This window comes from Shouchella tritolerans, assembly GCF_025770735.1.
GTDB classification, from domain to species: Bacteria; Bacillota; Bacilli; order Bacillales; family Bacillaceae_D; genus Shouchella; species Shouchella tritolerans.
Window position 1 is genome coordinate 230,687 of the sequence record NZ_JAODPB010000004.1, and the last position, 57,671, is coordinate 288,357.

Genomic DNA, 57,671 nt, shown 5'->3' on the forward strand with positions numbered 1-57,671 from the left:
CAGTGCATTTTGGCCTGTAGTCGCATCAAGGACAAGTAGTACTTCATGGGGAGCTCCGGGCACTTCCCTTTCAATGACACGTTTTACTTTTGCTAGCTCATTCATTAAATTGACTTTATTTTGCAGACGTCCAGCTGTATCGCAAATAAGCACATCAGCTTTACGGGAGCGTGCCCAAGCAATCGCATCATACATGACCGCTGCCGGATCAGAGCCTTCTTGCTGTTTAATAACCGGAACGCCAACACGCTCTCCCCAAACGTCAAGCTGGTCAATCGCACCCGCCCGGAATGTATCACCAGCGGCGAGCACAACAGATTTCCCCTGCCCTTTTAAATAGTGGGCGAGCTTGCCAATGGATGTCGTTTTGCCGACACCATTTACGCCAACAACAAGGATGACGCTCAACCCTTCTTGCAAATGAAGCGCGGTGTCTTTATCGTCTTTTTCTAGGAGGCTAGCTAGTTTTTCGGAAATGACAGGCTGTATCTCTTCGGTGTCCTTTAAGTTGCGCAAGCGCACTTCTTCCTTTAATTCGTCAACAAGCTCCATTACAGTCGAAACACCAACATCAGCGCCAATCAAGATTTCCTCCAAGTCTTCAAAAAAATCTTCGTCGATTTTACGGTAGCGGGCGACAAGCTCATTGATTTTACCAGAAAAGCTTGTCCGCGTTTTTTCTAATCCATGTTTAAATTTGTCAGCTACTTCATTGGTTTGCTGCGCCATTTTTTCTTTCAGTTTTTTAAAAAAGCTCACGCATTTTCCTCCTAGCTTCCAATTAATTGGCGGGTTTCTTCCAGTTTAACGGATACGAGCCTTGAAACCCCTGACTCTTCCATCGTCACCCCATAAAGGACATCAGCCCCTTCCATTGTTCCTTTACGGTGCGTAATGACAATAAACTGCGTTTTTTGTGAGAAGTCGTGCAAGTACTGGGCAAAGCGGCTAACATTCGCTTCATCAAGCGCTGCTTCGACTTCATCGAGAACGCAGAAAGGAACAGGCCTAACTTGCAAGATCGCAAATAGAAGCGCGATCGCCGTCAGCGCCCTTTCTCCCCCGGAAAGCAGTCCAAGTTGCTGCCGCTTTTTTCCTGGAGGACGAGCAATAATCTCAATTCCTGTTGTTAACAAGTCGTCTTGGTTCGTCAACACAAGATCCGCATCGCCGCCACCAAACAGTTTCGTGAACACGGTTTGAAAGTGACCCCGGATGTTCGCAAACGTCTCACCGAAGCGTTTTGACATTTCTTCGTCCATCTCTGCAATCGCCTGATCGAGTGAAACCCTTGCCTCGAGCAGATCGCTTTTTTGTTCACGCAAAAACTCATACCGCTCCCGGACACGGGCATATTCTTCAATCGCGCCTAAATTGACTGTTCCAAGTTCATCAATTGAACGTTTCACCAATGACAGCCTCATTTTCGCTTGTTCCAAAGACTGGGAGAGCGGATAGCGGCTTGCCGCTGCTTCATAGGAAAGTTCATACTCTTCACGAAGGCGATTTAGGCGATAGTCCAAGTCGACATCAAGTCGATTGACGCGCACTTCTAGCTTCTGGCTTTCCTCTAGTAAGTAGGAATGTTCGCCTTGGGCGCTCTTCGTTTCTGTTTCCAGTTGTTTGTACCGGTTATTCAATTCCGCTTCTTTTTCTTCCAACTCTGCAAGCTTTGCTGCTAGAGCCTGTTTTTCCTGCTTTCCGGCAGCAATTTGTTCAGCAAGGGACTGGGACGTATGCGCTTGTTCGTCGGCACTGCTCGTTACCAGGGCTAAATGCTCTTTGGCTTGCAACAGCTCTTGTTGTTCTTTTTGAAGAGACGCTGCTAATTCTTGGCGCTGTGCTTCAAAATATTGGAGCTGTTGTTTCGTTTCCGCACGTGCGACTCGGAGTTCCGTTAGCTTCGCTTGCCATTCTTCTTTGGATTGTTGCTCAGATGCCAGTCGTGCTTCCAACTGTTTTATTTTTTCTTCTAAGCGCACGGACTCAGCAATCGCTTTTTTTTCGGCCTCTTCAATTTCCAGAAAGCGGTCATGCGTTTTAGCTTCTTCCTCATCTTGTTCTTTGGATTGCTGTTCGATTCGTTCTACTTCCTGCCTAGCACGCTCATACGCAATGCTTGCTTCCTGGTAAGCACGTTGAGCTTCTTCAAACGTTTCCTGTGCTTGTGCTTTTTGCCCTTCCACTTTAGCAATCGTTTCTTGCAGTTGTTGACGCCGTTCTTTGTCATGCTTTACTTGTTTTTCTAAATCGCGAATCGCCTCTTCTAACTTGCTTTTTTTAGCGTCCAGTTCTTCTTTTTCCCGCTTTCGCCCAAGCAATGAGGACTGGTTTTGCTTCGCGCTGCCTCCGGTCATAGACCCGCCAGGATTGACAATATCCCCTTCTAGCGTGACAACACGGAAACGGTGGCCGCTGCGCTTAGCAATTTTGTTTGCTTGTGGCAGCGTCTCCGCTACTATCGTCGAACCGAGCAAAAAGCCGACAGCCTGCTTATGTTCAGGCTTGGCTTCGACGACATCGGCAGCGATCCCTAAGTAGCCTGGCTCATCCGCTATCGCCGTTATGACTGCTTCTGGAACGACACGGGCTTTGACCGTAGTCAGCGGCAAAAACGTTGCCCGGCCTAGGCGTCGTTGTTTCAAAAACGAGATCGCTTCTCTCGCGGCAGCTTCATCGTCGACAACGACATATTGCGCTTGGGCGCCGAGCACCAATTCAATGGCGGCTTCAAACTTTTTAGGTACACTTATCAATTCGGCGGCTGCTCCAACAATGCCTGGAAGGGACGCTCCCCGCTGTTTTAAAATTTCTTTCACGCCTTGGAAGAAACCGGCATATTCAGTCTCCATTTCTTGGAGTACTTCTCGCCGGGAAGTAATTTTTTGCAGCAACCCATAGGCTTCATACAGTTTTGCCTCTTGTTTATAGTAACGGTTTTTGACCGTTTCTTCTTCGGATAAGTGATGACGATGCGCCGTTTTCGCCTTAGCAAAAGACTGTTCGGCCGCTTTCAGCACCTGCGCCCGCTCAGCAGCTTCCTGCTCTAGCCGTTCTGCTTCTTTTTTGCTAGCTGCAGCGGCTGACTCAGCCCGGCGTGCATTGCGTTGCTTTTGCTGCAACTGTTCCTCCAAATAGCGCCGTTCATTCCGAAGCGATGCCTGTTCATTTAGCCATTCAATGTAATCGCCTTTTGCGTCTTCCAGTTCGCTGCTTAAATCTTCTTTTGAACGCGATAAATGGCGCGCCGCCTCATCAAAGTCCGCCTTTAATTCGTCGTCTTTCTGTTTGACTGCCTCATATTGCTTTAACAGTTCGTCCAGCTTTTGTTGGAACGCTTTTTTGTTGGCTTCGCGCTCTTTTATCGCCTCGATAAGCTGTTCTTCATTATGGAGGGCGTGTTTTTTTCGTTCTTCCAGCACGCCACGGCGCCCTTCATTTTTTTCAAGCGCTTCACTCACTTCTAATCGTTTCTTGTGGAGGTCTGCTGCCGTTTCACGGATGGCGGCATGCTCTTCACGATAAGCTGCAAGCTTTTCTTCAGCCTTGTCTAAGCTATCTTTTCGAGCTTGCAGCTGGTCTTTTAACTTTTTCAGCTTGTCAGACTCCGATGTCCAATTTTCGTAAAGCTCCGTAATTTCCTGCGCAATCACTTGTATATCTAATGTCCGTTGTTCTTCGGCCAACAATTTGTATTCTTCGGCAATGGATGCCTGTTCGCGGAGTGGTTCTACTTGTTCTTCTAATTCATTTAAAATGTCGGCAACACGGACTAAGTTTTCTTCCGTTTGCTCTAGCCGCTTCACGGCTTTATTTTTTCTTGTTTTATATTTAAGCACACCTGCTGCTTCTTCAAAAATCGTACGCCGCTCCTCAGCCTTGCTGCTCAAGATTTCCTCGATTTTCCCTTGGCCAATAATCGAGTACGCTTCCCGGCCAAGGCCAGAGTCAAGGAACAAATCGACAATGTCTTTTAAACGGCACGAGTTGCGGTTAATTAAGTATTCGCTTTCCCCTGAGCGGTACAAACGCCTCGTTACGCTTACTTCGCTATAGTCAATCGCCAAATGGCCGTCTTCATTATCGAGAATGAGTGAAACCTCGGCCATATTTACAGCTTTACGAGAATCACTTCCTGCAAAAATGATGTCTTCCATTTTTGCTCCTCGGAGCGAACGGGCACTCTGTTCACCGAGCACCCAACGCACCGCATCGGCAATATTGCTTTTCCCACTGCCATTCGGCCCAACAACCGCTGTGACACCTGGCACAAAATCTACTACTATCGGTTCTGCAAAAGACTTAAACCCTTTCACTTCAAGTCGCTTGAGGAACATCTTCATCCCCACTTTCTGGAACTGCAATCGCTGCGTTACCTGGGTCGCATCAACCAGACCTGGTAACCTGTATAACTCTATTAGTTTATCACACAAAAAAACGGCTGGAAATATGAATTGCCTGTTTCCACCTTGATTTGGTAAGGTAGAGATCAGTAGGCATTGCAAAGGAGGATTCACTTGGCTTCATTAACACTTGAAGAAATCGAAACGATGCTTGATGACATGAAAAAGAAACTAAACGTGGTTAATGCCAGCGTTATTACAAGCGACAGTGTTAGCCCCGCTAAACATGACGACTTAATTGCGTTGCATGCCCATGTGATGCGGCGCCCATCCTTCTCGATTAGCGAGATGGACGAAATTGTCCAAGAACTTGGCCAGCTTCGAGGTAGAAAAAGCTAGAAAAAAGGAGGCATGATCCGCTTCCTTTTTTCTAGCTTTCTTTTTGGTTGAGCGCAAGCAGCGCTTGTTTCGCAGCTAGCTGCTCAGCTTCTTTTTTGGAGCGCCCTGTCCCTGTGCCAATTGTTTCTTCATTTAGCTGCACATCTGAGACAAATTCACGATCGTGGGCAGGTCCTCTTTCTTGGACAATTAAATAGCGAATTTGGCCGCGGTTATCCCGTTGCACAAATTCTTGCAGTTGACTTTTAAAATCCATCTTGTATGTGAACGCGCCTTCTTTGATTTTCGGATACATAAAACGCGCCAAAAACATAAACACAGGCTCAAGCCCTTGGTCCATATAAAGGGCACCAATAAACGCCTCAAACACATCTGCAAGGAGCGCAGGGCGCGTGCGTCCCCCTGTCACTTCCTCCCCTTTGCCAAGAAGAACAAGTTTGCCGAACTGCAACTCTTCGGCAAAACGGGCTAAGGATGGTTCACATACGATCGAAGCGCGCAATTTCGTCATATCGCCTTCGCTCATATTTTTGTACGTTTTAAATAAATATTGGGAGACAGCCAATTCTAAAACAGCATCGCCAAGAAATTCCAAACGTTCATTATCCGATGATGAAAAAATTCGTTGTTCATTCACATACGAGGAATGGGTAAATGCTTGAATCAACAGTTTGCGGTTTTCAAACGTTAGACCCGTCCGGACAAGGAGGTCGTCAAACTGTTTTTTTTGTTCCTCTGTCAGCTCTAACCGCCGCTGACTGCGTTTTCGCTCGCCTGACCGAGGCTTGCGCTGGTACTTCGATGATTGTGCCATAATTCCCTCCAAACAATGGAGCTACTCATTTTGCAATATGCGTATTCCTAGTGCTCATTGTTGATTGTAACAGAATCCCGCGGCCTTGTGGAGCTCCCTTTTGTGTGAAGATGTGAAAAGAGCCCCCTTTTGCAAGGGGCCCTTTTCTCGCGGTTATTGGTTGTTATTTATGTAATCGACAACATCTTTAACCGTTGCAATTTTTTCTGCGTCTTCATCAGCAATCTCCATGTCAAACTCATCTTCAAGCTCCATGACAAGCTCAACGACATCAAGAGAATCAGCTTTTAAATCTTCTTTAAAAGAAGACTCTAGTTTTACTTCTGATTCTTCGACACCTAGACGGTCAACGATGATTTTTGTTACACGCTCCATGACATCTGCCAAAACGTTCACCTCCTCCCAAAAGTATCAGCACAAGAATTGTACCGACAGAGTGTAAGCCTGTCAAGCTGGCTCTTATTAAGGCATGACCATGCCGCCGTCAACATGGATCGTTTGACCGGTTAAGTAAGCGGCGTCATCGCTTGCCAAAAACCGAACAACACGAGCGATATCCTCTGGTTCACCAAGCTTCGCCAATGGGATTTGTTTAAGCAGCTGTTCCTTTGTTTCGTTTGCTAGCTCATCTGTCATATCCGTGGTAATAAAGCCTGGTGCCACCGCGTTGACAAGAATGCCTCGCCCTGCTAATTCCCGCGCTAAAGACTTAGTCAAGCCAATAACACCTGCTTTGGCAGCAACATAATTGGCTTGCCCAGCGTTCCCCATTACGCCAACGACAGACGAGACATTGATGATTCTGCCAGCACGTTGTTTCATCATTTGCCGGCTGACTGCTTTTGCGCAATGGAACACCCCTTTTAAGTTGGTATTAATGACGGCATCCCAATCGTCTTCTTTCATTCTCATTAGCAAGTTATCGCGTGTAATGCCCGCATTGTTCACTAAAATATCAATCGATTGAAAGCGGCCGATTGCTTCTTTCATCATTGCTGCCACTTCACTTTCGGAGGCAACATCGGCCTGATATGCAAACGCCTCTTGTCCAAGCGCTTTAATGGTGGCCACTACTTCTTCAGCACGGTCTTGATTTCCTGCATAATTGACGACGACATTTGCCCCTTTTTCAGCAAGTTCAAGGGCAATTGCTTTGCCGATTCCACGTGAAGCGCCTGTTACAACGGCCGTTTTTCCTGTTAACATGAATGCTTGTCTCCTTTCAGCGCAGCCGCCATCTTTTCAAATGAATCACGGTCGCTGACGGCAAATGTACGCAAGTTGCGGTCAATTTTACGAACCAATCCGCACAATACATTGCCTGCACCAATTTCAATAAATGTGTCGACACCGAGTTCAACCATGCGGCGAACGCTCTCTTCAAAACGTACTGGTGAATAAATTTGTTCAGCAAGCTGTTCGCGAATGACTTCCGGGGCATCCGTCACTTCAGCGGTCACGTTCGCGATCAGTGGAACAGTCGGATTGGCAAATGGCGTTTGCTCTAATGCGTGTTTAAATTGATTAGCCGCAGGCTTCATCAATGACGAATGGAATGGCCCACTGACGGCAAGAGGCAGAACGCGCTTGGCCCCTTTTTGTTTTGCTAACACCGCTGCCTGTTCAATCCCTTTCGCTGTCCCAGACAGGACAATTTGCCCTGGGCAATTCAAATTGGCAAGTTCAGCAACTTCACCATCTGCTGCAATTTGGGTAGCCACTTCTTCAAGCTCCTCTTTATTTAACCCGAGTACCGCTGCCATCGCCCCTTGCCCTTGTGGCACCGCCTCTTCCATGAGCGTTCCCCGTTGATGAACAAGAGTCACCGCATCTTCAAATGTTAGGGACTCGCATGCCACTAAAGCGGAATACTCCCCTAGGCTGTGGCCAGCAACAAAATCCGGTTCAATGCCAGCTTCGCGGAATAATTGGAGGACAGCAGTGCTCATCGTAACTAAGGCAGGTTGGGCATAAGCCGTTTGTTTCAGTTTTTCTTCTGGTCCATGCGCGATGATCTCCGAAAGAGGAAAACCAAGCGCTTTGTCAGCCCGCTCAAGCACCTCCTTTGCCAATGAATCTTCAGCAAAAAGCGCTGCTCCCATGCCGACTTTTTGTGAGCCTTGTCCAGGAAATAAAAAGGCCATTTTCCCCACTTTATTCTCCCCCATTTTCCAATTTTTGTGCAATGGTCTTTGTCACCTCATTGTCGACCATTTCTTTCGCCTGGCGTACCGCATGAAAAACCGCGTTCGCATCCGATGAGCCATGGGCTTTTATTACAGGCGCTTTTAGACCAAATAAGCCAGCACCACCGTATTCCGAGTAGTCCATTTTTTCTTTTAGATTGCGGAATTGGGGCTTGAGCATACCCGCTGCAAGCTTAGCTGGCAATGAGCTTGTCAATTGCTCTTTGAGGAGCGAAAAAACCATTTTCGCTGTCCCTTCCACGCTTTTTAAAACGACGTTTCCCGAAAAGCCGTCGCAAACAACAATATCGCAGACGCCTGCAAACAAATCCCTTGCTTCGACATTGCCGATAAAATGAAGGGAGCTGTTTTCAAGAAGCTGATAGGCCTCCTTCGTCAACTCAGTGCCTTTTCCGGCCTCTGTGCCGACGTTCAGGAGGCCGACGCGTGGATTTTTTTGTTGATAGACGTTGCGTCGATACGCATCGCCGATGATGGCATATTGGAGCAAGTGTTCCGGACTGGCATCCATATTGGCACCAGCGTCGAGGAGCAAAAAGCCATTGCCGTCTTTCGTTGGCAGCGTTGGCGCCAATCCTGGGCGTTCGACGCCTTTAATGCGCCCGACATGAAGGAGGCCTGCCGTCATGAGCGCGCCTGTGTTTCCAGAGGAAATACACGCATCAGCGCGGCCTTCTTTTACTTCTTTTACACATAGCACCATCGATGCTTCTTTTTTACGGCGGACAGCTGTTGTCGGCTTGTCCGTGTCCTCAATTTTTTCGGTCGTATGTATGACATGTAGGCGTGTACTGTCGGTAAGATGTGGTCGAATTTGTTCTTCATTGCCGATAAGGGTGACCTCGAGCTCTGGAAATGCCTGAACCGCCCGAATCGCCGCTTCGATGTGTGCTTTAGGCGCATTGTCTCCCCCCATAGCATCCAAAGCTATTCTCATTGCTGTGGCCTCTCTTCCGTTTCATTTTGCTGATACATCGCGAATTCGCCAGTAAACACGACTTCCTGGTTTACATGGCTTGTCACTAGAATACGTGTACGCCCGCTCCTTTTTCCAGCCATTTCTGCTTTCGCCACGACACGCTCGCCTACACGGACGGGTCTAGTAAACTGAATAGATGCTTTGGCGGTAAGGACGAATTCATTATTCACGAGTGCTACAGCCAAGGAATTTGCCTGTGCAAACAAATGGTGGCCTCTGGCGATGCCGCTTCTTTCAAACACGTGCTCCGGCCCAACATCAAAGATGGAAATGGCACGCTCTTCAAGAACAAGATCGACAATCTCACCAAAGACTTCTTCAGGCGCTAAAGAAATGACCGAGTCTCGTTGTTTGTAGGCAACGTCTTTAATGCGTTCCCGTAGTTCTGGAATGTTTTGTTCCATTCGGTCTAGACGAATCGTCTGGATGCTGACACCAAAATGGGCCGACAACTCTTCGTCGGTCAGGAAAGGATTCCCTTCAAGCAGCTCCATCAACAGCCGTTGCCGTTCTTTCTTTTTTATCTTCATCTCCACACCGCCTGTATTCCACATTTCCATTTCAGAATTAAGACTAGGTACTAAGACTAGTATATAGATCTTCAGCGTAGGATTCAACCTTTAATCGAGCTTGACTTCGTCGAAGGCGCCCGTTTTTTTCAAGTAATCATAGAGCAACCGGTACTCTGGATCTGTTTTTAGGACATTCGCTTTAAAAATACGGTCAGCATCTTGGCGTGCTGCTTCCAATGTCCGGTAATCGTGAACGACATCAGCAAGTTTAAAATCAGGAAGACCGCTCTGTTTCGAGCCAAAAAAATCGCCTGGGCCCCGCAATTCTAAATCTCGTTCTGATAAAACGAAACCATCGCTTGTCTCTGTCATAATCCGCATCCGTTCTTTGCCAACTTCTGTCTTCGGTTGAGCAACCAAAATGCAATAGGATTTTTCATCGCCTCGTCCTACACGGCCCCGTAATTGATGAAGTTGGGCAAGACCAAATCGGTCGGCATCGTAAATGACCATAACGGTTGCATTCGGCACATTGACGCCAACTTCGACGACCGTTGTTGAAACTAAAATATGCAATTCATTGCGAGCAAAAGCAGCCATAACTTCCTCTTTTTCGGCAGCTTGTAAACGCCCGTGCATTAAGCCAACTTGCGCGTCTCCTTGGAAATGGGCAGTTAGCATGCTATGAAAATCAATTGCGTTTTGCACATCCAGCTTTTCTGATTCTTCAATCAGAGGGCAAATCACATACGCTTGGCGCCCTTTCTTGACTTCTTTACGCACAAATTCAAGCACGCGCTCCAACATCTCGTGCTGGACCCAGTACGTTTCAATTGGCTTTCTGCCAGCAGGCATTTCATCAAGCACCGATACATCCATATCGCCAAAAACCGAAATCGCCAACGTTCGTGGAATAGGCGTGGCCGTCATAAACAATACATCTGGATGTTCGCCCTTGTCGCGAAGGATGCGGCGCTGTTCCACTCCAAAACGGTGCTGCTCATCGGTAATGACGAGGGAGAGCGCCGAAAAGACAACATCTTCCTGGATGAGGGCGTGTGTGCCGATGACAATATCCACTTCTCCTTTGGCGATTTGTTCAAGCAGTTCACGGCGTTTTTTGCCTTTGACACTGCCAACGAGCAATGCCGTTTTCAGACCGAGTGGCGCAAACCACGCTTCAATCGTTGTTGCATGCTGTTCAGCGAGAATTTCAGTTGGCGCCATTAACGCACATTGACCGCCAGCTCCGACAACTCCGGCCATACACGCCGCCGCAACAGCTGTTTTTCCTGAGCCGACATCTCCTTGCAAAAGGCGGTTCATCCTTAACGGCGAGCGGATGTCTGACACAATATCAGCAATGGCACGCTGTTGGGCGCCTGTAAGGGGGAACGGCAGTAAGGAAGTAAATGCGGCAATATCACCATCCTTTACGTCAAGCTGCCCGCCGCCTTGCTGGTTCCGGATCGCTTCTTTAAAAGCGCGCATTTTCAATTGAAACAAAAGCAGCTCCTCATATACATAACGTCGCCTTGCCTGCTTCGTTGCTTCTCGATTAAGGGGATAGTGAAGATGGCGGAGCGCTTCGCCTTTGTCCATCAACTTATAGCGTTTACGGATGCTTTCAGGCAACGGGTCTTCAATTTGGCTACCGTACGCAGAAAAGGCGGCAGCAATCCATTTTTGCAATGCCTTGCTTGTCACTTTGCCTGAGCTATGATAAACGGGTTCGAGGTTGCCCTCCCGTTCAACGGTTCCGAATTTTAATTCAGACCCTGTAATGGTCAATCGGTGCGCGTCCCATTTCCCTGTTACGGTTACGTCCATTCCAGGCTCAAGCTTGCTCTTTAAAAACGCACGGTTAAAAAAGGTGGCTGTCACCAACACGCCATCCACTTCGATTCGAAACGTCAGCCGGTTTTTATTTTTGCCATAGTAGCGGACGCTCGCTTCATTTTGAATTTTGCCCGCCATCGTCACACGCTCATCATGGGCCGCTTCTGTAGGCCGTTTGAGCGCATAATCTTCGTAACGGAACGGAAAATATTCAAGCAAATCGCCAACTGTAAAAATGCCCATTTTATTAAGCAATTTTCCACTTTCTTCACCAACGCCTTTTATGGCTGTTACATCAAGCGTGCCAATGCTCATTTCGTTTGTTTCGTTCTCCTACCAAAAATTTCGGCTTCGAGCTTACGGCCAGTTGGCGTTGCCGCAAGTCCGCCCTCTCCTGTCTCACGAAGCGCTTCTGGCATTGTTTGACCAATTTTATACATCGCATCAATGACTTCATCGCAAGGGATGCGGCTCTCGATACCAGCTAAAGCCATATCCGCTGCCGTGATTGCAAGGGAAGCGCCTGCAGCATTCCGCTTCACACATGGCACCTCGACTAAGCCGGCAACTGGATCGCACACCAAGCCGAGCATATTTTTTAAAGCAATTGCCATTGCATGGGCGCTTTGCCTAGGAGTGCCGCCTGCCAGTTCCACTAGCGCTGCTGCAGCCATGCCCGTTGCTGACCCTACTTCTGCCTGGCACCCGCCAGCAGCGCCGGAAATAGAAGCATTGTTTGCGACGACAAAGCCAAACGCGCCGCTCGTAAATAAAAAGTTAAGCTTTTGTTCTTCTGTAGGCTTCAGTTTGTGGGCGACACCAAACAACACACCAGGAACAACGCCAGCAGAACCTGCTGTCGGCGTCGCGCAAATCGTGCCCATTGCCGCGTTCACTTCATTGGTTGCCATTGCCCCCGCTACAGCCAAAAGTGTCGTTTCACCGCCAATCATTGTCCCGTTTTTCACATAAGCAGCTAGCTTCTTGCCGTCACCGCCAGTAAGCCCAGAAACGGATACGACGTCTTCATGGATCCCCCGCTCTACTGCTTGCTCCATAACGAGCAATTGCCCACGCATCTGTTCAATAATTTGGCGCCGCTCTCTACCGGTCACTTCGATTTCTTGCGCGATCATCACTTCCGAGATGGGCATATTGGCCTGTTCCGCTTTCGTAACTAATTCTTCGACATTTTTAAACAAACGGATCCCCTCCCTTTAATCGTGGATTTTCGAGACATGGGTAATGTGAGGGAGCCTTTCTAGTTCCAAAAGCAGCGCTTTATCGACATTTTGGTCGACTTCTATCACCATTAACGCGGTTTCCCCTTTTTCTTTGCGCGACACTTCCATATGCCCGATATTCAATTGATGTTTTGCGAGGAGGTTGCTAACTGCGGCAATCACGCCATAGCGGTCAAGATGGGCAACCAATATAGCCGGATGGTTTCCTGATAAACGTAGTGCAAATCCATTTAACTCGACAATTTCAATTTTGCCTCCGCCAATCGAAACGCCGACAAGGTCTAAGCGTTTATCGCCTTTTGTCAGCTTGATCCGGCATGTATTAGGGTGGTGGACGACTGCTTCTTCTTCATGGAGATGAACCTCCAGTGCTGCTTCTTTTGCATGGTAGAAAGCATCGCGGATGCGCTCATCGTTCGTGTCGTAATCAAGCAAGCCACCTACAACGGCGACATCCGTCCCGTGCCCACGGTACGTTTTCGCAAAAGAACCGTAGAAATGTACATCTGCCCGTTCAGGGGCTTCAGCAAAAAGGGCACGCGCCACTTTGCCAATCCGTGCCGCTCCAGCGGTGTGAGAACTCGAAGGGCCAATCATAACAGGGCCGATAATATCAAAAACCGTCCGATATTTCATTACCATCCCTCCATTTTTAAGGAAAAAGAAGACTGCCATCTTCTTATGGGGAATGGGCAGCCTTCGATTTTTACTTTTGCTCTGCTTCTGTCATTGACAGCGAAACCGTCCCAGGACCAACATGAGCGCCAATGACTGCGCCAATTTCTGTAATCGTCAGCGATTGTACTTGAAAACGGGCTTTCACCTCATTGGCCAACTCATTTGCAAGCGTCTCATTGACAGCGTGAGAAATGCCGACATGAACGTTCTTGTTTCCATATGCTTCTTCTAGCAATGCAAGCATTTTTGCGATTGCTTTTTTCTGCCCTCTTACTTTTTCTTTGGCATACACTTCGCCGTCCTCTGACAGGGAAAGAAGTGGTTTCATTTTTAACAACGTGCCGATAAGGGCAGACGCCTTGCCGATACGGCCATTCTTTTCCAAGAACTCCAGCGTGTCCACCAAGAAATAAACAGTCGTTTGTTCAAGAAGTTCTTCAAAGCGCTTTTGGCATTCTGCCAGTGTTGCCCCTTTTGCTGCCAGTTTTGCCACTTCCACGACAATAATTCCGATCGCATACGAGGCGCGCTTGGAATCATATACATGAACATCAAGTTCTCCCTTAAGCGACTCTTTCGCAATTAGAGCAGCTTGTAGAGTTCCGCTCATTTTTGCCGAAAGATGGATCGACATAATTTCCTTGGCGCCATCCTGTGCCAGGCTACGATACAATTCTTCAAATTGGTTTGGCGATGGCTGAGACGTTTTCGGCATTTCGCTCGCTTGCTGCAACTTTTCATAAAATGCAGGCGGCGTCAACGTGACACCATCCTCGAATTGCTCATTGCCAAAATGAACGTTAAGCGGAATAACGGTAATCCCATGTGCTTCCGCTAATTCCTTAGGAATGTCTGCCGTGCTGTCTGTGACAATTTTCACCTTCTCCAAACGATCCCCTCCCCGTTATCGTCCATGCTCCTTATGCCCTTCCATACATGTTCTCGTCCCTTATGAAGACGGATCATTCGACTGAAAAAATGTACGAGTACAACGGCTGTCCGCCCTCAACAATATCGACTTCCATGTCGGCATGGCGTTCATTGACGTAAGCTTCAATTTGACTTGTATCTTCTGCGGTAGCATCTTCGCCCGTTATAATGGTCAACACTTCTGCTTCCTCATCAATCATTTCATCAAGGAGCTTTTTCGCCACGTCTTGTTTACGAGGGCCACAAGCAATGATTTTTTTGTCGGCTATCCCCATAAAATCGCCCTTGTTGATCGTCTGATTATCCATTTGCGTATCCCTGACTGCGTACGTTAACTCGCCCGTTTTTACTTCCTTTATTGCCTCGGCCATTGCTGCGGCGTTGTCTTGTAAACTGTTTGATGGATTAAATGCGAGCAACGCTGCTAAACCTTGGGGAACCGTTTTCGTCGCCACGACTTCAGCGTCCGCTTCGCTTACTTCTGCAGCCTGTTTGGCAGCCATGACGATATTGCCGTTGTTTGGCAAAATAATGACTTGTTTGGCATTGGCTTTTTGAATAGCTTGGACAATGTCTTCTGTGCTTGGGTTCATCGTCTGCCCGCCAGCAATGACTTGGTCAGCGCCAAGGCCCTTAAACAATTTCTCAATCCCTGAACCCATCGCGACCGTCACAATCGCAAACTCTGCTTTCGGCCGTGCCGTTGCTGGGGCATGCCTATTGTCGCTGTCGTTTGTAAGGCGTGCGTGCTGCTCGCGCATATTTTCAATTTTCACTTGCATGAGCGGCCCATACGCTTGCGCCTCTGTCAACACTTCGCCTGGATATTCCGCATGGATGTGCACTTTTAATAAATCGTCATCTGATACAACAAGAAGGGAATCACCGTACTCACTTAATTTTTCTCGAAAAGCTTCTTCATGAAATGGCTGCTTTTCCAGTTTTTCACGGTCAAAACGCACCATCAACTCCGTGCAATAGCCGAATTCAATAGCGCCCGTTTCCATATGAGACTGGGCATTTTGCGCATGGAAGTGCTCTGCATTAATCAAATCGCCTATATTTGGCTCTGCCAACAAGCTTGGTTTCCGCTCGCCTGTAAGCGCTTGTAGAAAGCCAGCATAAATATAAACAAGCCCTTGCCCGCCTGAATCGACAACGCCAACCTCTTTTAAGACAGGAAGCAAGTCCGGCGTGCTTGCTAGGGAGCGCTCCGCCGCTTTGATAATTGTTGTTAAAAACGACGTAAAGTCTGTCTCTTTTTTCGCTGCCTGCTCGGCTGCTTTGGCGGTGTCTTTTGCTACAGTCAAAATCGTCCCTTCGACCGGCTTCATCACCGCTTTATAAGCAGTGGCAACGCCCGCTTGCAATGCTTTTGCAAATTGCTCAGTCGTCAATTCGCTGTGACGTTCTACCGCCTTGGAAAAACCTCTGAACAATTGCGATAAAATGACGCCTGAGTTCCCTCGCGCGCCCATTAAAAGCCCTTTCGCAAAAGCACTAGCAACTTCACCCACGTCCCCTTGCTGGGACTTCTGGATTTCTTTGACGCCAGAAGTAATCGTCAAATTCATGTTTGTTCCCGTATCCCCGTCTGGAACCGGAAATACGTTAAGCGAATCAACAACATCCGCTTTGTTCGCTAGCTCGCTTGCCCCCTCTATAAACATATGGGCAAGCGTCTCGCCATTCAATTTCTTGCTCACTTTGTCTTCCCCCTTCTGGATCCTAAGGATTCGCGACGCGAACCCCTTGCACAAAAATGTTCACCGATTCCACTTCAAGCCCAAGCATTTTCTCTAAATCGTATTTCACTTTTGTTTGGACCATATGGGCGACTTCCGAAATTTTTGTGCCATAACTTACGATAATGTACATATCAATGTGGAGTTCTTCCCCTTCTTCACGGGTAATAACGCCCCGACGGAAGTTTTCTTTTCCTAACAGCTCCGCTAATCCGTCTTTAAAGTGTTTTTGTGAGGCCATGCCGACAATGCCGTAGCAATCAATCGCTGCGCCTCCTGCAATCGTTGCAACCACATCTTGTGACACATCGACTGTACCAAGCTCCGTTTTCATTTCAATTGTCATTGCTCTGCCTCCTTCAATTAGTAACCATACGTATCGCCATTTTACTATATCGCCTTCCATTTTAAAAGCTTTTGATTTGCGTCAAGCCTTTTTACTTGTCTTTTTTTATTGCGTTATGGAAAGGCCTATGCTAAGATGTTTGAGTAACGTTGACTACGTGTTTTTGTCGAGATTGTTAAGGAGGTGGCACTACATGGCTCGTGAATGCTATATAACCGGTCGTAAAGCGCGTTCTGGGAATAAGCGCTCTCATGCAATGAATAAATCAAAGCGTCGCTTTGGTGCAAACGTACAGAAAGTTCGTATCTTGGTAGACGGAAAGCCGAAGCGTGTATATGTTTCGGCGCGCGCCCTTAAATCAGGAAAAGTAGAACGCGTATAAATACGCAAAAAACACCGCAGTTGCTGCGGTGTTTTTTACAGCTTTGTTAGTTGTTCGAGTTCGCTATTCATTCGCGCTTAAACCAGCCAATTTCTCCTCTCTTAATTCTCAGAAATATTGCACGTAAGTAAATTCACATCTAGCCTTATTTAAATCTGTTTATAACAAGCCTAAGAAATAACGGGGATAGTATTTTCTATCCTGTCCCTCATATTGTCTAAGGAATTCCTAATAGTTGAATGAACTTCAGCTGATTTTAATGTATGTCGAAAAAATAAAAAAGAATACAATCGCCTATACTCTAAGAAAAACGGAATCCATTTTAATTGTTCTTTTGAGAAAGTAGACTTTTCACGATAACCTTCAAGAAAATGACTGATAAAATAATGATAAAATTCGAGAGTAGATTCCCTTTTTCGCCGATATTCTTCTAGTGCATGAAATATTGAGATAGAAAAATCATACGCATACCTGCTTTTTCGAACATCTCCAAAGTCTAACACATACATATTATTTTTACTTAACAATAGATTTCGAATATGTAAGTCGTGATGTACTACACCATAAACATCATTGCTCGTAGGTATTGTAGCAAGCCTGTCCACAAACGTTATCCATTTGTCTTCAATCATTTGACCAGAACCTTCAAAGAAACGATCAAAATCTATATCATGATTCCACTCTAGAAAATGTCTACTATTGTTATTTGCATGGTTTTTTGCTATTTCATGCATATGCCCTAACGTCCGCCCCCACTGCTTAATAAGAGAAGCGTCCTCATAATTAGACAAAATACTCCCTTCAACCCGGGAAAATGCCAATATATAATAACTTTTATTGCCCTCCTGAACAAATTCATAAGTGTTCTTATTCCTTGATTGAATCAGCTCTGGAGTATATACTCCGTGTTTGGACATTAACTGAATAATCTCTTGTTCGCTTAACAAGCTTTGTTCTTTGTGCTTTTCCGTATCCAAGAACTTAATTACAACATCTTTGTCTTTACTAAATAAACGTTATCATCGAACCCTCCAAGGAACTCAAGATCAAGGTTTAGTCCGTATAGCCTTTTTGCATGCTCTATAACATTTTTATCCATTATAACCTCCCAAAATAGATATACAAAAATTGACCTCCAAACTAGAGAAGATTTTTCTCTACCTTTGGAGGTCGGGTTCTAGCGGTGGTGTTTTTTTATCTTATTCTTTTTTAAATGAGCCAAGCATTGCTCGAACAAATCCTCCTAAAAACTTCGGCAGCTTGATCGTATAAAATTTCATTGCTCCTCCTCCTCAAGCACTGGCAATCAGGCACGCCTGAACAATAAATTTTGCGAGCACACGCCAAACCGAGATTTGCCCTTCATTTGAATGAGTCAGCAGCCTGATTTGCCGCTCTCCTTTCATGAGGTCAAACGCCTTCTTGACGTGTCCACCCGTAGTTATTATTAGACTATGCAGCAAGAGGAAAAATCAGACCTGTTTTCCTAGGCGTCACAAGGGTTTTAACATGAGGGTGATTCGCTGCGTTTACTGCCCGCGGATTTGCGCAATCGCTTTTGCTAAATCGGCTTCCTTGAACACCGCCGACCCAGCAACGAGAATCGTCGCTCCTGCTTGGACACATTGTTGTGCTGTCGTCGGGTTGATGCCGCCGTCTACTTGAATGTCCACTGGAAGTTGACGTTCATCAATCATGGCACGGAGCTTTTTAATATTGGCAAGCGCCCCTGGAATAAACGATTGTCCACCAAAACCGGGATTGACAGTCATTTGCAGCACATAATCGACATCTGCAAGCACAGGCTCAGCCGCATAAGCAGGAGTACCAGGATTCAAAACAATGCCCGCTTTCATGCCTGCTTCTTTTATAGCGGCAACCGTCCGGTGCAAATGGGCTCCCGCTTCGACATGGACACTGAGGCAATCGGCGCCTGCTTGCTGAAAAAACGCAATTTGTTTTTCAGGCTGCTCGACCATTAAATGGACGTCTAATGGAAGATCTGTATAAGGGCGGATCGCTTCCACCATTTGGTGTCCAAATGTAATTGGCGGCACAAATTTCCCGTCCATCACATCGACATGAATCCAGTCTGCGCCTGCATCGTCACAAGCTTGGACCGTCTCCCCCATTCTTGAAAAATCACCCGCTAAAATCGAAGGCGCTACTTTGATCATGTTAATATCTCCTTTTTTGATCTTGAATTTCATGTAAAAACTGCAAATAGTGTTTGTAGCGGAGAGAATCAACATCCCCAGTTTTTACTGCACCCTTAATGGCACACTTAGGCTCCTTGTCATGAAGGCAGCCTCTAAATTTACAGTCATCCATCAAGCTTAAAAACTCAGGAAAACAAAAGCGGAGATCCTCCGCTTCTATGTTCGTAAACTCCAGTGAGCTAAACCCAGGCGTATCAGCGACAAGGCCTTCACCAATTGGCAAAAGTTCAGTATGCCTTGTTGTATGCCGTCCCCGTCCAAGATGCCTTGATATTTCATTCGTTTCAATGTTTGCCTCTGGGGCAAGCGCATTCAATAACGAAGACTTCCCGACTCCAGACTGGCCAGCGATCACAGACACTTGGTTTGCCAACAACGGGAGCAATTCGCTAGGATCGTCGGCCTGTTTCGTCGACGTATATAGCACGGGATAGCCGATTTGCCCATAAACAGCCATTTGCCGAGTTAGGGCATCCCGTTCACTCGCCTCTAGCAAATCAGTTTTGCTAATGACCAACACAGGCTTAATGTCATGTTGTTCGATATGTACCAAAAAGCGATCCAACAAGAGCGTATGAAAATCTGGCTCCTTTGCCGAAAAGACAAGAATCGCCTGATCAACATTGGCAATAGGTGGACGGTTGAGCTGATTTTTCCGCTCTTTAATTGCCATCACATAGCCGTCCGTTTCATTTTCCGCCTCAAATTCGACATAGTCGCCAACAAGCGGCGTCTGCTTGCGCTTCCGAAAGACGCCTCTGCCTCGGCATTGGATAAGCGCCCCTTCGCTTTGTACATAGTAAAAGCCAGAGAGCGCTTTGACAATCAGTCCTTCTGGCATACCATTCCTCTCTTTCCTGTTGGATTTTCATGAGCACGCGTTTATCTTTAAAGTCCTGCTCGTTTATTGAAAGAAGGGCGCGTTTCCACGCCCTCAGACTGTAGACAAACGCTCGCATACGTCGTCGAGCGTTTTCTATCAGTCTGTGATGATGTAGGTCGTTGACAACATCAGGCGTTTCCTCGCCCTATTCTTCTTCCTCTGTGTACGTATAGACTTGCGACTGCCGATTGAATTCATCATTAATATATACATCGTAAGAGCCTGTATAGCTAGGACTTACGCGCAAATCGATTTCAAAATCAGTCGTCTCGGTAATCGTTTCTTCGACAAGCACTCGTTCATCGCCTTGTGAATCGGCATCTTTGCCAACGATGCGAATGTCAAAACTTTGCCCTTCTGCTTGCTGTTCTTCTGACACGACAATCGTTTGCGTTACGCGATAAACCATCGTCGACTCTCCCTCATCGTCTTCACCTTGAGTAGGCGTTTCTTCAACAGGGTCTTCGGCTTCATCTGTAGGCTGCTCGGGCACCTCCGCTGGAGGTGATCCAGGCTGTTCTTGAAGCGGCTCTGGCCCTCTTGATAGCACCACGCTCACATTGTCCCCTCTCTCGAGTGTTGACAATGGCTCTGGAGACTGGCTGATGACACGCCCTTCCGCGATGTCGTCGTCGTATTCCCTCGAAAAAGAGCCGCGCAAGCCTTCGCTGTTAAAATAAGCACGTACATCATCTTCTGTTTGGTTCGTTAAGTCATCCAACTGAATCGATTCAGGGACGCTGTATGTGAGCACGACCGTCGTCTCGGCAGGAACAGCCATCGTATCCGGCGACGGGCTTTGGGACAATACCGTATTTTCCGGCTCGCTGTTGTCTTCCCGCGGCTGTGTCTCTACGGAAAATCCTTTCTGCTCAAGGAGCCGCGTTGCCGATGAAAGGGTAAGCCCTTGGTAATCATCGACTTTGACTTCATCTTTCGAGGCGCTTATAAATAATTTGACCGGCTGGCCTTCTTTAATGACGCGGCCCGCTTGTGGATTTTGTCGGGCGACGCGCCCTTCATCGTAGTTTTCATCGGCGATTTCTTCCGTTTCCACCCGTAAATTACGGGCTTCAATTGCCTCAACCGCTTCTGCTTCGGTCATATTGACAACATCGGGCACCTCTTGCTCAGGAACGAAAAAAAGCGCGTTCCAAAACGTAAAAGCGAGGACAGTTGCCCCAATGAGCACTGCTAGTGCAACTGCGCTCAACCATAGCCATTTTTTCCGCTTTTTCTTTTTCCCTTCACTGTCGTCTTCAGAAGGGGTGTTTGCTTCCGGTTCAGGCACGTTGTCGTCCTCTGGCTCTTCTTGATGATTACTAGGTTTGCTAGGCACTGCAATGGTATCTTCTAAATTTTTATCGGCATAGGCGCCAATAATGGGCAATTCCTTCGTCGTCTCGTCACTAACCGTGTCTTCGACAAATGCGACATCTTCCTCAGCATCCGCGGACAGCGCCGCATCGCAAGCCCAGACCATTTCCTCTGCAGATTCATAGCGTTGCAGCGGGTCTTTTTGAGTCGCTTTCCTAATGACATTTTCAACACTTTTAGGGACGGTTGGCACCAATTCACGTACAGAGGGTATGTCGTTTTGCAAATGTTTGATTGCAATCGAAACAGCCGTATCCCCAGAAAACGGAATCTGCCCTGTCACCATTTCATATAAGACAATGCCCAGTGAATAAATGTCAGAGCGATAGGTGACATGGCCGCCACGTGCTTGCTCCGGCGATAAGTAATGGACAGAGCCCATTACAGAATTGGTATGGGTGATCGTTGCTGACGTCATTGCCCTGGCAATTCCGAAATCGGTTACCTTCGCTTCGCCATTTTCGCTAATTAAGATGTTTTGCGGCTTAATGTCCCGATGGACGATTTGCATGGCGTGGGCATGGCCGACACCGTATAAAATTTGCTTAAAGTAATCAAGGGCAACAGCGATGTCTAAAGGTCCTTCTTCTTGAATCACTTGTTTTAATGTGCGTCCTCGCACATACTCCATCACAATATAGTAGACGTTGTCTTCCTCGCCGACATCGTAGATATTTACGATATTCGGGTTGGCAAGACTTGTCGCTGCTTGGGCTTCACGTCTAAAACGGTTAATAAATTGTTCGTCTTCCGAGAATTGCGGCTGGAGCACTTTTACTGCCACGTGCCGATCAAGAATCACATCCAGCGCTAAATAAACATTGGCCATTCCGCCGCCGCCAATGCTGTCCAAAACGACGTAACGCCCGCCAATTCGTTCGCCTATCATATTATTCACCTATCTCCTTGCTAAAACGGACAAGAGCGATCGATATATTATCCTCTCCGCCACGTTCATTTGCTCGAGCAATCAGAGACTTGGCGATGACAGACAGCTCCTCTTTGCGCTCGATCTCGACTTGCAACTCTTTAATAGCAAGCTTGTTAGACAGACCATCCGAACAGATCATTAGCGTATCAATAAACTCAGAAGGAATGGTAAAAGAATCGACTTTTACTTGCGCCTCTGTGCCGAGTGCCCGTAGCACGATGTTTTTCCGAGGGTGGTGATCAGCTTCTTCTGCAGAAATTTGTCCACTGCGGACTAGTTCTGCAACAAGTGAATGGTCATCGGTTTGCTGGACCAATTGTTTTCCATTATAAATATAGGCGCGACTATCACCGACATGGGCAATCGTCGTGTATTCTTCTGTACAGACAGCAGCAATAGCAGTCGTGCCCATCCCTTCACAATCAGGGTTCTCTTTGGCGTGGGCCAAAATCGAGGCATTGGCGTGTTCAAACGCCTCCCTTAAAAATTGTTCTGCAGATGACGCTGACAGAGGCTCTTTTAACTTGCGCCACTCGGCCTCCATTACTTCTGTCGCCAGGCGGCTTGCAACATCGCCAGCAGAATGGCCACCCATGCCGTCAGCGACGATTGCAAGCGTGCCTGCTGCTGATACAAAAATGCCGCCATTGTCTTCATTATGGGACCGCACTTTGCCTACATCTGTTAAAAATGCTGTGCTTTCAATCAAAAACGTCACCTCATTTAGCAGTCTCTTCTTTGCGCCCAGGCTCGTTAAGGCTTCCGTGTTAAAGCAACCATAAAGAACCCGTCTGTGCCAAAATCATGGGGCAAAATCGTTAAGCCGAGCGGGCTAAAACGCCCATTTGCTTGAATGTGATCAGGCAGCTTTCTATAAAATCGTTCATTCGTTTCGAACTGTGGATGAGTGTCTAAAAAGCGTTCTATCGCTTGTTCATTCTCTTCCTTTTCAATTGTACACGTGCTATAGACAAGCGTGCCACCCTGTTTGACAAACTGGCTTGCATGGGCGAGAATCGCTGCTTGGACATTGGCAATGTGCGTAACGTCCTTTTCTGTCTTCGACCAACGAATATCAGGCTTGCGTCGAATAACGCCAAATCCCGTACAAGGCGCATCGACAAGAACCCGATCATAGTTGCGTTTTGTTTGAAGCGTCCTCGCATCTTCTGCACGTGTATCAATGTTCTCAAGACCGAGCCTCGCTGCTTGCTCGGCAATGAGCTTCACTTTATGAGGGTGGAGGTCTAGTGCTAAAATATGGCCTGTCCCGTTCATTTGTTCGGCAATATGGGTTGTTTTCCCTCCAGGCGCCGCACAAGCATCAAGGACATCCATTCCCTCTTCTGGACCAAGAAGCTTAGCTACAAGCATAGACGCTTCGTCTTGAGCGGTGAAAAGTCCTTCTTTGTAGGCTGCGCCTACAAATGGATTGCCTTTTTTTATCACGACAGCCAAATCAGGCAGCAACTTGCTCCTTTCTGCCTCAACCCCTTCATTCCCCAAATGCGCCACCAGTTCTGCTGCTGTTGTCTTCATCCTATTGACGCGCAAACAGACTTCAGGTGGAATGTTATTGGCATTTGCCAATGCCATTGCATCCTGTTCGCCGTATTGGTTTATCCAGCGAGCCATCAGCCATTGGGGATGGCTTGTTTGCACGGCGGCACGCTCGATTGGATCAGCAATTGCATCCACATTAGGTAATCCTTGCCGTTGGATGGAACGAAGGACACCATTGACAAGGCCGCTAATGCCTTTGTGGCCTCGTTTGTTGGCAATCGTAACGGCCTCATGGACAACTGCACGGTCGGGAATGCGGTCCAAGTATACCATTTGATAGACAGAGAGTCGCAAAAGCACATCTACCCATAAAGCACGTTTTTTACCCGATTTTAAAAAAGGCGCCAAATAGTAATCAAGCGTTCTCTTCCTGGCAATCGTACCGTAAACGAGTTCCGTCAGCAGCCCGCTGTCGCGCTTGTCCAACCCGGCGTTTGTTAACGTCGAATGAAGCAACAGATGGCTATACGCTTGGTTTTTCTCGACCTTGAGCAGCGCATCCAGTGCAACTTCGCGAACACTCGCCCTATTCATTCCCTTCACCGAGACGCTTACCTACTTGAAACGGATGGGCTCCTTGCAGCAGTTGGCTTGCTAGCACTGCTTTTTTTCCTGCTGGCTGGACAACCGTCAATCGCAAAATCGTCCCACCTCCGCAAGCAACATCAATTCCTTGTTTTGTCGTGGCAAGGATTTCACCAGGCTCGCTATCATGCTCCCCTGCTATTTCTTTCGCCTCCCACACTTTCAAACGCTTGCCGTTTACAAGCGTATAGGCAACTGGCCATGGCCGCATTCCGCGCACTTGGTTGAATAGCACCCTCGCCTGCTTTTGCCAATCGATCACTTCTTGCTCTCGTTTAATATTAGGGGCAAACGTTGCTTTTTCCTCATCTTGAGCAACTGCATCAATTGTGCCTTGTTCTAGGGCAACAATCGTTTTTTCAAGCAAGTCGGCGCCAATAGCGCTTAGCTTGTCATGCATCGTCTGCACATCGTCTTCATCTGTTATCGCTACCGCTTGCTGGGAAAGAACAGCTCCAGCATCAAGCTTTTCTGCCATATACATAATCGAAATGCCTGTTTCTTTCTCACCGTCAATAATCGCTTGATGAATCGGGGCCCCACCGCGGTATTTTGGCAACAGTGAGGCATGGACATTGATGCACCCGTAGGGAGGGGCATCAAGGACTGCCTTTGGGACAATCTGCCCATAAGCAGCTGTTACGATTAACTCCGGCGCAAACGCAAGGATGTCTTCATACTGATCGCGAATTTTTTCCGGTTGCAGTACTGGGATACCATGTTTTTGTGCTTCTTCTTTTACCGGGCTCGGCGTTAGCAGACGTTTGCGGCCAACTGGGCGGTCGGGCTGTGTGACGACTGCCAATACCGTATGAGTATCGATCAGCCGTTTTAAAATCGGCACTGAAAATGCCGGCGTTCCCATAAAAACAATTTTCAACAGTTCCACTCCTTACTTACATAAAGAAATGCGGATTTACATCTATGCTAATTTGCAGTTTTTTGTTCGTTGCATCGCGCAAATAATGGCGCATGACGGTATCAAGTATTTCTTGAAGCTTTGGTTCATGCCTGTATTTTATCACGCATTGATAACGATATCTATCTTTGATCCTGGCAATTGGCGAGACGACTGGGCCGAGGACAACTGTTTCTTCGTTTAAGCTTTCTTTTAAGTAACGGGCAACTTTTTGCGCAGCTGAAATCGTGCTCGCAAGCTCCGTATCGGAAATGGTTAAGAGCGCCATGTAGTAGTAAGGCGGGTAACTGCCCTGTTTGCGCAGTTGCATTTCCTTGGCGAAAAACTGTTCATAGTCGTGGCTTTTTACGAGCTGGATGCTATAGTGCTCAGGTGTATACGACTGGATAATAACCTCGCCTTTAAGCTGGTCCCGTCCTGCCCTTCCTGCCACTTGTTCCAGCAGTTGGAATGTCCGCTCAGCGCTGCGGAAATCAGGAATATGCAGCATCGTGTCTGCTGTTAATACGCCAACAAGGGTAATCCGCGGAAAATCGAGCCCTTTGGCAATCATTTGTGTCCCTAATAAGATGTCAGCATCGCCTTTCCCGAATGCTTCCAGAAGTTGTTTATGCGCTCCTTTTTTCCTCGTTGTATCGACGTCCATGCGTATTACTTTAGCTTCAGGCAAAAGGCGCGCTAACTCTTCCTCGACTTTTTGCGTACCAGAGCCAAAAAAACGAATATGATCGCTCCCGCATTCTGCGCACGTCTTTGGCATTGGCTGTTCGTCGCCACAGTAATGGCATTTTAGCGAATTGCCGGCCCGGTGGTATGTATAGGAAATGTCACAATGGCTACAGCTTGCCACATAACCGCAATCCCGACACATAACAAACGTCGAGTAACCCCGCCTGTTTAAAAACAGCACACTTTGTTCGTTGCGCTCAAGGCGTGCTTGCAACGCTTGCAGCAATTGGCCTGAAAACATCGAGCGGTTGCCACGCCGCAGTTCTTCACGCATATCGACAACGTCGACCTCTGGCAGGGGGCGCCCTTTAATTCGTTCCCTCAAAGACAAAAGGCGGTATACGCCCTTTTTCGCACGAGCAAACGATTCAACTGAAGGTGTGGCGCTGCCTAAAAGAACAGGGGCCTGATGCTTCCGTCCCCGGTAAAGGGCAACATCCTTCGCATGGTAGCGCGGCGTTTCTTCTTGTTTGTAGCTCGCTTCGTGTTCTTCGTCAATAATAATGAGGCCAATGTTTGTAAACGGAGCAAACACAGCTGAGCGCGCCCCAACAACGACTTTTACTTCTTTACGGTGGATTTTGCGCCACTCATCATATTTTTCGCCACTCGATAAACCAGAATGCATAATTGCCACCAAGTCGCCGAACCTTGCCTTAAAACGCGTTACCATTTGCGGTGTTAACGAAATTTCCGGCACAAGCATCATGGCTTCTTTGCCTTTTTCCAACACTTTTGCAATGGCTTGCAAGTAAATTTCCGTTTTTCCGCTCCCTGTTACGCCATGAAGGAGCATCGCTTCATGGTGGCCGTTTGCAATCGCTGCTTCAATTGGCTCAATCACCGCAGCCTGTGCCGGCGTTAGTTCAAGGGGGAGGCTAGAAGGAATTTGCTCATGTTGCAACGGGTCGCGGTAAACTTCTACATCTGTCTCTTTAGCAAACCCTTTTTCTATTAATGCTTTTAATGTTGCTCTAGTCGTCTGGCTCTCTTGCAGCGCATCCTTTGTTAGGATGGGGCCATTTGCCTGCAAATAGCAAAAAAGTTCCCGCTGCTTTTTGGCACGTTCGGGAATGTCATCTACTTGTTTCGGCAAAGCTTGCACCAGTTTCGCCGTCTTTTTGGCACCTTTTTCAGTCACTTTATACACCAACGAGACTGCCCCTTCGTCAAGCGCTGATTTTAGAAGCGGCAGATCTTGTTTCATGAAACTGCGTGCTTCTTCCCATGGCACGGCATCGTTGTCCGCGAACAGCGTTTGCAGCGGCAATGGCAACAAATCCAGTGCCGCTTTACGCTCAACTTGTTTGCTGACTTTCGTTTTTAACGCGGCTGGTAGCATCGCAAAAAACGCTTTGACTTTATAACAAACGGTTGTTTTCGCCAACCAGTCCCCAAGTTCTAACAATTCTTGGCTAAGCACTGGCAATGGATCTAGCACTTCACTGATCGGCTTCAGTTTCGTTGCTTCGCTCGTTTGTTCGAGAGCGACGACAAAGCCTTGTACGCGCCTAGGCCCAAAAGGGACGATCACACGGGCACCTGGACGTGCAAACGCTCGCCATTCGAGCGGCACTTCGTAATCAAATAGCCTGTCCGTCTGTGCTGTCGGCACATCAACAATGACACGGGCAATCACTTTACGCTTCACGCCTTTTCATATAAGCTTCTAGTTCATTTAGCACTTGCTTGGCTACCTCTTTTTTCGAGGCTTGCGGGTAAGCCGTTTCCTGTCCATCTCTAGTGAACACAGTAACCACATTTGTATCAACATCAAAGCCGGCGCCTTCCGAAGTGATGTTATTGGCGACGATTAAATCAAGATTTTTTTGTTCAAGCTTGCTTTTGGCGTATGTGTGCAGTTGCTCAGACTCGGCAGCAAAGCCGACCAGAATCTGTTCATTTTTATGCTCGCCAAGAAAACGCAAGATGTCTTTTGTCCGCTCTAGTGCAACCGACCATTCGTCTGCGTTCTTTTTCTGTTTGTGTGCAAAAACGTCAACAGGTTGATAATCGGCAACTGCTGCTGCTTTTATGACGATATCCGCTTGTTGATAGCGTTTATTTACGGCATTGTACATTTCCTCAGCAGTTTGTACGGCGACCGTTTCAACGCCAACAGGTGCTTCAAGCGCCGTCGGACCTGTTATTAATGTGACATAAGCGCCGCGTCGTCTCGCTTCTTGTGCCAGCGCATACCCCATTTTTCCGGAAGAGTAATTGCTGAAAAAACGAACTGGGTCAAGAGGTTCCCTTGTGGGGCCAGCCGTTATGATCACCTGTTTGCCACGCAAATCCGTCGGTTCTTCTAAAAGTGTATCCACCAGTTCGAGCAGTTGCTCTGGCTCGGCCATACGGCCTTTGCCAACCCAACCACAAGCAAGATAACCAGCACCAGGTTCAATCAATTGATAATGATAAGACCGCAGTTTTTCCATGTTTTCCTGTACAGACGGGTGTTCGTACATGTTGACGTTCATTGCTGGTGCTAATGCTACTGGCGCTTGCGTTGCCAACACAAGCGTTGTCAGCATGTTGTCAGCAATGCCTGCCGCTAATTTAGCAATTGTATTGGCGCTTGCGGGGGCAATCAAAACAAGATCCGCCTGATCAGCAATATCAATATGGGCAATTTTGGTTGCGTCTGGTTCTGTAAATGTGTCCGTATAAACGGGATTGCGAGATAGTGCTTGAAACGTCAAAGGCGTTACAAACTTCGTGGCTGCTTCTGTCATCACCACATAAACGTTCGCCCCCGCCTGTGTCAGCTTACTGACAAGCGCGGCTGTCTTGAAAGCGGCGATGCCTCCACTCACGCCCACTACAATCGTTTTGTTTTTTAACATGCTGCTTTCCTCCATTTAGACGAAGATGCAAAAAAAGCTGCCTTCTTTGAGCAAAGGTGCCGTTGTGGCGAGCCAAATGTGTACGAAGACAGCTTTTGTTTTTTTATTCGCTTTTTTCACTGCCCTTCTTTTGGCACTCGCTTTGTCAGCTGATCGTTCACAATTTCCTCAAGGGCAATGCCGACAAACTTATGTGATTTCGGCGTTTCCACAAGAGGCACTCGGGCAGAGTCTTCTTTCATTTCACGAGCACGGCGTGCAGAGACCGTGACAAGCGAGTATTTTGAATCCAATTTTTCTAGCAAATTGTCAATTGAAGGGTACAGCATTATTTCTCGACCTCCACAAGTTCTTTGTATTTTTTAATTAAGCGTTCCCGTTTGCAATGTTCAGCTGTTACAATCGCTTTAATCCGCTCAACGGCCCATTCGACTTTATCATTTTCGACGACGTAATCATACATCGTCATTAAGTCAATTTCTTCTTTTGCTACTGTCATCCGTTCGTTAATAATGTCTTCTGTTTCCGTGCCTCGACCAACAATACGATCACGCAATTCTTTTAAGCTGGGAGGCGCTAAAAAAATAAATACACCTTCTGGAAATACGGTCCGCACTTTTTGCGCTCCTTGCACTTCAATTTCCAAAATAATGTCTTTGCCAGCATTGATCGTCTCTTGGACATAGTCAATTGGCGTGCCATAATAATTGCCGACGTACTCGGCCCATTCTAGCAATTTTCCATCCTCGATCATTTGCTCAAATTGTTCTCGTGTTTTAAAAAAATAGTTGACACCATGCTTTTCGCCTTCGCGCGGTTTCCGCGTCGTCGCCGAAACAGAATACTCAATCGCTGTATTCTGCTTCCGCAATGCCCCACAAACCGTGCCCTTGCCGACGCCTGCAGGCCCAGATAATACGATAAGCAGCCCTTTTTCTCTTTTCATCAAACTGACTCTACCTCCATTTTCGCTTAGGCGTCTTCCACTCCATCCTCTTTCGTATGTAGCCGTTGGGCGACCGTTTCCGGCTGAACGGCGCTCAAGATGACATGGTCGCTGTCTGTAACAATAACAGCTCTCGTTCGCCGACCGTAGGTTGCATCAATCAACATATTGCGGTCACGCGCCTCTTGCATAATCCGTTTAATTGGCGCGGATTCCGGGCTGACAATTGAAATGATCCGGTTTGCGGAAACAATATTGCCAAACCCGATGTTAATAAGCTTTATCGTCATGAAATAATCCCCCGTTTTCGGTCAGCCATGCATTCTATCATCCATTATACCAAATCTTCTAGGAGTTATACGAATGATTATGAAGTCCCAAGTAGATACGTATTCAATCTTGTATTTTACCTCATTTTTTACAAGACATCAACAAAATGACCCCTTGCTTTAAGGGGCAAGGGGGATATTTTCTCTCGCGTTTTTATTCGGTTCCTTTTTTAATAGCTGGAAACCGCCAAGGACGACCGTCGGGATTGCCGCCATGCCAATAACAAGCAGCCATTCTCTAAACCCTAACGCAACTGTATGGAACACAGGCTGCAACTGCGGCACATAAATAACGGCCACCATCAACAAGATCGAAATTAGAACAGCGCCAACTAAGTATTTGTTTTCAAACAAATTACGGTGGTAAATCGAATACTCGCTTCTGCAGTCAAAAACATGGATTAACTGGGCCATAACAAGCGTTAAAAAGGCAACGGTTTGCGCAAGGGTGAGCTGTGCTGGGTCATTTTCATATGTGAGTGAGAAGGCAGCAATCGTTACTGCGCCGATCATAAAACCACGGCTAATGATCTTCCAGCCAAGCCCCCGGGCAAAGACACCTTCATCTTGTTTGCGCGGCTTCCGCTTCATCACATCCCCTTCCGCTTGGTCCATTCCGAGAGCAACAGCAGGTAGCCCGTCTGTCACTAGGTTGATCCACAAAATTTGAATAGCGACAAGCGGCAGCGGCATACCGAGCAGAATGGCAAACAACATCACCAAGATTTCACCGACATTCGAGGCCAGCATGTAGCGGATAAACTTGCGAATGTTTTCGTAAATGTTGCGCCCTTCTTTTATCGCTTCCTTTATTGTAAGGAAGTTGTCATCAGCAAGGACAAGCGATGAGGCTTCCTTAGCGACGTCCGTGCCTGTCACTCCCATAGCGATGCCAATGTCCGCCTGCTTAATTGCTGGCGCATCGTTAACGCCATCTCCAGTCATCGCGACAATATCGCCATTCTTTTGCAGCGCTTTGACAATTTTTAATTTATGCTCCGGGGAAACGCGGGCATAGACATACACATCTTCGACGACTTCTTCCAGCTCTTCAACCGATAAACGGGAAAGTGTTTTTCCGTCCATGACTTTGCCGCCCTTTGGCAAAATCTGCAACTCTTTCGCAATCGCGGCAGCTGTCACTTGATGGTCGCCTGTAATCATAATCGTTTTAATTCCAGCTTCTCGGCACTCTTGGATCGCATCTTTTGCTTCTGCCCGAGGAGGGTCAATCATCCCTTGGATGCCGACTAATATTAAATTCTTTTCGGCATCATCCCCATTTTTGACATTCTCCTTCCCCATTAAAGGACGGTAAGCAATCGCCAATGTCCTAAGCGCTTTTGATGCCATTTGCTCGACAACGCCCTCAATTTCGGTCTGTTTTGTTGCTGTCAGCGTTTCTGTGCGCCCATCCGTGGCAACAGCGTTGCAGCGGGCAAGAACGACATCAGGCGCTCCTTTTGTAACAACATAGGCTTTGCCGCTTTCGTCTTTAACGATGACACTCATCATTTTCCTCGTTGAATCGAATGGAAATTCTTCGACGCGCCTGTAGGTTGCCGCAAGCCCTTCTTTCGTAAAGCCCGCTTTTAAAGCGGCAATGATAATAGCCCCTTCAGTCGGGTCACCGTCAAGGGAAAGGCCGGTTTGGCCTTTTTTCTTGCTCCCTTGTTTTTCAACAAACTGAGCGTTGCTGCACAACACGCCATAACTAAGCAAACGGCAAAAAGTCGGTCTTTTTGCAATCGTTACGACTTCTGCGTTTTTCGTAAAATCGCCCTCTGCTTCATAACCTGAGCCGCTAACATGAAGCCATTCATTGTTCGCCCATAGCTGTTTGACCGTCATTTTGTTTTGGGTGAGTGTACCCGTTTTATCAGAGCAAATGACGGTTGCACAGCCGAGCGTCTCTACTGCTGGAAGTTTGCGGACGATTCCTTTGCGCTTAATCATTCGTTGCACGCCAAGAGCGAGTGCAACAGTGACAATCGCTGGCAAACCTTCTGGGATGGCTGCAACGGCTAGAGATACACCTGAAATAAACATCGTATGCAAATCATGGCCTTGAAGCAAGCCAATCAAGACGATAAGCGCCGTTAAGAATAAGGCGACAGCAATCAGCGTTTTGCCAAGTTGCTCCAACCGCCGTTGCAAAGGGGTCATGACAGGTTGTGCTTCTTGCAATAAATGGGCGATTTTGCCCATTTCCGTTTTCATTCCTGTACCAACGACAATGCCAATCCCGCTTCCTTGCGTAACCATGGTTCCCATAAATGCCATGTTTTCTTGATCGCCGACAGGCACATCGAGTTTGGCGATTTCTTGTCCATGTTTATGGACAGGAACGGACTCACCTGTGAGCGAGGCTTCATCAATGCGCAAGCCAGCTACGTGAATCAAGCGAATATCAGCGCCAACCCGGTCGCCAGCCCCTATTTTGATCACATCGCCAGGGACGATTTCAGCTGAAGGAACTTGCCCCCATTCGCCATTGCGAAGGACATCTACCTTAGGAGCTGACAGCTCTTTTAAGGCATCAAGTGATTTTTCGGCTTTGCGCTCTTGGACAAACCCAAGAACCCCATTTAGCAGCACAATGCACATAATCGTAATTGCATCGAGAACTTCGCCAATCAGACCGGATATGAGCGTCGCAGCCAACAAAACAAGCACCATAAAGTCTTTAAATTGTGCCAGAAACGTGGCCAACGCTGATGGCCGTGGCGCTTCTTTTAATTTGTTTGGGCCATATGTGCTGAGGCGCTTTTTGACATTTTTGTCCGTCAACCCTTTCGCTATATCTGTATTTGTTTTGTACTCAACTTCCTCTGGCTTCATGCTGTACCATTTCATTGCCTCACCCCACATTCACTTGTACTCACAAGATGCCCCCCTAACTTGTACATGCTTCGGTATACAAGCCATCTTATTCAGTGTCAGGCAAAAAAATGCTATACTCATTATGAAACATCGTCGCAATGGAAGAAGAGGAATGAAGAGGTGAGACACATGTCTTTTGACGGCATGATGACAAGAGCGATCACACATGAATTGCAGCAATTAGTTGGCGGCAGGATCAATAAAATCCACCAGCCATTTAAAACAGAACTTGTATTTACGATTCGAGCAAAAGGGAAGACCCATGCCCTTCTCGCCTCTGCCAACGCTGTGTTTGCGCGCCTGCACTTAACAACGGAAAAATACGACAACCCCGCCGAGCCGCCAATGTTTTGTATGTTGTTGCGGAAACATTTGGAAGGCGGCATCATTACGTCCATCACCCAACATGGCTACGACCGGCTCATTGTCTTGAAAGTGGCCAATAAAGATGAGCTTGGCGATACAACAGAAAAAACGTTGATCGTTGAAATCATGGGGCGACATAGCAACATTATTTTAGTTGACGAAAAAACAAACACGATCATCGACAGCATTAAGCATGTTCGCTTTGACCAAAGCAGTTACCGTCTCGTTGGCCCTGGACAGCCATATAAATGGCCACCAGAGCAAAATAAGCTGGACCCTCTTGCCGCAACGGAAGAAGACGTTCTTTTAGCGCTTGATTTTCATGGAGGGAAATTGGACAAGCAACTTGTCCAATCATTTGCTGGTCTTTCCCCCTTGATCGCAGCCGAAATTGTCGCCCGGGCAAAATTGGCGAACCGAGAAACGTTGCCCCCTGCATTTATCAGCACGTTGGCACCGTTGAAAAACCACGAGTATACGCTAGAAATGGTGCAAGGTGAAAAAGACTATTTTTCAGTCATCCATCTTACTCACAAAGACGGAGAACGCCACGTGTTTTCCTCACCGAGTGCTCTTTTAGACCGTTTTTACTACGGCAAAGCAGAACGGGACCGGGTGAAACAACAAGCGTTCGATTTGGAGCGCTTGCTCAAAAACGAATACCAAAAAAACAAACGGAAGCTAAAAAAGTTAGAACAGACCCTTCAACAAGCAGACGAAGCAGACAGCTACCAAAAACGAGGCGAGTTGCTTACTGCCAACATCCATGCCGTTGACCGCGGCGCTTCATCGGTAGACGTCATTGACTATTATGACGAAAATGGCAAAACCATCACCATTGCCCTCGACCCGCAGAAAAGCCCAGCGGAAAATGCGCAGTCCTATTTCAAACGCTACCAGAAAGCGAAGACAGCGCGTGTTGAAGTCGTGAATCAACAGGAGAAAACAGAACAAGAACTTGCCTATCTTGATTCGCTGCTAGCACAAATGGCTTCTGCATCTCCCCGTGACATCGAAGAGATCCGCGAAGAGCTGATCGAGGGTGGCTACATTAAAAAACGGCAACAAGGCAGAAAAAAGAAAAAACAACTGGATAAACCGCAGTTGGAAGCATACCGTTCTTCTACCGGCATTGAGTTTTTAGTAGGGAAAAACAACCGCCAAAACGACTATTTGACAAACCGTTTCGCACGACAAGATGACATTTGGCTACACACGAAAGACATTCCTGGCTCCCACGTCGTCATCCGCTCGTCCTCGCCAGATGAGGAAACGTTAACAGAAGCAGCACTTGTCGCCGCCTTTTTCTCGAAAGCGCGTGACTCCGCTTCTGTTCCTGTCGATTATACGAAAATCCGCTATGTTAAAAAACCAAGCGGTGCCAAGCCTGGCTATGTCACATACGACAAGCAGACGACGCTTTACGTAACGCCAAAAGAAGACATTGTCCGTTCGCTCCGTATCGATTAGAAAACGTACGATGAATCGCACAACACACTCCTGTATTGTCGCAAACGAGAGCGGCAGTCAGGAGTGTAGTTAGCCGATTTTATGAGGCACTTCGCCGGCGCACGTATATCCACATTGCTGTCGCCAGCAACCCGCATGTACTTAGGAGAAGCGATGTGCGAAAATAAGGCGGCAAATAAGAAAAGACAACCTCGTTTTTCCCTTCTGCAATCGCCGTGCCAAGAAAGGCATAATTGGCCTTTTCGATTTGCTGCTTCTCCCCATTGACACTCACTTCCCATCCTTTCTCATAAGGGATTGGGACAGCTAAATGGGTGTCGCCGTATTTATTGTCGTAGGAAACACGTAGTGTTCTCCCCTCAAAGGAAACGTGAATGGGTTTGTTTTCCTCACGGGCATAAACGTGTTGAAGCAGTTGATACGTCTCGCTATGAAGCGATATGTCCTTTAGTGTGTACGTCCCTTTTGGCATTCGCAAGGACACGATTTCACGGGAAGGAACGCGAATGGTTAAATCGTTGACATCTGTTTTGTAAATCGAACTCCGTGATTTTCGCCACGCTTTGTAATCGTTGACTTGCAATGTAAAACGTGGTGCCGTTTTCGATTGATTTTGCAAAAAAAACGAGACATAATCATCGACTTCTTCGGCAGCACGCTTCGCAAACACAATGTCAATGCCGCCAACCTTATCTGTAACAGAAAGTGTGCCGTTTTTGTACGTGCCTCCTACTGCTTCGATTCGCGCCCTTTCCATTAAATCCGCCTCCGGAACCGCTTTTGCTGTCGCTTTTCCAGATGCGAGCACTATGCCTTCTAACATCGCGTGTTCACGCGCAAGTGGACTGAACCCTTCTAAGTCTTCCTCCAAGAAGACCGTTGACGTTGCCCGGGCAAATGGAAGCAGCCATTGATTTTCATATAACGCATAACGGTCATTTTCAGAGTAAAGGGTAAAGCCGTACGGAATAGCAGCCTCTTCCTTTTTGTCAACTAGCTTAAATTGTACGTGCATGAGGCTATGGAGGTTGGCACGGTCACCAAAGCCATAATATCGGCTGACACTTTCTCTACCCATGTCAATTTGCAAATGATCGTAGTAAAAGTGGAGAATGTTTCCGTTAAGCACACTGGAATAGGCGCTATTGCCATAAAAACCTTGAATGAGCGGAGTGTTGTTGCGGAAATCGACCATCCATTCGATTCGGGCTAATGGATGCTTTTTCCTACGCAACGCTTGTTCGATCAGTGCTGCTTGCTGAGGCGAATCATATGACTCGCTGCTCATAAAGCGTTCAGATGCTTGTTTTGTACTGGTAGTAGAAAAAAATGTTTTGGCTCCAGCGTTAATCAAAAGCAATTGGCAAACGATGAACAATGCGCAAAGCAAAGCCAACCTTTGACGAGACTGGCGCAAACACAAAACGGCCACACCACTCACGACAGCCCAAATGGCGAACCCCAGTGCATAATGGCTAGAGAGAAAAGGCAATGACAACGTATCATCAAGTAAAAAGGCAAGTGCATAAATCATCAACATGGCGATGAGGCCACGAGCAAGATCGGGCTTTGCTAGCGCCTGCAAGTGCATCATACCACGGGCAATCACACCCCCTACGGCAAACGTCCCTATATACTCAAAGCGAAATTGCGGCGCCGAAAGCCCATTAAAGATACTCGCCATAAACGGGCTGTAATGGAACAGGCAAAACAACAAAGCAACGACGATAAACAAGCGTGACGTTTTGTCGACATAAAGCTGTTTTATACAAGCAAACAAAACAAATAAAGGGGGCAACAGCCAAAATTTGCTTCCATATAAAAGATTGTCATGGACAGAAAACAGTGGGACTCTGTCTGTAAATGGCGGACGGTAGTTGCTAAGAAACCCGCTTACTGCCGGAATAAACGCAATCGCGCTTATGGAAAAACTGAGCACCGCAATGGGCACATAATAACGTAGTTGAGCGTTTATAGACAGGCGGTCTTCGGGAAAGCGAATCAGCCATCGTAGCAAAGCGTATACACTTAAAAAGAGAAAATTTACATACGAAAAATAAAAGTTATTGACAAGTGACAGGCTCATGGCAGCAATTAGCCAAAACGGGTTTTCTTCCCTGATGAGCTTTTCGACACCTACCACAAGCAAAGGCAACCACAAAAAGGCGTCAGCAAAGAATTCCCAATAAATCCCATGGGTAAAGTACATGACACTCACCCCATAAAAAACGGACCCTAAAAACGCGTAGGGAAGAGAGATTTTCATGTAGTGAAATACGCTCGTCGCAAGAAAGAGGACGAGCGCCAATCTAGCTGTATTGACAAACACAGCTGCCTTTCCCCAGAACAACAGGTCAACGTTGGCAATGAGCCCACTCATTTCTCCGGCATAAACAAGGAGGCAAGAGAAGGAATAAATCATACTCGTTGAAAAATAATAGGCAAGTTGCGAAAACGTGCCTGCACCTAAACCAAACTGGATCGAATAACTCCACTGACCATTTTTTAACTGTTGGTATAAAAAATGCTTAAAAGGCAGGATTTGTCCAAGCCCGTCATTTGGCCCTGCCATGAATCGACCAGCCGCTGTCTCATAAAAGAACAGGGCGTGTGCGAACACAGCGACAACGATGCTTGCTCCTCCTACAAACAGCCATTGTTTCTTACTCATGTTAACCCCAACTTATTCGCATTGCGTCATAGTATGTTTAGCATGCCCTCCGTGAAACCTGCCATTCGCATTCGTGTTGCTTGCAAACGAAAAAAGCCAGCCTTCCTTTAATAGAAAAGCTGGCTCAGACTAGTATGAGTGCGGGTATCGACTTTCCGCCGACAACCCAACCGTTAAGACAACGACAGTGAAAAAAACATGTACTAGAACTTGGATTGCTATTTGCCGAATTGTTTTTTGTATTCTTCTAAACTTAGCCCGTAAGCATCGGCTCTATACAAATCGCCGTTTGCCTCTAATATCGCGGTTGCATCTTCGACAAAATGGCGGTCAGTCATTGAACTAATGCTCCGGATGACGCCAAATAAAGCATCAATTTTAGCATTGGCTTTTGCATTTTCATCGACTAAATGAGCGATTGTTTTTTCGCAACGGGCTAGCCGCGCTTCAAGCTCTGCCGTCTTCTCGTTCGCTTCTTCCACACAAGCCACCTCTTTCCTTGTCCTCCCATTAAGCATACAAAATCATTGTGCTTCTGGAAAGATGTCTTTGTTGGTTAGGTAGAGGCAGGATGTTTTTCCGCTTTGCTGATTAGGGCTAGGCCTTCGAGCACAGGCTCGTGCCTTATGTCGGCAAAGCCCCATTTCTTCAGAATGTCGCTTAACTCCGCTGTACTTTTTCGGTGTCGGCGTTCAGAGACAGTCGCCCATTTAAGCAAATACTCCGTTTCCTCTTTAAGCAATTGCTGTCTTTGTGCATAGGCTTTCGCCGTCTCCACCGCCATCGAAGGAGCAGGGTTTAACAAGAACGCGATGCCACCTGGTTTTAAAACCCGTGCCATTTCTTTTACACCTTGCTGCAAATCTGGCAATAAAAACAACACACATGTAGAAAAGACGATGTCAAAGGCGCCGCTTGCGAGAGGCAACGATGTGGCATCCCCTTGAATGGCCTTTGCTTTAGCGGCAATACCCTTCTCCTGAAAAAGGGCATTGGCACGAATGACCATGCCCGCTGATAAATCGACACCTATTAATTCAGACGCTTCCGTTGAGCCTCGGAGCAGCAACCTTCCTGTCCCGCAGCCAATGTCAGCAACGGCTTTTCCTTGCCAACTCCCTGACTGTTGCTTTAAGTGACTATGAAGCTGTGATAGCCAATTCGTGTTGGCCATTTGATCAAAAAAATCAACAAGTTGATCGAATTCAGCGCCCTCCATCCGTCTCATCAACACAGCTCCTTCACGAAAAGTTTACAGATTCATCCACGCTTCATCTTGAGGATTTTTCCGCCAAGCTTCCAATTTGGCTTGCTCTTCGCTCGTAATTGCGCCCCGTTTCTGCGCTTCTTCGACAAGGGTAGCATAAGTCGTTAGCACGCGAAAAGGAAGCTTAGCACTGTTAAAGTTTTCATCGCTTTGTGAGAGTTGATACGAAAATATCGCAGCAACGAGCAGCACCTCTGCCCCAGCCGAGCGCAATGCCTCAGCTGCTGCAATGGAACTGCCACCAGTCGAGATTAAGTCTTCGATTACAACTACTTTGCTGCCAGGCGGCAAATGTCCTTCAATCGCATTTTGTTTTCCATGGCCTTTGGCGCTCGAACGAACGTAAATCATTGGCAATTGGAGTTTTTCAGCCACAAAAGCAGCGTGCGGGATGCCAGCCGTTGCCGTGCCAGCAATGATGTCAGCGTCAGGGGCAACATTTCTAATGATAGCAACTAGCCCCTCAGCAATTTCGTTGCGTATATGCGGATAAGAAAGTGTTAAACGGTTATCGCAATAAATCGGCGACTTTAATCCCGAGCTCCACGTATACGGTTTTGCAGGTGAAAGTGTCACCGCTTTTATATCAAGTAAATGGTTAGCAATGGTTCTGCTAGTCACTGTTCGGTCGCCCCTTTCCAATCTTCGTTCATTTCTCGGTAAACAGCTAGGGGATCTGCTGCTGCTGTAATGCTTCGGCCGACGACTATCGCCCAACTGCCAAGCGCTTTTGCTTCCCCTGGTGTGACTACACGCACTTGGTCCCCAACTTGATCGACTTGCCTGCGAATGCCTGGTGTAACAGTCAAAAATCGATTGCTGCATGCTGCTTGGATAAGGGGGACTTCACGGGCCGAGCAAACGACACCGTCTAATCCACTTTCCTGGGCAAGCTGCGCATACCGTACTACGACTTCATCCATCGCCTTATCGATCAGCAACTCTTCAGTGAGCATACGACTGTCCGTGCTCGTCAGCTGCGTGACAGCGATGAGTTTCGGCCGCTGTTTTCCTGCTCTTGTCCCTGCTTCGAGCCCTTCCAAAGCCGCTTCCATCATAGCTTTTCCCCCTGCAGCATGGACATTGACGACATCAACGTCCAATTCGGCTAAAGCACGCATCGTCCTTCCAACGGTATTGGGAATATCATGAAGTTTTAAATCAAGAAACAACCGATAACCCGCTTCCTTTAATTCATGGACTACAGGCAACCCTTCGCGGTAAAACAGTTCCATACCGATTTTTACATCAAGCGTTTCGGCAGCAAACGACTTCAAGAAGCGCTGGCGTTTGGCCTGTTCATCAAAATCTAAAGCGATAAAAAATGGCCTATCCATTAGTTCCAGCTCCCTCCAATCAAGTCAGTGATGGATTGTACTTCCAATCTGTCAAGCCAACGCGGCAGGTCACGAATAATGTTTGGACATGTGTACGGATCCGTAAAATTAGCCGTGCCGACAGCAATGCAGCTTGCTCCAGCAAGTAAAAATTCAATCACATCTTCCGCTGTCTGAATGCCTCCCATTCCAATAATAGGAATGTCGACTTGTTGGCTAACTTGGTGAATCATCCGGAGTGCAACTGGTTTAATAGCGGCTCCCGACAATCCGCCATATTGGTTCGCCAGCACTGGCCGACGCGTTTTTGCATCAATTCGCATGCCGACCAAAGTGTTAATCATTGCCAGCCCGTCTGCTCCCGCTTTCTCAATCGCTTTGGCGATGGCGACAATATCGGCTACATTGGGTGAAAGTTTGACATAAACAGGCACGGCTGATACAGCCTTGACTTCCTTCGTCAGCTCTGCCGCTATCTCGGGCACTGTCCCAAACGCAATGCCCCCCTGTTTCACGTTCGGGCAGGAAATGTTTAACTCAATCGCTGAAACGTTCCGTTGCTGTGACAGCTGCGTAGCCACTTCGATGTAATCGTCCATCGTCGAACCGGCTATATTGGCCAGTATCGGTACATCGTAGTCGTCAAACCGTGGCAATTCCTGCTCGATTACCCCTTGTAGCCCTGGATTTTGCAGGCCAATGGCGTTGAGCATGCCCGCTTTTGTTTCCGCCACTCGCGGTGTTTCATTGCCAAAGCGCGCCTCTTTTGTCGTCGCTTTTATCGCAATGGCCCCTAACTGATTTAAATCAAAAAATTGGCCGTATTCTTTTCCGAAACCAAAACAGCCTGATGCCGGCATAACCGGATTTTTCATCTCTAAGCCTGGCAAGCTTATTTGCAAACGTTCCATTATAGGACAACCTCCCCTACTGGAAAGACGGGCCCGTCTGTGCAAATTTTGCGGTACTCATGAGATTGGCCATTTTCTACGTGGCAAACGCAAGCAAAGCAAGCGCCCACGCCGCAGCCCATCCGCTCTTCAAGGGAAATGAACGCACGCCGATCGCGGTAACGGTCTGTTAGCGCCTTTAACATCGGCGTTGGCCCGCATGAGTAGAGAACATCAAAATCGATGCTTTGTTGGCTAATGACGTCAGTCACAAAGCCACGAGCGCCGTAACTGCCGTCCGCTGTTGCAATATGGACATCGCCCAACTGTTTAAACGGTTGCTCGTAAAAAACATCCGCTTGTGAGGCGAATCCGAGCACAGAAGTGACACGGACGCCATTTTCTACTAGACGTCTTCCTAAATAATAAAGAGGTGGAACGCCGATGCCGCCGCCAACTAACAGCACTTTTTCTCCTCGTTTTGCTTCCTCAAGTGGGAAGCCCTGCCCAAGTGGTCCAAGCACGTCGACTTTGGTCCCTATTCCTTGGGCAGCAAGGCGTTTTGTGCCTGCCCCGCCTGCACGGTAAATCATCGTCACTTGCTCTTTTTCAGGATCGATATTGGCAATGCTAATCGGCCGGCGCAAGAGCAGGTCTTCTGATTCATCAACACGTACATGCAAAAACTGGCCCGGTTGACTCATGTGCTTAACCAATTCGCCTTCCAGCACAAGCTCATAGCTGTCGCGAGCAATCTCAGTTTGTTTGACGATCGTTAATCGCCCTTGTTTTTTTCTCATCCTGCTGCCTCCCAACGCTAGTCATACATACAGAGCCACAAGCTTTAGGCATGTGGCTCAGAAAAATTTACCCGTGTTGCGGCATGCTCCAAGTTGCAAACGTAATCGACTCAAGTACGCTGAGCAGCGCTTGTGCTGTATCAATTGACGTTAAGCAGACAACGCCATTTTCAACGGACTCACGGCGAATCCGAAAACCATCCCGCGCTGGCTGTTTGCCTCTGGTCAACGTGTTAATGACAAACTGGACTTCGCCTTGGCGGATTAGATCAAGCAAATGGGGTTCCCCTTCATTAATTTTGTTAACGACTTTGACAGGGATTCCCGCTTCTGCCAGCACGTTTGCCGTTCCTGATGTGGCCACAAGGCTATAGCCAATTTCATGGAACCGTTTGGCGATGCTGACCGATTCGTTTTTATCTTTATCAGCGATTGTAAACAATACCGCGCCGTGTGCGGGGATGTTCATCCCTGAAGCGACAAGGCCCTTGTAGAGCGCTTTTTCCAACGTTTGATCCCGTCCCATTACTTCACCAGTTGATTTCATTTCCGGGCCGAGGGAAATATCGACACGGCGCAATTTGGCAAAGGAGAACACTGGCACTTTTACAGACACTTCCTCCGTCTCTGGGTGGTAGCCTGATTGGTAGCCAAGCTGGCGCAGTGTTTTGCCGAGCATGACATGCGTAGCAACCTTAGCCATTGGCACGCCCGTAATTTTGCTTAAAAATGGCACAGTCCGGCTTGAGCGTGGGTTTACCTCAAGGACATAGACGTCGTCTTTATGCCAAACAAACTGGATGTTCAAAAGGCCTACAATGTTTAAACCTTTGGCAATGCTCGTTGTCCGCTCAATTAAGCGTTGCTTCAAATGATCTGGCACGGTTTGCGGCGGATAAACAGCAATCGAATCGCCAGAATGGACGCCTGCCCGTTCAATATGTTCCATAATCCCAGGAATATAAACGTCGTTGCCATCACTAATCGCATCCACTTCTAGTTCTTTTCCTGTCAAATAGCGGTCGACAAGCACAGGGTGCTTCGGATTCACTTTAACTGCCGTCTGCATGTAGCGCAGCAACTCTTCCTCATGGTAAACAATCTCCATTGCCCGGCCGCCGAGGACATACGAAGGGCGCACTAGAACAGGATAGCCGATTTTACGGGCAATAGCGACAGCTCCGTCAACGGATGTGGCTGTTTTGCCAAGCGGCTGTGGAATCCCTAGTTCTACTAGTGTTTGTTCAAACTTGTCCCGGTCTTCTGCCCTGTCCATGTCTTCAAGCGTTGTGCCAATAATGGAGACGCCCCGCTCTGCTAAAGCCGCTGCTAGATTAATAGCCGTTTGCCCGCCAAATTGGACGATTACGCCTTTTGGTTTCTCTAAGCCGACGACGTGCATCACATCTTCGACTGTCAATGGCTCAAAGTAGAGTTTGTCGGAAGTGGAAAAGTCTGTTGACACCGTTTCTGGATTGTTGTTCATAATAATGGCTTCATAACCGGCTTCCTTAATGGCCCATACTGTATGGACAGTCGCATAGTCGAACTCAATTCCTTGTCCAATGCGGATAGGGCCTGAGCCTAATACAAGAATGCTCTCTTTTTCTGTCCGCTGTGACTCATTCTCTTGTTCATAGGTGCTGTAGAAGTAAGGCGTTGGTGAAGCAAATTCTGCTGCACATGTGTCAACCATTTTATAGACGGGAACAATCCCTGCTTGTTGCCTTACTGCAAAAACATCCTTCTCTTCACTGCCCCATTTGCGGCCAATGTAGGAATCTGAAAAGCCAGCACGTTTCAGCCGCAATAACATGGCCTCACTGCTACGGGCCTCGTTTATCGTTTCTTCTAGAGCAACAATACGCGCTAGTTTTTGCAAGAAAAAGCGGTCGATGCTCGTTGTTTCATAAATGGTTTCTACTGAAACGCCTTTTCGCAGCAACGCGCCAATCGCAAACAGCCGTTCATCGTCTGCTTTTGCTATTTTTTCTAATAGCTCGCCTTCCGGCTTCTTTTCTAACTGTTCATCAAATAAATGGTCATAGCCAGCTTCTAGAGAGCGAATCGCTTTTAAAAGCGATTCTTCCAGGGAGCGGCCGATCGCCATCACTTCTCCTGTCGCTTTCATTTGCGTGCCAAGCTTGCGGTTGGCTGATTCGAATTTATCAAACGGCCAGCGCGGAATTTTCGCGACGACATAGTCAAGGGTCGGTTCAAAGCTGGCATACGTCGTTTCTGTTACTGGATTTTTCAACTCATCCAAATGGTAGCCGACTGCAATTTTAGCTGCGATTTTCGCAATCGGGTAGCCTGTCGCTTTCGAGGCCAGCGCAGAAGAACGGCTCACCCGCGGATTAACTTCGATGATGTAATACTGGTCGCTGTGTGCATCAAGGGCAAACTGGACATTGCAGCCACCTTCTATGCCAAGGGCGCGGATAATCGATAGTGCTGAATTCCGCAACATTTGGTAGTCGTTATCAGAAAGGGTTTGGCTAGGTGCAAAGACGATGGAATCGCCAGTGTGGACACCAACAGGATCAAAGTTTTCCATGTTGCAGACAACGATGGCTTCATCTTTGCTGTCACGCATCACTTCGTATTCGACTTCTTTAAAACCAGCAATGCTCTTTTCGACTAAACATTGTGTAACAGGGCTGTATTTTAATCCGCTCGCAACGATTTCTGCTAAATCTTCATCATTGTAAGCAATTCCACCGCCAGTGCCGCCAAGCGTATAGGCTGGACGAATAATGACAGGGTAGCCAATCGTTTTGACAAAGGCGAACGCTTCGTCAAGCGTATGGACGATTTCACTTTCTGGAACTGGTTCGCCAAGCACGTTCATTAACGCCCGAAATTGTTCCCTGTCTTCTGCTTGTTCAATTGCATCTAGTTTTGTACCGAGCAGCTCGATTTGATACTGCTCAAGAATCCCAGCATTTTTTAATTCAAGCGCCATGTTTAAGCCCGTTTGTCCGCCTAATGTCGGCAAAAGACCATCGGGGCGTTCTTTGCGGATAATGCGGGTAACAAATTCAAGCGTGAGCGGTTCGATATAAACCCTATCCGCCATTGCTGTATCTGTCATGATTGTCGCTGGGTTCGAATTAATTAAAATGACTTCATAACCTTCTTCTTTCAGCGCTTGGCATGCCTGCGTTCCGGCATAATCAAACTCTGCTGCCTGCCCGATTACAATAGGCCCTGAGCCGATAACAAGTATTTTTGTTAAGTCTGTCCGTTTTGGCATATTCACACGCTCCTAGCTGTTATGCGTAAACTTTTCCTTTTTTTTCGATCATTATGTGGATAAACGTATCAAATAAATGGCTGGCGTCATGAGGGCCAGGAGACGCTTCTGGATGGTATTGCACACTAAATGCATCCCCTTCTTTATGGCGAAGGCCTTCAACGGAGCCATCATTAACAGCCACATGTGTCAGCTCGAGGGCAGTTCCTTCCAATGACGTAGCATCGACTGTATAACCGTGGTTTTGTGCGGTAATGTCAATTCGTCCAGTAGCGAGCTCCCGTACTGGGTGGTTGGAACCGCGGTGGCCAAATGTCATTTTGCTCGTCGTAGCCCCACAAGCAAGCGCCAGCAATTGGTGGCCTAAACAAATGCCGAAAAGCGGGATGTCGCCAAGCAATTGCTTGACTGTTTCCACTGTCTCTGGAACATTTTTTGGGTCGCCTGGTCCATTTGAAACGAGCACCCCATCGACGCCAAGGCGCTTAATTTCTTCTGCAGCCGTGTTATAAGGGACAACGACGACATCACAATGGCGGTCGATCAGTGATTGCAGAATGCCGTGTTTCGTGCCGCAATCGATTAAAGCAACCCGCATTCCTTTCCCTGGTACATGGTAAGCAGTATTGGTTGACACGCGGGCAACTTGGTCAGTAAGTGGCTTGCTTTCCCGCAAGCTCCTTGCCACTTGTTCTACGTCAACATTAAGATCGCAAATACGGCCGCGGCGTGTGCCATGGGCACGGATTTTTCTCGTCAGCATGCGTGTATCAATGCCAGCAATCCCAGGAATGCCTTTGGCGGCAAGTAGGTCATGCAACGATTCTTGCTTGCGCCAATGGCTTGGTTCGTGCTCGATTTCACGCACAATCAATCCAGCAATCGCTGGTTGCAGCGATTCAAAATCGTCACGGTTAATGCCATAATTGCCAATTAGCGGATATGTCAACATCACGATTTGACCGCAATAAGAGGGGTCAGACAAAATTTCTTGATAGCCAGTCATGCCCGTATTGAAGACGACTTCCCCGCTCATTTCGACATCGGCGCCAAATCCTTCTCCTCTTAAAACCGTCCCGTCTTCAAGAACAAGCAGTTTATTCATTGGTGATACGCTCCTTTTTATACACGGTTTTTCCTGCCACAATCGTCGCTTGTGGGATGCCTGCACACTCCCAACCAGCAAAAGGGGTATTTTTGCCTTTCGACCAAAACGTACTTGGGTCAATCGTTTCATTTGCCTCTAAGTCAATCAGTGTTAGATCGGCTGCTGCCCCAACATGGAGTGTCCCATACGGGAGATGAAATGTTTGCGCTGGTTTGACGGTCAACCAATCGACAAGCTGCTTCAGCGTAAACGTTCCTGGCTTGACAAGATGTGTATATAAAAGCGGAAAGGCTGTTTCCAATCCGACGATGCCAAAAGGCGCCCGTTCAAGCGAAGTACTCTTTTCTTCTTCTGTATGCGGCGCATGGTCCGTCGCAATGAAATCAATCGTGCCATCGAGCAACCCGGCTACTAATGCCTCACGGTCTTCTTTTGCGCGAAGAGGCGGATTCATTTTAAAATTCGGATCATTGCCACTGATATCGTCTTCGCATAAAAGCAAGTGATGTGGCGTCACTTCTGCGGTTACGCGTATGCCGGCTTTTTTCGCATCACGGATCGTCCGCACCGATTCTTTTGTCGAAACATGACAGACATGATAGTGGGCACCAGCAGCTTCGGCAAGCAATACATCACGGGCGATATGGACGGCTTCGCAAACAGAGGGAATTCCGTTCAAGCCATGCGCTTTCGCATAATGGCCTTCATGAACAGCACCTCCGTTTATGAGCGAATTGTCTTCGCAGTGTGCGACGACTGTCATATTTAATGCCGCTGCTTCTTTCATTGCCGCTAGCATCATTCCCGCTTCTTGAATGCCGACGCCATCGTCTGTAAAAGCGAATGCGCCCGCTTCTTTTAATGCCTTAAAATCCGTTAACTCTTTGCCAAGTTGCCTTGTTGTAATCGAAGCATAAGGAAGCACCCGCACCACTGCCGCCTCAGAAATACGCGCTTGCAACAGATTCAATTGTTCGGCATTGTCAGGAACAGGGCGCGTATTGGGCATAGCTGCCACTGTCGTAAAGCCACCCCTTGCCGCAGCTTTTGTCCCTGTCTCAATCGTTTCTTTCTTCTCCCCACCTGGTTCACGCAAATGAACATGTACATCGACAAAACCCGGGCTGATCAATAAGCCTGTTGCATCCAATTGTTCGCGAATGTCGCCTTCAGCAACATGCTCGACAATTTTTCCATCTTTTATATACACATCTTTTGCTACTTGCTCCCCATTTTCGTCCAGAATAAACCCACCAGTCACCTTCACTGCCATTGTCGCTCATCCCCTTTTTTGTAGTCTAATTGCCGTTATGCAAGCGCCCGCTTTAACACAGCCATGCGTACGGCAACGCCATTGGCGCTCTGTTTGTAAATCCGTGACCGTTTGCACTCAACGAGCACGCTGGCGATTTCTACACCTCTGTTAACAGGTGCGGGATGCATGATGATACTCCGATTTGCCATCATCGCTTCCCGTTGTTCGGTTAAACCATAGGCTTGATGGTACGCCTCTTTGGAAAATAGCGCGTTGCCATCATGACGTTCATGCTGGACGCGAAGCATCATGAGCACATCTGCTTGTCTAGCTGCTTCGTCCATCGAGAGATGCGTATACCTATCTGTAAACTCGCCCATCCACTCATCAGGCCCAGCAACGGACACACGAGCACCGAGCCTTGTCAAAATGTCTGCATTGGAGCGAGCTACACGGCTATGAGCCAAGTCACCAGCAATGACAACATGTAAGCCTGAAAACGAGCTGAATTCTTGTTTGATTGTCAATAAATCAAGCAGTGATTGGGTTGGATGGTTGCCGCAGCCATCGCCTGCATTAATGATTGGCACCGGCAGCCCTTTTAATTCATGAAAGTAAGCATCTTGGCGATGGCGAATGACAAGCGCGCTTGCACCAATGGATTCGAGCGTGCGTGCTGTATCATAAAGGCTCTCTCCTTTTTGCGTACTCGTGTGTTGACCATCGAATTGCAACACTTCTAAGCCGAGGCGCCGCTCAGCGACTTCAAAGCTAAAACGGGTTCTCGTGCTCGGTTCAAAAAACAAGTTCGCTACAAACATTTGCGTTTGTGGTTTCCAAATAGCTCCAGCCGCAAATGCTTCTGCCGTCTTCAGGAGGTCTAACACCTCGTTAACGCTCAGTTCATTCATCGTACACAAGCCTTTTTGCGTTGCTTTCTCGATTTGTGCGCTTAACATGCAGTTGGCCTCCTTTTTTAAGCAAACGTCTATGGCAACAACCAGGCGTGAACCAGCGCCTTTAACGGGCGTCTGATTCAAACATGTCTTTTTGTCCGTAACTAACACTGCGGTTCGGTAACAATCCGTGAAGAATAAGGCCGATGATAGTTGCAAGGGACATGCCGGCAATTTCAAACGAATCGGTAAAGCGGATCGCTGCGCCGCCAATGCCAACGACAAGGATAATGGAAGCAATCACCATATTTCGTTTTTCACCCATGTCAACACGGTTATCAACAAGCATTCGAATGCCAGCCGAGGCAATAATGCCAAACAGGAGAATCGAAACACCACCCATCACTGCTTGAGGAATCGAACTAATCAGTGCAGAAACTTTGCCGACAAAGGCGAAGGCGATGGCCAACATCGCGGCGCCGCCGACAACAAATACGCTGAACACTCTCGTGATGGCGACAACACCGACGTTTTCGCCATAAGTGGTGTTTGGTGGACCGCCAATTGCGGCTGCAATCATTGTCGCCACCCCATCCCCCATCACTGTTCTGTGCATCCCTGGTTGCTTAAGAAAGTTTTTGCCAGCCACTTTACTTAGCACCATCAATTGGCCCGTGTGTTCTGCAAGCGTTACAAGAGCAACTGGCGCCATGATGGCAACAATCGCCCAGTTAACAGTTGGCGAATACGTCACAAACGGAACGATTAGTTCAGGCACAGAAAACCAGCTGGCTGCGCGGATCGGCTCCAAATCAATCAACCCTTGCCAAAGTGCGAACAAATAGCCAGCAATTAAACCTAACAAAATTGGGATTAAGTTCAAAAACCCTTTAAAATACATCGTTGCGACGACAGCTACGAACAAGGTAACGCCTGCCGTAGCGATATGAATGAGACTATATTCTTCTGAACCAGGCAAATACATGGCATTTCCTACAGCGGTTGTGGCGAGGCTTAACCCAATCACCATAATCACTGGGCCGACAACGATTGGTGGCAATACTTTTGTAATCCAGCCTGTACCAGCAAATTTGATAAATAGGGCGACAATGCCATATACCAAACCCGCAAAGAAACTGCCGACCATCGCTCCCTCTAAACCACCAAGTGCTTGCGCACTGGTAAGTGGCACGATAAAGGCAAAGCTGGAGCCGAGGTATGCAGGAACTTGCCCTCTCGTGACAAGAATAAATGCAAGTGTACCGAGACCGCTTGAAAAAAGAGCTGTAGCCGGGCTCATGCCGACAAGAAAGGGTACAAGTACAGTTGCCCCAAACATGGCGCATAAATGCTGTAAGCTAAACAGCAACCACTCTCCAGGGCGTGGGATTTCTTTGATGCCTAATCTCATGTTCGTTTGTTTCATAATTGATCTCCTTCGCTTCCTAAGCTAATAAAAAACCTCCTGTGCAAACACAGGAGGCGGCAAGAAAGAAGCGCAGGCAAAAAAACAGCGTGCGTTTCGGTCCTCTTGCCAGCCTCACTGGACTGCATTTAAAGAGGGTTTATATAATTGTAACAGCGTCTTGGGCGTCTACTTCCCGTAGTTGCGCCGAAATTCGTTCTTTTTTAGAGGTCGGCACATTCTTGCCAACATAATCAGGACGGATCGGCAGTTCCCGGTGCCCACGGTCAATGAGCACAGCAAGTTGGATCGATGCTGGACGACCGAGATCGACCAGTGCATCAAGAGCAGCTCGCACTGTCCGCCCAGTATAAAGGACATCATCGACAAGAATAATGGTACGGCCGGTAACGTTAACTGGGATATTGGTGCCACGCAAAAGCGGCTCATTGTTTGATGTAGACGGCGTCAGGTCATCCCGGTAAAGGGTAATATCGACTTCGCCGACAGGAACAGCCTGCCCTTCAATCTCCTCAATCCGTTCAGCTAGCCGTTTGGCCAAATAAATACCACGTGTTTTAATGCCGACAATCACACAGTTGTCTACGCCTTTATTGCGTTCAATCACTTCGTGGGACATTCGTGTAATGGCGCGGCGAATCGCATCGCCATCTAAAATGATTCTCGAAATTGCGATCCCCTCCTCTGTACAAAAAATCCCTGCTGTCCTAATGGCCAGCAGGGATTTTTGGCATACTTCACCTATGCCATTCCGTCTCCTTGCCAGCCTCACAGGACTCGTTTAAAGGACGCTTTCTATCTCAATCATTATTGCAAACTAGTCAATGGTTGTCAATGGGGATTTCGCAAATCAACGAGCAATTTTTCCATCTCTGCTGGGAGAGGTGCAGAAAAGCGGAGCCGTTCCCCTGTTCGCGGATGGGTAAAGCCAAGTGTTTCCGCGTGCAAGGCTTGGCCATTGATCGGAAGCGTTTTTTTCGGCCCATATTTCGGATCGCCTGCTAATGGATGACCAATATAGTGAAAATGGACGCGGATTTGGTGTGTTCTTCCCGTTTCCAATTCACAAGAAACATAACTATATTGGTTAAACGTTTCCTCCAATGTAAAATGAGTCACTGCCGGCCGGCTGTTGACATGGGTGACGGCCATCTTCTGGCGGTCTTTTTGGTCACGGCCGATCGGCGCGTCAATCGTCCCTTTTGCATGTGGGATCACACCATGAACGATTGCTTTGTAACGTCTTTCAGTCGTCTTTGCCTTTAGCTGGGCCGCCAAATGCTCATGAGCAACATCATGTTTAGCGGCCATAATAAGCCCTGATGTGTCTTTGTCAATACGGTGGACAATCCCTGGACGAATCTCGCCATTTATGCCCGAGAGGTCTTTACAGTGAAACAGCAACGCATTGACGAGCGTGCCGCTTTCATGCCCGGGAGCAGGGTGGACAACCATGCCGCGGGGCTTATTAACGACGATCACATCACTATCTTCATAAACAACGTCTAATGGGATATCCTCCCCCAAAAGCTCCACTTCCTGGGCTTCTGGTTCTGTGAGCGTGACTTTGTCACCTTGCAGAACTTTCGAATTTGTTTTGACTTCTTTCCCATTGACAAGCACAGCGCCTTCATTGATCCAGCGTTGGACAGCTGTCCGTGATGCTTGTCCGTGCAAATCAACGACCACTTTATCAATTCGCTGTTCGTGGTTTTCTTTTGTAATGACCCATTGCTCCATTTACGGTGTGCTCCTTTTTTCATTGCGTGCTTGAATCAGTATGTTTAGTAAAAAAAGGCCAACGCCAATGGTTAACGCTGAATCAGCAATATTAAAAATCGGAAAATCGCCAAATGTATCGATAAAATCGACGACTTCTTGGCGCATAAGGCGGTCAATGAAATTGCCGATCGCCCCTCCTAGCACAAGTCCGAGAGCGATTTTTAACAAGCGGTTGCCTTTTGCTTCTGTTTGGATAAGATAAATGATCACACCGACAATGATGATTGTAACAATGTAAAAGAACCACATTTTTCCTTGCAAAATACCGAAAGCGGCTCCTGTATTACGATGTGAATAGAGGTAAAGGACTTGATCGATAATCGGGATTCGTTCGCCCAGCTCCATATAAGTTACGACTAGCCACTTTGTTAACTGATCTAGTGCGATAATGATCAGTGCCACTATGTATGCCATTGCTTTTCCCCCACTTCATATGCATACGGTAAGTGTAGCATAATTCTATGAAAATGTCCGCTTCAGATTAAGGCAAACGCTTCAGTGGATGCCCAAAACCCAGCGCTTCTTCACACACTACTCAGTTTACTCGTACACCTCCTAAGTCATTTTTAGTAATGAAGGATGCGAGCGTTTACTTGATTGTAAGCGCCCGCTTGAGGTGTGGCAATTTTTTAGTCGCGGCGGTATCGTTTGTAATGGTCGTTGCGTTCAATTTGGACACTGTCAGGGCCATGATAGCCGTCTATACCAGTTGATAAAAAGCCTTCATACGCCTCTACTCCGTTTGCGCCATAAGCGTCTGTATCTCCTGTTTCCTCGTCGTATTCTGGCGATGTATCATTAAAACGGGCAACAGACTGGTATGCATCTTCGCCGTCGAAAAAGGTAGCGTCCTCATCATCGTTGTTATAGGCTTCAAAACCTTTTAAGACATCTTCTTCCACAGGTCGGTACTCCTCAAATGGCCTGCTTTCTTCAACAACGGTCCTCGCTGTTGGATTAGCTTCCAAGCGCTCATAAGGAATCGCTTTCCCTGTCTTTTCGCAAATGCCGTACGTGCCATCGTTAAATTTTGCAAGCGCATGTTCGACTTCGTGAAGTTCATCTTTCATATGATTGTGAACGGCTTGGTCTTTTTCCCGTTCGAATAAGTCCGTCGCTGTATCAGCAGGATGGTTGTCATACTGAGATAGTTCCCCTGTATCATGGTCATTGATTTGATTGGCAAGCGATTGCTCTAACCCCTGCTTTTGTTGTTGTAATGCTTGTTTTAGTTTTAACCACTTTTGATCCATGCTAAGTTCCCCCTTCTTGAAATTAGCATCACCAAAAACAGCCGTTTTTGCCCAAGCAAATCTAACCAGATGGGAAATACAAAAGAGCACGAAAAAAGCTAGTCGAGATGGTACACTCGACTAGCTTTAGACTCCTCATTGAGTTGATGTTGACACAAACCTTAAACGACGTCGTTGTAGTGATGCTTAACCGTTTGGGCACATGACAAGCACAAAGTTGGATGCTTTTCATCTTCCCCAACTGTAGTGGAGACTTGCCAACAACGTTCACACGTTTCGCCTTCTGCTTTTTCCACAAGTACAGCAATATCCGCAAATTGCTGGGCGGCCGTTGGCACTTCATCGTCTTCATTTGCCATTTGTACATTGGAGACGATGAATAATTTTTTCAAGCCTTCGGTCGCTTCAAGTAGAGCACGCGCTTGCTTATTTGGATAAAGGGTCAACGATGCTTGCAGCGACTTGCCGATTACTTTCTCATTGCGAGCCACTTCTAATGCTTTAAGCACATCCGCTCGGATATCCATAAATGCTTGCCAGTGTGCTTTTAACTCATCTGTACCGCTTAGTTCTTCAGCAGTTGGCATATCAGTGAGCTGTACGCTTTGTTCGCTCACGCCAGGAATGTTTTCCCATACTTCATCTGCGGTGTGAGGCAGAATAGGAGCAATCAGTTTCGCTAGTGCCGTCACTACCTCATACATCACAGTCTGGAAAGCGCGGCGCTCAGGATGATCGGCGTGCTCGATGTAAAGGGTGTCCTTTGAAATGTCCATATAAAAGGAACTCAATTCAACCGTGCAAAAATTGCGGAAGTGATTATAGACATTTAAAAACTGGTACTCATTGTAGCCTTCATGCATACGTTTCGTAAGCTCGTTTAAACGTACAAGCAAAAACGCATGCACGCCAGTTAGTTGGTCCCGTGGCACAGCGTTGGTTTTCGGGTCAAAATCATGCAAATTGCCGAGCAGAAAGCGGAATGTATTGCGGATCTTCCGGTATGTTTCTGCAACTTGTTTTAAAATCGAATCGGACACGCGGCTGTCGGCTTGATAATCAACGGAAGCCACCCAAAGCCGCAAAATGTCGGCGCCAAGCTGTTTCATGACGGTATTTGGCACAACGATATTGCCAAGGGACTTGCTCATTTTTTTGCCTTCGCCGTCCATAACAAAGCCGTGGCTCAGCACCCCTTTATACGGAGCAACCCCATTGATTGCAACCGAAGTGGATAGTGAAGAGTTAAACCAACCCCGGTATTGGTCACTGCCTTCAAAGTAAAGGTCTGCTGGGAACACCAGATCATTTCGTTCTCGTAAAACGCCTTGGTGCGACGATCCTGAATCAAACCAGACATCCATAATGTCGGTTTCTTTTGTAAAGTGGCCATTCGGGCTGTGCGGGGAAGTGAACCCTGGCGGCAGCAAGTCTTTCGCCTCGCGTTCGAACCAGACATTTGATCCATGCTCACGGAACAATTTCGAGACATGTTCAATCGTTTCCTCGCTAATAATTTCTGTGCCATCCTCTCCATAAAAAACCGGAATTGGCACGCCCCAAGCACGTTGCCGCGAAATGCACCAGTCGCCACGGTCACGGACCATATTATGCAGCCGCGTTTCCCCCCACGCTGGAATCCATTTTGTATTCGCAACAGCTTGTAGCAATTCCTTGCGAATATTGGCGATGGAGGCAAACCATTGCGAAGTCGCGCGGAAAATGACAGGCTTTTTCGTACGCCAATCATGAGGGTACGAGTGAGTAATAAATCCGAGCTTTAACAGTGCGTCCACTGCTTCTAGTTTCTCAGTCACCATTTTGTTAATGTTGTCATAAAATTCGCCTTCAAAACCTGGCGCTTCACTCGTCATTATACCTTTGTCATCAATAGGGCATAATACGTCTAGCCCGTACTTTTGGCCGACGACAAAGTCATCATCGCCATGCCCAGGGGCAGTATGGACACAGCCAGTACCGGCGTCCAACGTCACATGCTCGCCATTCATCACAAGAGAGTCACGATCATAAAACGGATGGCGGCAGACAACATATTCCAATTCGCTTCCTGTTACTGTCTTTTCGACGACAACATCTTGCCAATTTAGTTCATTTTGGACATGTTCAAGCAAACCGCTGGCAACGACAAATGAACGGCCGTTCGTGCGAACAACGCTGTATTCCAATTGAGGATGGACTGTAATGCCTAAGTTTGCAGGAATGGTCCATGGTGTCGTCGTCCAGATAACAAAAGCAGCATCTTCAGGCAATACACCTTTTCCATCTGCGACTTGGAAGGCGACATAAATCGAAGCAGAGCGTTTGTCATAGTATTCGATCTCGGCTTCTGCTAAGGCGGACTCCGAAGACGGCGACCAGTACACTGGCTTTTTGCCTTTATAGATGTAGCCTTTTTTGGCCATTTCACCGAAGACTTTGATTTGCTCAGCTTCAAATTCTTTTTCCAACGTAATATATGGCTTCCACCAATCGCCGCGGACGCCGAGCCTCATGAACTGCTGGCGTTGACTATTTATTTGCTCAAGAGCATACTCTTCGCAAAGCTTGCGAAAATCGGCAATGCTCATTGACTTTCGGTCGACTTTTTTGTTTTTCGTTAATGCCGTTTCAATCGGCAAGCCATGGGTATCCCACCCAGGAACATATGGGGCATGAAACCCGGACATTGATTTGTAGCGCACGATAAAGTCTTTAATGATTTTGTTAAGTGCGTGCCCCATATGAATATCGCCGTTTGCATATGGAGGGCCGTCATGCAAAACAAAGTAAGGACGGCCTTTTGTGCGTTCTTGCACTTGTTTATAAATGTCCATCTCTTCCCATTGTTCTTGGCGTTTCGGTTCGCTATTTGGCAAGTTGCCACGCATCGGAAACGCTGTTTTCGGCATTAGCAATGTTTGTTTATAATCCACCGTTTTCGCTCCTTTATCGTTAAAAACAAAAACCTTCCCGCCCCAAAAAAGGGACGAGAAGGTTTTCCCGCGGTACCACCCTCATAGAAAAGGCACGATCGCCTTTTCCACTTTCACGCCGTTAACGTAGGCAGCACGCACCCCACTACTAGCACAAACGGATCAACATGTGCGGTTCGCAGGTAGAACTCAAGGGCGATTTTGGGCAAGCCACGCACCGGGCTTCCACCATTCCCGGCTCGCTTTGGCATGTACGCGTTTGCCCACTGTCCCTATCCTTGTTTTTAACGCTCATTCATTTTATGGTTTTCATTATAAGGACGGTTCCCAGAAAATGCAACTGGTTATACGTTTTCCTGCTCTTCCTGTTCTTTTAGCAGTTCTTCTTCGTCAAAATCATCGTTCCCGGCAAACTGTTCCCAGTCTTCCGTTTGCAGCATTTCCATTTGTGCTTCAATCAACATTTTGAAGCGCATTTTATAGACAGATGCTTGCTTTTTGAGCTCTTCCATTTCCATCATGACTTTCCGTGACTTCGAAAGCGCCTCATTCACGATTCGATTCGCATTTTTCTCCGCTTCTTTCACGATCAACTGCGCTTCCTTTTGGGCATTGCCGCGCAAATCGTCGGCCGCTTCTTGTGCAACGAGAATCGATTTATTTAGCGTCTCTTCAATATTGTTAAAATGGGAAAGCTTTTCATCAAGCGCAGTCACTTGCTCAAACAAGTCTTTCTTTTCACGCAGCACTGCTTCATAGTCTTTAATGACTTGGTCCAAAAACTCATTGACTTCATCTTCGTCATATCCGCGAAAAGCACGGGTAAATTCTTTATTATGAATATCCAACGGCGTTAAAGGCAACGCAGCCACCTCCATCACAGACTCAATCATCCATTTATTTTTTCGACATCGTCTTTGCTTCTTCCTTCTTTTTCGCGGAAGATCCTCCACTTCACCTTTGTCTCGCTATGTAAGACTAGCTTTTTTTGCCAAGTACTAGCCGGTACTTGTCCTTTTTTGTCACACCTTCTTGCTTTAATACTTTAGCCCGGCCAGCTCCTCTTACAGACAAATAATCGCCAATCGCCACACGGAAGCCAGGATGCTCTATCACCTTCCAGTTGACTTTCACCAGCCCTTTGCCGATCAAATCGGCCGCTTTCGCTCTTGATAGGCCATACAAGGCGCTCAAGAGGGCATCCAAGCGTAGAGAGGAAACAGTCACTGACTTCTCTTCCCACATCTCGTCAGGCAACTCAAGCGTATCGGTTTCTTCTAAAGAGACCGTTGCCTTGCCAACTTGCTTAAGAGCAATGGCGATATAGGCACTTGCCTCTTTCGTACAGGCGACATAAAACGCATTGCCCGTAACGGAAATATCGCCAAACGTTTCCCGTTTCATGCCTGTATTCATTAAAGCACCAAGCACATCCCTATGTGTTAATGTCACAAATTTTTTCGCATAGGCAGCTTTAAAAAGGGAAATTTCCCAATCGATTGGCTCACTTTTTAAGTAAGCAGGGCGAATGGACGCACGTTTACGTTCGCATCCATCGGCTCCGCCAAAAAACTGCAAATCGATCTCCCCGTCTTGGCCAATAACAGACTTGGCAACTTCTTGCATTCGCGGATCAAGAAAACCAGTCAGCTTCTCTTGATGATAGCGTGCTGCCTGTTCACGAAGAGTTTGGATATGGTCAATAAACGGGCGCTCTTCTTCGCGAAAGTGTTCATACATTTTAAATCCACCTACAGCCACGACAAAATCATTTGCTGCAAAGGATAAAGTCCTTGCCTTGCCAAGTTGAGGACAATAATGGCGACAACTGGCGACAAATCAATCATACCAAGTGGCGGGATAAAGCTGCGAAACATATCTAAATAGGGATCAACCACTTTCCCAAGCACTTGCCCGAAAGCCGAATCGCGGCCCCCCACCCATGACATTAGAATGTAAATGAAAATCGCTATCAAATACAAAAATGCCGCATTTTGAAGCAAGTTAAAAATAAAGTTGACCATTGTTTCCATTTGAGATTCCGTCACCTACTTTCCTCATACCGTGCTATCTGTTTGTCTTGTGACCCAATCACTGATGGATCCAGTGATTTCCACATTGTCTGGCGTACAAAGAAAAATGCCTGGTCCGATTTTTTGAATGTCTCCTCCAATAGCATAAACGGTTCCACTTAAAAAATCTACTATTCTTAACGCTTGCTCTTGTTCAATCCGCAATAAATTGATGACGACCGCCTTGCGTCGTTTCAAATGGTCGGCAATTTCTTGAGCTTCGTCATAAGAGCGCGGTTCCAGTAATATCATTTTCGCTGA

52 protein-coding genes and 1 other annotated feature (2 of these 53 running past the window's edge) are annotated in these 57,671 nt (G+C 47.4%); of the genes, 3 read left to right on the forward strand and 49 right to left on the reverse strand.

Annotated features, from left to right (window positions below):
• Together ftsY and smc are read right to left on the reverse strand one after the other, a co-directional pair.
• Positions 1–759: the 5' portion of a signal recognition particle-docking protein FtsY gene (gene ftsY, locus N6H06_RS15315; RefSeq protein ID WP_062750714.1), read on the reverse strand. 225 nt of this gene lie to the left of the window's left edge; 759 of the gene's 984 nt are visible here — the first part of the coding sequence; its start codon is at positions 757–759; its stop codon lies off the left edge, out of view.
• Between the two features lie 11 nt (positions 760–770).
• Positions 771–4,337, reverse strand: a complete 3,567-nt coding sequence (gene smc / locus N6H06_RS15320) for a chromosome segregation protein SMC (RefSeq protein WP_263707473.1) — start codon at positions 4,335–4,337, stop codon at positions 771–773.
• 180 nt (positions 4,338–4,517) lie between these two features.
• Between smc and N6H06_RS15325 the strand changes: the two genes are divergently transcribed.
• The gene (locus N6H06_RS15325; RefSeq protein ID WP_062750716.1) at positions 4,518–4,742 is read left to right on the forward strand and encodes a DUF1128 domain-containing protein; all 225 of its coding nucleotides are present in this window, start codon (positions 4,518–4,520) and stop codon (positions 4,740–4,742) included.
• Between the two features lie 31 nt (positions 4,743–4,773).
• Here N6H06_RS15325 and rnc read toward each other — a convergent pair whose 3' ends face one another.
• From rnc to N6H06_RS15385, 12 genes are all read right to left on the reverse strand, one after another.
• A complete protein-coding gene (rnc, locus tag N6H06_RS15330) occupies positions 4,774–5,556 on the reverse strand; it encodes a ribonuclease III (RefSeq protein WP_011247142.1) in 783 nt (260 codons plus the stop codon).
• 153 nt (positions 5,557–5,709) lie between these two features.
• Positions 5,710–5,943: an acyl carrier protein gene (gene acpP, locus N6H06_RS15335; protein ID WP_011247143.1), complete on the reverse strand. Its 234-nt coding sequence runs from the start codon at positions 5,941–5,943 to the stop codon at positions 5,710–5,712.
• A 75-nt stretch (positions 5,944–6,018) separates the two neighbouring features.
• Positions 6,019–6,762: a 3-oxoacyl-[acyl-carrier-protein] reductase gene (gene fabG / locus N6H06_RS15340; protein WP_062750717.1), complete on the reverse strand. Its 744-nt coding sequence runs from the start codon at positions 6,760–6,762 to the stop codon at positions 6,019–6,021.
• On the reverse strand, positions 6,756–7,709 hold the full coding sequence (gene fabD / locus N6H06_RS15345) for an ACP S-malonyltransferase (protein WP_212953841.1): 954 nt from the start codon (positions 7,707–7,709) through the stop codon (positions 6,756–6,758). The genes fabG and fabD overlap by 7 nt, the downstream gene beginning before the upstream one ends.
• 1 nt (position 7,710) lies before the next feature.
• Positions 7,711–8,700 carry a phosphate acyltransferase PlsX gene (gene plsX, locus N6H06_RS15350; RefSeq protein ID WP_263707474.1) on the reverse strand — a complete coding sequence of 330 codons (990 nt, stop codon included), beginning with the start codon at positions 8,698–8,700 and terminating at the stop codon, positions 7,711–7,713.
• Positions 8,697–9,272, reverse strand: coding sequence for a transcription factor FapR (fapR, locus tag N6H06_RS15355; protein WP_062750720.1), 576 nt, complete (start codon positions 9,270–9,272; stop codon positions 8,697–8,699). The genes plsX and fapR overlap by 4 nt, the downstream gene beginning before the upstream one ends.
• A gap of 90 nt (positions 9,273–9,362) precedes the next feature.
• Positions 9,363–11,408, reverse strand: a complete 2,046-nt coding sequence (recG, locus tag N6H06_RS15360; protein ID WP_062750721.1) for an ATP-dependent DNA helicase RecG — start codon at positions 11,406–11,408, stop codon at positions 9,363–9,365.
• Positions 11,405–12,295: an L-serine ammonia-lyase, iron-sulfur-dependent, subunit alpha gene (sdaAA, locus tag N6H06_RS15365; RefSeq protein WP_062750723.1), complete on the reverse strand. Its 891-nt coding sequence runs from the start codon at positions 12,293–12,295 to the stop codon at positions 11,405–11,407. The genes recG and sdaAA overlap by 4 nt, the downstream gene beginning before the upstream one ends.
• 15 nt (positions 12,296–12,310) lie before the next feature.
• Entirely contained in the window at positions 12,311–12,973 is a 663-nt protein-coding gene (sdaAB, locus tag N6H06_RS15370; RefSeq protein ID WP_062750725.1) for an L-serine ammonia-lyase, iron-sulfur-dependent subunit beta, read from the reverse strand.
• Between the two features lie 70 nt (positions 12,974–13,043).
• Entirely contained in the window at positions 13,044–13,895 is an 852-nt protein-coding gene (locus N6H06_RS15375; protein WP_318527579.1) for a DegV family protein, read from the reverse strand.
• Positions 13,896–13,977: 82 nt separating this feature from the next.
• The gene (locus N6H06_RS15380; protein WP_062750823.1) at positions 13,978–15,615 is read right to left on the reverse strand and encodes a DAK2 domain-containing protein; all 1,638 of its coding nucleotides are present in this window, start codon (positions 15,613–15,615) and stop codon (positions 13,978–13,980) included.
• A gap of 58 nt (positions 15,616–15,673) precedes the next feature.
• Entirely contained in the window at positions 15,674–16,036 is a 363-nt protein-coding gene (locus tag N6H06_RS15385; protein ID WP_011247153.1) for an Asp23/Gls24 family envelope stress response protein, read from the reverse strand.
• Positions 16,037–16,229: 193 nt separating this feature from the next.
• Here N6H06_RS15385 and rpmB point away from each other — a divergent pair, with 193 nt between their 5' ends.
• Positions 16,230–16,418 (forward strand): 50S ribosomal protein L28, encoded by a 189-nt coding sequence (gene rpmB / locus N6H06_RS15390; RefSeq protein ID WP_011247154.1) that lies wholly within the window; start codon positions 16,230–16,232, stop codon positions 16,416–16,418.
• A gap of 170 nt (positions 16,419–16,588) precedes the next feature.
• On the opposite strand, the gene N6H06_RS15395 is transcribed toward rpmB, so the two are convergent.
• From N6H06_RS15395 to N6H06_RS15460, 14 genes are all read right to left on the reverse strand, one after another.
• On the reverse strand, positions 16,589–17,404 hold the full coding sequence (locus N6H06_RS15395) for a phosphotransferase enzyme family protein (RefSeq protein WP_263707521.1): 816 nt from the start codon (positions 17,402–17,404) through the stop codon (positions 16,589–16,591).
• Positions 17,405–17,617: 213 nt separating this feature from the next.
• Entirely contained in the window at positions 17,618–17,698 is an 81-nt protein-coding gene (gene spoVM / locus N6H06_RS15400; protein ID WP_011247155.1) for a stage V sporulation protein SpoVM, read from the reverse strand.
• A 249-nt stretch (positions 17,699–17,947) separates the two neighbouring features.
• A complete protein-coding gene (gene rpe, locus N6H06_RS15405) occupies positions 17,948–18,595 on the reverse strand; it encodes a ribulose-phosphate 3-epimerase (RefSeq protein ID WP_062750731.1) in 648 nt (215 codons plus the stop codon).
• 1 nt (position 18,596) lies between these two features.
• Positions 18,597–19,478: a ribosome small subunit-dependent GTPase A gene (gene rsgA, locus N6H06_RS15410; protein WP_062750732.1), complete on the reverse strand. Its 882-nt coding sequence runs from the start codon at positions 19,476–19,478 to the stop codon at positions 18,597–18,599.
• A 187-nt stretch (positions 19,479–19,665) separates the two neighbouring features.
• Positions 19,666–21,786: a Stk1 family PASTA domain-containing Ser/Thr kinase gene (gene pknB, locus N6H06_RS15415; protein WP_263707522.1), complete on the reverse strand. Its 2,121-nt coding sequence runs from the start codon at positions 21,784–21,786 to the stop codon at positions 19,666–19,668.
• 1 nt (position 21,787) lies between these two features.
• Entirely contained in the window at positions 21,788–22,537 is a 750-nt protein-coding gene (locus N6H06_RS15420) for a Stp1/IreP family PP2C-type Ser/Thr phosphatase (RefSeq protein WP_062750824.1), read from the reverse strand.
• A 44-nt stretch (positions 22,538–22,581) separates the two neighbouring features.
• On the reverse strand, positions 22,582–23,925 hold the full coding sequence (gene rsmB / locus N6H06_RS15425) for a 16S rRNA (cytosine(967)-C(5))-methyltransferase RsmB (RefSeq protein WP_062750735.1): 1,344 nt from the start codon (positions 23,923–23,925) through the stop codon (positions 22,582–22,584).
• Complete coding sequence (fmt, locus tag N6H06_RS15430) at positions 23,918–24,859, reverse strand: methionyl-tRNA formyltransferase (protein ID WP_263707523.1); 942 nt, start codon at positions 24,857–24,859, stop codon at positions 23,918–23,920. The genes rsmB and fmt overlap by 8 nt, the downstream gene beginning before the upstream one ends.
• Before the next feature lie 13 nt (positions 24,860–24,872).
• Positions 24,873–27,263, reverse strand: a complete 2,391-nt coding sequence (gene priA, locus N6H06_RS15435; protein WP_062750737.1) for a primosomal protein N' — start codon at positions 27,261–27,263, stop codon at positions 24,873–24,875.
• Between the two features lies 1 nt (position 27,264).
• Complete coding sequence (gene coaBC, locus N6H06_RS15440) at positions 27,265–28,470, reverse strand: bifunctional phosphopantothenoylcysteine decarboxylase/phosphopantothenate--cysteine ligase CoaBC (protein ID WP_062750739.1); 1,206 nt, start codon at positions 28,468–28,470, stop codon at positions 27,265–27,267.
• 116 nt (positions 28,471–28,586) lie between these two features.
• Positions 28,587–28,799 carry a DNA-directed RNA polymerase subunit omega gene (gene rpoZ / locus N6H06_RS15445; RefSeq protein WP_062750741.1) on the reverse strand — a complete coding sequence of 71 codons (213 nt, stop codon included), beginning with the start codon at positions 28,797–28,799 and terminating at the stop codon, positions 28,587–28,589.
• Entirely contained in the window at positions 28,799–29,416 is a 618-nt protein-coding gene (gene gmk, locus N6H06_RS15450; RefSeq protein WP_062750743.1) for a guanylate kinase, read from the reverse strand. The genes rpoZ and gmk overlap by 1 nt, the downstream gene beginning before the upstream one ends.
• Before the next feature lie 26 nt (positions 29,417–29,442).
• Positions 29,443–29,706, reverse strand: a complete 264-nt coding sequence (gene remA, locus N6H06_RS15455; protein WP_011247166.1) for an extracellular matrix/biofilm regulator RemA — start codon at positions 29,704–29,706, stop codon at positions 29,443–29,445.
• A 159-nt stretch (positions 29,707–29,865) separates the two neighbouring features.
• Positions 29,866–32,601 (reverse strand): cation-translocating P-type ATPase, encoded by a 2,736-nt coding sequence (locus tag N6H06_RS15460; RefSeq protein WP_062750826.1) that lies wholly within the window; start codon positions 32,599–32,601, stop codon positions 29,866–29,868.
• A 156-nt stretch (positions 32,602–32,757) separates the two neighbouring features.
• On the opposite strand from N6H06_RS15460, the gene N6H06_RS15465 reads away from it, so the two are divergent.
• Complete coding sequence (locus N6H06_RS15465; RefSeq protein ID WP_263707475.1) at positions 32,758–34,464, forward strand: Rqc2 family fibronectin-binding protein; 1,707 nt, start codon at positions 32,758–32,760, stop codon at positions 34,462–34,464.
• Positions 34,465–34,543: 79 nt separating this feature from the next.
• On the opposite strand, the gene N6H06_RS15470 is transcribed toward N6H06_RS15465, so the two are convergent.
• The 21 genes from N6H06_RS15470 to N6H06_RS15570 form a co-directional block, all read right to left on the reverse strand.
• Positions 34,544–37,135, reverse strand: coding sequence for a YfhO family protein (locus N6H06_RS15470; RefSeq protein ID WP_263707476.1), 2,592 nt, complete (start codon positions 37,133–37,135; stop codon positions 34,544–34,546).
• Between the two features lie 218 nt (positions 37,136–37,353).
• The gene (locus tag N6H06_RS15475) at positions 37,354–37,617 is read right to left on the reverse strand and encodes a hypothetical protein (RefSeq protein ID WP_263707477.1); all 264 of its coding nucleotides are present in this window, start codon (positions 37,615–37,617) and stop codon (positions 37,354–37,356) included.
• 74 nt (positions 37,618–37,691) lie between these two features.
• Positions 37,692–38,363 (reverse strand): class I SAM-dependent methyltransferase, encoded by a 672-nt coding sequence (locus tag N6H06_RS15480; protein ID WP_062750751.1) that lies wholly within the window; start codon positions 38,361–38,363, stop codon positions 37,692–37,694.
• A gap of 24 nt (positions 38,364–38,387) precedes the next feature.
• Positions 38,388–39,023 carry an orotate phosphoribosyltransferase gene (pyrE, locus tag N6H06_RS15485; RefSeq protein ID WP_238583386.1) on the reverse strand — a complete coding sequence of 212 codons (636 nt, stop codon included), beginning with the start codon at positions 39,021–39,023 and terminating at the stop codon, positions 38,388–38,390.
• On the reverse strand, positions 39,020–39,739 hold the full coding sequence (gene pyrF / locus N6H06_RS15490) for an orotidine-5'-phosphate decarboxylase (protein WP_263707478.1): 720 nt from the start codon (positions 39,737–39,739) through the stop codon (positions 39,020–39,022). Before pyrF ends, pyrE begins: the two co-directional genes overlap by 4 nt.
• Positions 39,739–40,650, reverse strand: a complete 912-nt coding sequence (locus tag N6H06_RS15495) for a dihydroorotate dehydrogenase (RefSeq protein ID WP_263707479.1) — start codon at positions 40,648–40,650, stop codon at positions 39,739–39,741. Before N6H06_RS15495 ends, pyrF begins: the two co-directional genes overlap by 1 nt.
• Positions 40,650–41,429, reverse strand: a complete 780-nt coding sequence (locus N6H06_RS15500; protein WP_263707480.1) for a dihydroorotate dehydrogenase electron transfer subunit — start codon at positions 41,427–41,429, stop codon at positions 40,650–40,652. The genes N6H06_RS15495 and N6H06_RS15500 overlap by 1 nt, the downstream gene beginning before the upstream one ends.
• Positions 41,430–41,496: 67 nt before the next feature.
• Positions 41,497–44,685: a carbamoyl-phosphate synthase large subunit gene (gene carB, locus N6H06_RS15505; protein ID WP_062750759.1), complete on the reverse strand. Its 3,189-nt coding sequence runs from the start codon at positions 44,683–44,685 to the stop codon at positions 41,497–41,499.
• A 19-nt stretch (positions 44,686–44,704) separates the two neighbouring features.
• Positions 44,705–45,790, reverse strand: a complete 1,086-nt coding sequence (gene carA, locus N6H06_RS15510) for a glutamine-hydrolyzing carbamoyl-phosphate synthase small subunit (RefSeq protein WP_263707481.1) — start codon at positions 45,788–45,790, stop codon at positions 44,705–44,707.
• Positions 45,783–47,066 carry a dihydroorotase gene (locus tag N6H06_RS15515; protein WP_263707483.1) on the reverse strand — a complete coding sequence of 428 codons (1,284 nt, stop codon included), beginning with the start codon at positions 47,064–47,066 and terminating at the stop codon, positions 45,783–45,785. The genes carA and N6H06_RS15515 overlap by 8 nt, the downstream gene beginning before the upstream one ends.
• A gap of 35 nt (positions 47,067–47,101) precedes the next feature.
• Positions 47,102–48,007, reverse strand: coding sequence for an aspartate carbamoyltransferase catalytic subunit (locus N6H06_RS15520; protein ID WP_062750762.1), 906 nt, complete (start codon positions 48,005–48,007; stop codon positions 47,102–47,104).
• 61 nt (positions 48,008–48,068) lie between these two features.
• The gene (locus tag N6H06_RS15525; protein WP_062750763.1) at positions 48,069–49,370 is read right to left on the reverse strand and encodes a uracil-xanthine permease family protein; all 1,302 of its coding nucleotides are present in this window, start codon (positions 49,368–49,370) and stop codon (positions 48,069–48,071) included.
• A 139-nt stretch (positions 49,371–49,509) separates the two neighbouring features.
• Complete coding sequence (gene pyrR / locus N6H06_RS15530) at positions 49,510–50,040, reverse strand: bifunctional pyr operon transcriptional regulator/uracil phosphoribosyltransferase PyrR (RefSeq protein WP_062750827.1); 531 nt, start codon at positions 50,038–50,040, stop codon at positions 49,510–49,512.
• 161 nt (positions 50,041–50,201) lie between these two features.
• Positions 50,202–51,110: an RluA family pseudouridine synthase gene (locus N6H06_RS15535; RefSeq protein WP_062750764.1), complete on the reverse strand. Its 909-nt coding sequence runs from the start codon at positions 51,108–51,110 to the stop codon at positions 50,202–50,204.
• Complete coding sequence (gene lspA, locus N6H06_RS15540) at positions 51,111–51,566, reverse strand: signal peptidase II (RefSeq protein WP_212953871.1); 456 nt, start codon at positions 51,564–51,566, stop codon at positions 51,111–51,113.
• A 215-nt stretch (positions 51,567–51,781) separates the two neighbouring features.
• Positions 51,782–52,405, reverse strand: coding sequence for a TraR/DksA C4-type zinc finger protein (locus tag N6H06_RS15545; protein ID WP_062750766.1), 624 nt, complete (start codon positions 52,403–52,405; stop codon positions 51,782–51,784).
• A gap of 161 nt (positions 52,406–52,566) precedes the next feature.
• Entirely contained in the window at positions 52,567–55,338 is a 2,772-nt protein-coding gene (ileS, locus tag N6H06_RS15550; RefSeq protein ID WP_263707484.1) for an isoleucine--tRNA ligase, read from the reverse strand.
• A gap of 46 nt (positions 55,339–55,384) precedes the next feature.
• Positions 55,385–55,626, reverse strand: a binding site (T-box leader).
• A gap of 56 nt (positions 55,627–55,682) precedes the next feature.
• A complete protein-coding gene (locus N6H06_RS15555) occupies positions 55,683–56,201 on the reverse strand; it encodes a DivIVA domain-containing protein (protein ID WP_062750828.1) in 519 nt (172 codons plus the stop codon).
• A 115-nt stretch (positions 56,202–56,316) separates the two neighbouring features.
• Positions 56,317–57,078 carry a YlmH family RNA-binding protein gene (locus tag N6H06_RS15560; protein WP_263707485.1) on the reverse strand — a complete coding sequence of 254 codons (762 nt, stop codon included), beginning with the start codon at positions 57,076–57,078 and terminating at the stop codon, positions 56,317–56,319.
• Positions 57,079–57,089: 11 nt separating this feature from the next.
• Entirely contained in the window at positions 57,090–57,386 is a 297-nt protein-coding gene (locus tag N6H06_RS15565; RefSeq protein ID WP_306204192.1) for a YggT family protein, read from the reverse strand.
• 9 nt (positions 57,387–57,395) lie between these two features.
• On the reverse strand, positions 57,396–57,671 hold the 3' portion of the coding sequence (locus N6H06_RS15570; RefSeq protein WP_212953874.1) for a cell division protein SepF. The gene runs 192 nt beyond the window's last position; 276 of the gene's 468 nt are visible here — the last part of the coding sequence; its start codon lies beyond the right edge, outside the window; its stop codon occupies positions 57,396–57,398.

Excerpts from the sequence above, each read along its gene's own strand:
- rsmB (WP_062750735.1), bottom strand. The coding sequence starts at position 23,925 with ATGAATAGGGCGAGTGTTCGCGAAGTTGCACTGGATGCGCTGCTCAAG.
- gmk (WP_062750743.1), bottom strand. The coding sequence starts at position 29,416 with ATGAAAAGAGAAAAAGGGCTGCTTATCGTATTATCTGGGCCTGCAGGC.
- pyrF (WP_263707478.1), bottom strand. The coding sequence starts at position 39,739 with ATGGATAGGCCATTTTTTATCGCTTTAGATTTTGATGAACAGGCCAAA.
- fapR (WP_062750720.1), bottom strand. The coding sequence starts at position 9,272 with ATGAAGATAAAAAAGAAAGAACGGCAACGGCTGTTGATGGAGCTGCTT.
- N6H06_RS15470 (WP_263707476.1), bottom strand. The coding sequence starts at position 37,135 with ATGAGTAAGAAACAATGGCTGTTTGTAGGAGGAGCAAGCATCGTTGTC.
- sdaAB (WP_062750725.1), bottom strand. The coding sequence starts at position 12,973 with ATGAAATATCGGACGGTTTTTGATATTATCGGCCCTGTTATGATTGGC.
- rpoZ (WP_062750741.1), bottom strand. The coding sequence starts at position 28,799 with ATGCTGTACCCTTCAATTGACAATTTGCTAGAAAAATTGGATTCAAAA.
- N6H06_RS15535 (WP_062750764.1), bottom strand. The coding sequence starts at position 51,110 with ATGGAGCAATGGGTCATTACAAAAGAAAACCACGAACAGCGAATTGAT.
- N6H06_RS15520 (WP_062750762.1), bottom strand. The coding sequence starts at position 48,007 with ATGTTAAGCGCACAAATCGAGAAAGCAACGCAAAAAGGCTTGTGTACG.
- lspA (WP_212953871.1), bottom strand. The coding sequence starts at position 51,566 with ATGGCATACATAGTGGCACTGATCATTATCGCACTAGATCAGTTAACA.
- N6H06_RS15480 (WP_062750751.1), bottom strand. The coding sequence starts at position 38,363 with ATGAGACGGATGGAGGGCGCTGAATTCGATCAACTTGTTGATTTTTTT.
- N6H06_RS15545 (WP_062750766.1), bottom strand. The coding sequence starts at position 52,405 with ATGGATCAAAAGTGGTTAAAACTAAAACAAGCATTACAACAACAAAAG.
- pknB (WP_263707522.1), bottom strand. The coding sequence starts at position 21,786 with ATGATAGGCGAACGAATTGGCGGGCGTTACGTCGTTTTGGACAGCATT.
- N6H06_RS15500 (WP_263707480.1), bottom strand. The coding sequence starts at position 41,429 with ATGAGAAAAAAACAAGGGCGATTAACGATCGTCAAACAAACTGAGATT.
- N6H06_RS15380 (WP_062750823.1), bottom strand. The coding sequence starts at position 15,615 with ATGTTTATAGAGGGGGCAAGCGAGCTAGCGAACAAAGCGGATGTTGTT.
- N6H06_RS15460 (WP_062750826.1), bottom strand. The coding sequence starts at position 32,601 with ATGAAATGGTACAGCATGAAGCCAGAGGAAGTTGAGTACAAAACAAAT.
- remA (WP_011247166.1), bottom strand. The coding sequence starts at position 29,706 with ATGACGATAAAGCTTATTAACATCGGGTTTGGCAATATTGTTTCCGCA.
- N6H06_RS15515 (WP_263707483.1), bottom strand. The coding sequence starts at position 47,066 with ATGGCAGTGAAGGTGACTGGTGGGTTTATTCTGGACGAAAATGGGGAG.
- plsX (WP_263707474.1), bottom strand. The coding sequence starts at position 8,700 with ATGAGAATAGCTTTGGATGCTATGGGGGGAGACAATGCGCCTAAAGCA.
- rnc (WP_011247142.1), bottom strand. The coding sequence starts at position 5,556 with ATGGCACAATCATCGAAGTACCAGCGCAAGCCTCGGTCAGGCGAGCGA.
- N6H06_RS15495 (WP_263707479.1), bottom strand. The coding sequence starts at position 40,650 with ATGGAACGTTTGCAAATAAGCTTGCCAGGCTTAGAGATGAAAAATCCG.
- recG (WP_062750721.1), bottom strand. The coding sequence starts at position 11,408 with ATGAGCATTGGCACGCTTGATGTAACAGCCATAAAAGGCGTTGGTGAA.
- N6H06_RS15385 (WP_011247153.1), bottom strand. The coding sequence starts at position 16,036 with ATGACAATTGAAATGAAAACGGAGCTTGGTACAGTCGATGTGTCACAA.
- coaBC (WP_062750739.1), bottom strand. The coding sequence starts at position 28,470 with ATGTTAAAAAACAAAACGATTGTAGTGGGCGTGAGTGGAGGCATCGCC.
- carB (WP_062750759.1), bottom strand. The coding sequence starts at position 44,685 with ATGCCAAAACGGACAGACTTAACAAAAATACTTGTTATCGGCTCAGGG.
- rpe (WP_062750731.1), bottom strand. The coding sequence starts at position 18,595 with ATGATCAAAGTAGCGCCTTCGATTTTAGCGGGTGATTTTTCAAGAATG.
- smc (WP_263707473.1), bottom strand. The coding sequence starts at position 4,337 with ATGTTCCTCAAGCGACTTGAAGTGAAAGGGTTTAAGTCTTTTGCAGAA.
- spoVM (WP_011247155.1), bottom strand. The coding sequence starts at position 17,698 with ATGAAATTTTATACGATCAAGCTGCCGAAGTTTTTAGGAGGATTTGTT.
- fabG (WP_062750717.1), bottom strand. The coding sequence starts at position 6,762 with ATGTTAACAGGAAAAACGGCCGTTGTAACAGGCGCTTCACGTGGAATC.
- rsgA (WP_062750732.1), bottom strand. The coding sequence starts at position 19,478 with ATGCCAGAAGGACTGATTGTCAAAGCGCTCTCTGGCTTTTACTATGTA.
- carA (WP_263707481.1), bottom strand. The coding sequence starts at position 45,790 with ATGAATAAACTGCTTGTTCTTGAAGACGGGACGGTTTTAAGAGGAGAA.
- N6H06_RS15465 (WP_263707475.1), top strand. The coding sequence starts at position 32,758 with ATGTCTTTTGACGGCATGATGACAAGAGCGATCACACATGAATTGCAG.
- rpmB (WP_011247154.1), top strand. The coding sequence starts at position 16,230 with ATGGCTCGTGAATGCTATATAACCGGTCGTAAAGCGCGTTCTGGGAAT.
- N6H06_RS15560 (WP_263707485.1), bottom strand. The coding sequence starts at position 57,078 with ATGTATGAACACTTTCGCGAAGAAGAGCGCCCGTTTATTGACCATATC.
- N6H06_RS15525 (WP_062750763.1), bottom strand. The coding sequence starts at position 49,370 with ATGAAACAAACGAACATGAGATTAGGCATCAAAGAAATCCCACGCCCT.